At 70.2% G+C, this 57671-nt stretch carries 55 protein-coding genes, 1 tRNA gene and 1 pseudogene (2 of these 57 only partly in view); 49 read left to right on the top strand and 8 right to left on the bottom strand.

Annotated features, from left to right (window positions below; all coding sequences use genetic code 11):
• The 7 genes in view from carA to BR70_RS0108565 are tightly spaced (at most 27 nt apart) and all read left to right on the top strand, a layout consistent with a single transcriptional unit that may run on beyond the window.
• Window positions 1–506, top strand: partial view of a glutamine-hydrolyzing carbamoyl-phosphate synthase small subunit gene (gene carA, locus BR70_RS0108595; protein WP_027465740.1) — the 3' end only. It extends 694 nt beyond the left edge of the window; only the last 506 of its 1200 coding nucleotides appear in the window; its start codon lies beyond the left edge, outside the window; the stop codon is at window positions 504–506.
• A complete protein-coding gene (gene carB / locus BR70_RS0108590; RefSeq protein WP_027465739.1) occupies window positions 506–3799 on the top strand; it encodes a carbamoyl-phosphate synthase large subunit in 3294 nt (1097 codons plus the stop codon). The genes carA and carB overlap by 1 nt, the downstream gene beginning before the upstream one ends.
• An 11-nt stretch (window positions 3800–3810) precedes the next feature.
• A complete protein-coding gene (pyrF, locus tag BR70_RS0108585) occupies window positions 3811–4695 on the top strand; it encodes an orotidine-5'-phosphate decarboxylase (protein WP_269319947.1) in 885 nt (294 codons plus the stop codon).
• Entirely contained in the window at window positions 4692–5615 is a 924-nt protein-coding gene (gene gmk / locus BR70_RS0108580) for a guanylate kinase (protein WP_231495671.1), read from the top strand. The genes pyrF and gmk overlap by 4 nt, the downstream gene beginning before the upstream one ends.
• Before the next feature lie 27 nt (window positions 5616–5642).
• The gene (gene rpoZ / locus BR70_RS0108575) at window positions 5643–5906 is read left to right on the top strand and encodes a DNA-directed RNA polymerase subunit omega (protein WP_017887186.1); all 264 of its coding nucleotides are present in this window, start codon (window positions 5643–5645) and stop codon (window positions 5904–5906) included.
• Between the two features lie 5 nt (window positions 5907–5911).
• Complete coding sequence (metK, locus tag BR70_RS0108570) at window positions 5912–7123, top strand: methionine adenosyltransferase (protein WP_110858970.1); 1212 nt, start codon at window positions 5912–5914, stop codon at window positions 7121–7123.
• A gap of 8 nt (window positions 7124–7131) precedes the next feature.
• Window positions 7132–9114: a primosomal protein N' family DNA-binding protein gene (locus BR70_RS0108565; protein WP_035808325.1), complete on the top strand. Its 1983-nt coding sequence runs from the start codon at window positions 7132–7134 to the stop codon at window positions 9112–9114.
• Between the two features lie 123 nt (window positions 9115–9237).
• On the opposite strand, the gene BR70_RS0108560 is transcribed toward BR70_RS0108565, so the two are convergent.
• Window positions 9238–9693 (bottom strand): DUF4383 domain-containing protein, encoded by a 456-nt coding sequence (locus tag BR70_RS0108560; protein WP_027465734.1) that lies wholly within the window; start codon window positions 9691–9693, stop codon window positions 9238–9240.
• A 134-nt stretch (window positions 9694–9827) separates the two neighbouring features.
• On the opposite strand from BR70_RS0108560, the gene fmt reads away from it, so the two are divergent.
• Together fmt and BR70_RS0108550 are read left to right on the top strand one after the other, a co-directional pair.
• The gene (fmt, locus tag BR70_RS0108555) at window positions 9828–10763 is read left to right on the top strand and encodes a methionyl-tRNA formyltransferase (RefSeq protein WP_027465733.1); all 936 of its coding nucleotides are present in this window, start codon (window positions 9828–9830) and stop codon (window positions 10761–10763) included.
• Window positions 10760–12328, top strand: a complete 1569-nt coding sequence (locus tag BR70_RS0108550; protein ID WP_231495670.1) for an RsmB/NOP family class I SAM-dependent RNA methyltransferase — start codon at window positions 10760–10762, stop codon at window positions 12326–12328. Before fmt ends, BR70_RS0108550 begins: the two co-directional genes overlap by 4 nt.
• Before the next feature lie 24 nt (window positions 12329–12352).
• Here the strand turns inward: BR70_RS0108550 and BR70_RS0108545 are convergent, their stop codons facing one another.
• Entirely contained in the window at window positions 12353–13006 is a 654-nt protein-coding gene (locus tag BR70_RS0108545; RefSeq protein WP_027465731.1) for an NAD(P)-dependent oxidoreductase, read from the bottom strand.
• Window positions 13007–13068: 62 nt separating this feature from the next.
• Here BR70_RS0108545 and BR70_RS0108540 point away from each other — a divergent pair, with 62 nt between their 5' ends.
• The 17 genes from BR70_RS0108540 to BR70_RS0108460 all read left to right on the top strand — a co-directional run bounded on the left by BR70_RS0108540 (window position 13069) and on the right by BR70_RS0108460 (window position 32431).
• The gene (locus tag BR70_RS0108540; RefSeq protein ID WP_027465730.1) at window positions 13069–13668 is read left to right on the top strand and encodes a TetR/AcrR family transcriptional regulator; all 600 of its coding nucleotides are present in this window, start codon (window positions 13069–13071) and stop codon (window positions 13666–13668) included.
• Window positions 13669–13740: 72 nt separating this feature from the next.
• Window positions 13741–14400 (top strand): ribulose-phosphate 3-epimerase, encoded by a 660-nt coding sequence (rpe, locus tag BR70_RS0108535; RefSeq protein WP_027465729.1) that lies wholly within the window; start codon window positions 13741–13743, stop codon window positions 14398–14400.
• A 59-nt stretch (window positions 14401–14459) separates the two neighbouring features.
• Window positions 14460–14723, top strand: a complete 264-nt coding sequence (locus BR70_RS0108530; protein ID WP_027465728.1) for a phosphoribosyl-ATP diphosphatase — start codon at window positions 14460–14462, stop codon at window positions 14721–14723.
• A 58-nt stretch (window positions 14724–14781) separates the two neighbouring features.
• Entirely contained in the window at window positions 14782–15621 is an 840-nt protein-coding gene (hisG, locus tag BR70_RS0108525) for an ATP phosphoribosyltransferase (RefSeq protein ID WP_027465727.1), read from the top strand.
• 11 nt (window positions 15622–15632) lie between these two features.
• Window positions 15633–16388, top strand: coding sequence for an imidazole glycerol phosphate synthase subunit HisF (gene hisF, locus BR70_RS0108520; protein ID WP_231495669.1), 756 nt, complete (start codon window positions 15633–15635; stop codon window positions 16386–16388).
• Window positions 16389–16413: 25 nt separating this feature from the next.
• Window positions 16414–16812: a phosphoribosyl-AMP cyclohydrolase gene (hisI, locus tag BR70_RS0108515; protein WP_027465725.1), complete on the top strand. Its 399-nt coding sequence runs from the start codon at window positions 16414–16416 to the stop codon at window positions 16810–16812.
• Complete coding sequence (locus tag BR70_RS0108510; RefSeq protein ID WP_027465724.1) at window positions 16809–18353, top strand: anthranilate synthase component I; 1545 nt, start codon at window positions 16809–16811, stop codon at window positions 18351–18353. Before hisI ends, BR70_RS0108510 begins: the two co-directional genes overlap by 4 nt.
• Entirely contained in the window at window positions 18350–19048 is a 699-nt protein-coding gene (locus tag BR70_RS0108505) for a Trp biosynthesis-associated membrane protein (RefSeq protein WP_027465723.1), read from the top strand. Before BR70_RS0108510 ends, BR70_RS0108505 begins: the two co-directional genes overlap by 4 nt.
• Window positions 19045–19284: an HGxxPAAW family protein gene (locus BR70_RS0108500; protein ID WP_017887200.1), complete on the top strand. Its 240-nt coding sequence runs from the start codon at window positions 19045–19047 to the stop codon at window positions 19282–19284. The genes BR70_RS0108505 and BR70_RS0108500 overlap by 4 nt, the downstream gene beginning before the upstream one ends.
• 19 nt (window positions 19285–19303) lie before the next feature.
• The gene (gene trpC / locus BR70_RS0108495) at window positions 19304–20089 is read left to right on the top strand and encodes an indole-3-glycerol phosphate synthase TrpC (protein ID WP_027465722.1); all 786 of its coding nucleotides are present in this window, start codon (window positions 19304–19306) and stop codon (window positions 20087–20089) included.
• A 127-nt stretch (window positions 20090–20216) separates the two neighbouring features.
• Window positions 20217–21431 carry a tryptophan synthase subunit beta gene (gene trpB / locus BR70_RS0108490; protein WP_027465721.1) on the top strand — a complete coding sequence of 405 codons (1215 nt, stop codon included), beginning with the start codon at window positions 20217–20219 and terminating at the stop codon, window positions 21429–21431.
• The gene (gene trpA / locus BR70_RS0108485) at window positions 21428–22222 is read left to right on the top strand and encodes a tryptophan synthase subunit alpha (RefSeq protein ID WP_027465720.1); all 795 of its coding nucleotides are present in this window, start codon (window positions 21428–21430) and stop codon (window positions 22220–22222) included. Before trpB ends, trpA begins: the two co-directional genes overlap by 4 nt.
• 96 nt (window positions 22223–22318) lie before the next feature.
• Complete coding sequence (gene lgt / locus BR70_RS0108480) at window positions 22319–23305, top strand: prolipoprotein diacylglyceryl transferase (protein WP_027465719.1); 987 nt, start codon at window positions 22319–22321, stop codon at window positions 23303–23305.
• Between the two features lie 221 nt (window positions 23306–23526).
• Window positions 23527–28131 (top strand): glutamate synthase large subunit, encoded by a 4605-nt coding sequence (gene gltB / locus BR70_RS0108475; RefSeq protein ID WP_027465718.1) that lies wholly within the window; start codon window positions 23527–23529, stop codon window positions 28129–28131.
• The gene (locus tag BR70_RS0108470; RefSeq protein ID WP_027465717.1) at window positions 28124–29581 is read left to right on the top strand and encodes a glutamate synthase subunit beta; all 1458 of its coding nucleotides are present in this window, start codon (window positions 28124–28126) and stop codon (window positions 29579–29581) included. Before gltB ends, BR70_RS0108470 begins: the two co-directional genes overlap by 8 nt.
• Before the next feature lie 179 nt (window positions 29582–29760).
• Entirely contained in the window at window positions 29761–31206 is a 1446-nt protein-coding gene (gene pyk, locus BR70_RS0108465) for a pyruvate kinase (RefSeq protein ID WP_017887208.1), read from the top strand.
• 130 nt (window positions 31207–31336) lie between these two features.
• Entirely contained in the window at window positions 31337–32431 is a 1095-nt protein-coding gene (locus BR70_RS0108460; RefSeq protein WP_027465716.1) for a VIT1/CCC1 transporter family protein, read from the top strand.
• Between the two features lie 23 nt (window positions 32432–32454).
• Here BR70_RS0108460 and BR70_RS0108455 read toward each other — a convergent pair whose 3' ends face one another.
• Entirely contained in the window at window positions 32455–32994 is a 540-nt protein-coding gene (locus BR70_RS0108455; RefSeq protein ID WP_173033968.1) for an HdeD family acid-resistance protein, read from the bottom strand.
• Window positions 32995–33145: 151 nt separating this feature from the next.
• Here BR70_RS0108455 and exaC point away from each other — a divergent pair, with 151 nt between their 5' ends.
• A complete protein-coding gene (gene exaC, locus BR70_RS0108450; RefSeq protein WP_027465714.1) occupies window positions 33146–34687 on the top strand; it encodes an acetaldehyde dehydrogenase ExaC in 1542 nt (513 codons plus the stop codon).
• Window positions 34687–35079, top strand: a complete 393-nt coding sequence (locus BR70_RS0108445) for a DUF779 domain-containing protein (protein WP_027465713.1) — start codon at window positions 34687–34689, stop codon at window positions 35077–35079. The genes exaC and BR70_RS0108445 overlap by 1 nt, the downstream gene beginning before the upstream one ends.
• Here BR70_RS0108445 and BR70_RS0108440 read toward each other — a convergent pair.
• Entirely contained in the window at window positions 35060–35827 is a 768-nt protein-coding gene (locus tag BR70_RS0108440) for a tyrosine-type recombinase/integrase (protein WP_081827299.1), read from the bottom strand. The two genes, BR70_RS0108445 and BR70_RS0108440, sit on opposite strands and share 20 nt — an antisense overlap.
• 359 nt (window positions 35828–36186) lie before the next feature.
• On the opposite strand from BR70_RS0108440, the gene BR70_RS0108435 reads away from it, so the two are divergent.
• Window positions 36187–36588: a hypothetical protein gene (locus BR70_RS0108435; protein WP_155896830.1), complete on the top strand. Its 402-nt coding sequence runs from the start codon at window positions 36187–36189 to the stop codon at window positions 36586–36588.
• Window positions 36589–36641: 53 nt separating this feature from the next.
• Here the strand turns inward: BR70_RS0108435 and BR70_RS0108430 are convergent, their stop codons facing one another.
• On the bottom strand, window positions 36642–37025 hold the full coding sequence (locus BR70_RS0108430; protein ID WP_027465710.1) for a hypothetical protein: 384 nt from the start codon (window positions 37023–37025) through the stop codon (window positions 36642–36644).
• 39 nt (window positions 37026–37064) lie between these two features.
• Between BR70_RS0108430 and BR70_RS23240 the strand changes: the two genes are divergently transcribed.
• The 7 genes from BR70_RS23240 to BR70_RS0108395 all read left to right on the top strand — a co-directional run bounded on the left by BR70_RS23240 (window position 37065) and on the right by BR70_RS0108395 (window position 40486).
• Window positions 37065–37202 carry a hypothetical protein gene (locus BR70_RS23240; RefSeq protein ID WP_155896829.1) on the top strand — a complete coding sequence of 46 codons (138 nt, stop codon included), beginning with the start codon at window positions 37065–37067 and terminating at the stop codon, window positions 37200–37202.
• A 16-nt stretch (window positions 37203–37218) separates the two neighbouring features.
• Entirely contained in the window at window positions 37219–37797 is a 579-nt protein-coding gene (locus BR70_RS0108425) for a hypothetical protein (RefSeq protein WP_027465709.1), read from the top strand.
• 328 nt (window positions 37798–38125) lie between these two features.
• Window positions 38126–38638, top strand: a complete 513-nt coding sequence (locus BR70_RS23235) for a hypothetical protein (RefSeq protein ID WP_155896828.1) — start codon at window positions 38126–38128, stop codon at window positions 38636–38638.
• A gap of 63 nt (window positions 38639–38701) precedes the next feature.
• A complete protein-coding gene (locus tag BR70_RS23230) occupies window positions 38702–39025 on the top strand; it encodes a hypothetical protein (protein ID WP_155896827.1) in 324 nt (107 codons plus the stop codon).
• A gap of 174 nt (window positions 39026–39199) precedes the next feature.
• Window positions 39200–39364, top strand: a complete 165-nt coding sequence (locus BR70_RS23225) for a hypothetical protein (protein WP_155896826.1) — start codon at window positions 39200–39202, stop codon at window positions 39362–39364.
• 130 nt (window positions 39365–39494) lie between these two features.
• Window positions 39495–40058: an Rv1352/Rv1906c domain-containing protein gene (locus BR70_RS23220; RefSeq protein WP_155896825.1), complete on the top strand. Its 564-nt coding sequence runs from the start codon at window positions 39495–39497 to the stop codon at window positions 40056–40058.
• The gene (locus tag BR70_RS0108395) at window positions 40058–40486 is read left to right on the top strand and encodes a hypothetical protein (RefSeq protein ID WP_155896824.1); all 429 of its coding nucleotides are present in this window, start codon (window positions 40058–40060) and stop codon (window positions 40484–40486) included. Before BR70_RS23220 ends, BR70_RS0108395 begins: the two co-directional genes overlap by 1 nt.
• Window positions 40487–41290: 804 nt before the next feature.
• On the opposite strand, the gene BR70_RS23215 is transcribed toward BR70_RS0108395, so the two are convergent.
• Window positions 41291–41686: a hypothetical protein gene (locus BR70_RS23215; RefSeq protein WP_155896823.1), complete on the bottom strand. Its 396-nt coding sequence runs from the start codon at window positions 41684–41686 to the stop codon at window positions 41291–41293.
• 386 nt (window positions 41687–42072) lie between these two features.
• On the opposite strand from BR70_RS23215, the gene BR70_RS20145 reads away from it, so the two are divergent.
• The 6 genes and pseudogenes from BR70_RS20145 (at window position 42073) to BR70_RS0108365 (ending at window position 45966) form a co-directional block, all read left to right on the top strand.
• Window positions 42073–42684, top strand: a complete 612-nt coding sequence (locus tag BR70_RS20145) for a hypothetical protein (protein WP_155896822.1) — start codon at window positions 42073–42075, stop codon at window positions 42682–42684.
• Window positions 42685–43128: 444 nt separating this feature from the next.
• Window positions 43129–43293, top strand: a pseudogene (locus BR70_RS23210) (DUF779 domain-containing protein); the annotation flags it as partial.
• A 52-nt stretch (window positions 43294–43345) separates the two neighbouring features.
• Entirely contained in the window at window positions 43346–44515 is a 1170-nt protein-coding gene (locus BR70_RS20140; RefSeq protein WP_081827330.1) for a helix-turn-helix domain-containing protein, read from the top strand.
• 55 nt (window positions 44516–44570) lie between these two features.
• Window positions 44571–44652, top strand: a tRNA-Leu gene (locus BR70_RS0108375).
• Window positions 44653–44780: 128 nt separating this feature from the next.
• Entirely contained in the window at window positions 44781–45386 is a 606-nt protein-coding gene (locus tag BR70_RS0108370; RefSeq protein WP_017887240.1) for an ANTAR domain-containing response regulator, read from the top strand.
• 109 nt (window positions 45387–45495) lie between these two features.
• On the top strand, window positions 45496–45966 hold the full coding sequence (locus tag BR70_RS0108365; RefSeq protein ID WP_027465703.1) for a GNAT family N-acetyltransferase: 471 nt from the start codon (window positions 45496–45498) through the stop codon (window positions 45964–45966).
• 16 nt (window positions 45967–45982) lie between these two features.
• Here BR70_RS0108365 and BR70_RS0108360 read toward each other — a convergent pair whose 3' ends face one another.
• The gene (locus BR70_RS0108360; protein ID WP_051596794.1) at window positions 45983–46351 is read right to left on the bottom strand and encodes a PaaI family thioesterase; all 369 of its coding nucleotides are present in this window, start codon (window positions 46349–46351) and stop codon (window positions 45983–45985) included.
• Between the two features lie 128 nt (window positions 46352–46479).
• Here BR70_RS0108360 and polA point away from each other — a divergent pair, with 128 nt between their 5' ends.
• From polA to BR70_RS0108325, 7 genes are all read left to right on the top strand, one after another.
• Entirely contained in the window at window positions 46480–49122 is a 2643-nt protein-coding gene (gene polA / locus BR70_RS0108355) for a DNA polymerase I (protein WP_231495668.1), read from the top strand.
• A 50-nt stretch (window positions 49123–49172) separates the two neighbouring features.
• Entirely contained in the window at window positions 49173–50852 is a 1680-nt protein-coding gene (locus tag BR70_RS0108350; RefSeq protein ID WP_027465700.1) for a DUF885 domain-containing protein, read from the top strand.
• A gap of 158 nt (window positions 50853–51010) precedes the next feature.
• A complete protein-coding gene (gene rpsA / locus BR70_RS0108345; RefSeq protein WP_027465699.1) occupies window positions 51011–52486 on the top strand; it encodes a 30S ribosomal protein S1 in 1476 nt (491 codons plus the stop codon).
• 92 nt (window positions 52487–52578) lie between these two features.
• Window positions 52579–53181, top strand: coding sequence for a dephospho-CoA kinase (gene coaE, locus BR70_RS0108340; protein ID WP_027465698.1), 603 nt, complete (start codon window positions 52579–52581; stop codon window positions 53179–53181).
• Window positions 53178–54221 carry a BPSS1187 family protein gene (locus tag BR70_RS0108335; protein ID WP_035808317.1) on the top strand — a complete coding sequence of 348 codons (1044 nt, stop codon included), beginning with the start codon at window positions 53178–53180 and terminating at the stop codon, window positions 54219–54221. The genes coaE and BR70_RS0108335 overlap by 4 nt, the downstream gene beginning before the upstream one ends.
• A 22-nt stretch (window positions 54222–54243) precedes the next feature.
• Complete coding sequence (locus BR70_RS20135) at window positions 54244–55740, top strand: class I adenylate-forming enzyme family protein (protein WP_051596735.1); 1497 nt, start codon at window positions 54244–54246, stop codon at window positions 55738–55740.
• Window positions 55737–57032 carry an acyltransferase gene (locus BR70_RS0108325; protein WP_081827298.1) on the top strand — a complete coding sequence of 432 codons (1296 nt, stop codon included), beginning with the start codon at window positions 55737–55739 and terminating at the stop codon, window positions 57030–57032. Before BR70_RS20135 ends, BR70_RS0108325 begins: the two co-directional genes overlap by 4 nt.
• A gap of 220 nt (window positions 57033–57252) precedes the next feature.
• On the opposite strand, the gene BR70_RS20130 is transcribed toward BR70_RS0108325, so the two are convergent.
• On the bottom strand, window positions 57253–57671 hold the 3' portion of the coding sequence (locus tag BR70_RS20130; protein ID WP_071244739.1) for an MFS transporter. The gene runs 910 nt beyond the window's last position; 419 of the gene's 1329 nt are visible here — the last part of the coding sequence; its start codon lies off the right edge, out of view — the gene reads right to left on this strand; it ends in the stop codon at window positions 57253–57255.

Genomic DNA, 57671 nt, shown 5'->3' with positions numbered 1-57671 from the left:
GCGACCCCGCCGCGTCGGACGCGCAGGTGGAACTGCTGCAGGACAGCCTGCGTACCGGCCGGCCCTTCTTCGGCATCTGCTTCGGCAACCAGCTGCTCGGCCGTGCGCTCGGCTTCGGCACCTACAAGCTGCCCTTCGGTCACCGCGGCATCAACCAGCCGGTGCTCGACACGACCACGGGCAAGGTCGAGATCACGAGCCAGAACCACGGCTTCGCGGTCGACGCACCCCTCGGCGAGGTCCTCGAGTCGCCCGCCGGGTTCGGTCGGGTCGAGGTCTCGCACTACTCGCTGAACGACAACGTGGTCGAGGGCCTCCGTGCGCTCGACGTGCCCGCGTTCAGCGTGCAGTACCACCCCGAGGCCGCCGCCGGACCGCACGACAGCATGTACCTCTTCGACCGGTTCGCGGACATGGTGCGCGAGCGTCGCGACGGGGAGCCGCTCGACGCGGCCACCGCCGATGCCACGACCCCCGCAGCAGACATCACCAAGGAAGCGAACTGATGCCCAAGCGCGCAGACATCAACTCCGTCCTCGTCATCGGTTCCGGCCCGATCGTCATCGGTCAGGCCGCCGAGTTCGACTACTCCGGCACCCAGGCGTGCCGCGTCCTCCGGGCCGAGGGCGTCCGGGTCATCCTGGTCAACCCGAACCCGGCGACGATCATGACCGACCCCGACTTCGCCGACGCGACCTACATCGAGCCGATCACGAACGCGTCGCTCGAGGAGATCATCCGCATCGAGAAGCCGGACGCCGTCCTGCCGACCCTCGGCGGCCAGACGGCCCTGAACGCGGCCATCGCGCTCGACGAGGCCGGCATCCTCACCAAGCACGGCGTCGAGCTCATCGGTGCCAAGGTCGAGGCGATCCAGCGCGGCGAGGACCGCCAGCTCTTCAAGGAGCTCGTGCTCGAATCGGGCGCCGACGTCGCCCGCAGCCACATCGCGCACACGCTCGAAGAAGCGAAGGAGTTCGCGAAGGACCTCGGGTACCCGCTGGTCGTCCGCCCGTCCTTCACCATGGGCGGCCTCGGCTCGGGCTTCGCCTACAACGAGGCCGAACTCGTCCGCTTCGTCGGCGACGGGCTGCAGTCCAGCCCGACGACCGAGGTCCTGCTCGAGGAGTCCATCCTCGGCTGGAAGGAGTACGAGCTCGAGCTGATGCGCGACAACTACGACAACACCGTCGTCATCTGCTCCATCGAGAACGTCGACCCGGTCGGTGTCCACACCGGTGACTCGATCACGGTCGCCCCCGCGCTGACCCTGACCGACCGCGAGTACCAGAACATGCGGAACATCGGCATCGACATCATCCGTCGCGTCGGTGTCGACACCGGCGGCTGCAACATCCAGTTCGCCGTCGACCCGTCCAACGGCCGCGTCATCGTCATCGAGATGAACCCCCGCGTGTCCCGCTCGTCGGCCCTCGCGTCGAAGGCCACGGGCTTCCCGATCGCCAAGATCGCGGCGAAGCTCGCCATCGGCTACCGGCTCGACGAGATCGAGAACGACATCACGAAGGTCACCCCGGCGAGCTTCGAGCCGACGCTCGACTACGTGGTCGTGAAGACCCCGCGGTTCGCGTTCGAGAAGTTCCCGGCCGCCGACGCCACCCTCACCACGACGATGAAGAGCGTCGGCGAGGCGATGGCCATCGGCCGGAACTACGCCACCGCACTGCAGAAGTCGCTGCGCTCGCTCGAGAAGCGCGGGTCGAGCTTCCACTGGGACACCCCGGCGGCCGAGCTCGACAAGGACGCCCTGCTGGCGAAGTCGTCGATCCCGACCGACGGTCGCATCGTGACGGTCCAGCAGGCCCTGGTCGCGGGCGCCACCGCGGAAGAGGTCTTCGAGGCCACCAAGATCGACCCCTGGTTCATCGACCAGATCGTGCTCATCAACGAGGTCGCGGACCAGGTCCGCGCCGCCGAGTCCCTCGACGCGGACACCCTGCGCTGGGCGAAGGAGCACGGCTTCAGCGACACCCAGATCGCGAGCCTGCGCAGCTCGGACGCGGCACCGGTCTCCGAGCAGCAGGTCCGCGACGAGCGGCACGCCCAGGGCATCCGGCCCGTCTTCAAGACGGTCGACACCTGCGCCGGCGAGTTCCCGGCCCTGACGCCGTACCACTACTCGTCGTACGACACCGAGACCGAGGTCGTCCCGAGCGACCGCAAGAAGGTCGTCATCCTCGGCTCCGGCCCGAACCGCATCGGACAGGGCGTCGAGTTCGACTACTCCTGCGTGCACGCGTCCTTCGCGCTGAGCGCCGCCGGGTTCGAGACGATCATGATCAACTGCAACCCCGAGACCGTGTCGACCGACTACGACACCTCGGACCGCCTGTACTTCGAGCCCCTGACCGCCGAGGACGTCCTCGAGGTCATCGAGGCCGAGGCCGCGTCCGGCGAGCTCGTCGGTGTCGTCGTGCAGCTCGGTGGTCAGACCGCCCTGGGCCTGGCGAAGCCGCTCGAGGCCGCGGGCATCCCGATCCTCGGCACCAGCCCCACCGCGATCGACTCGGCCGAGGAGCGCGGACAGTTCTCCGCCATCCTCGACGCCGCCGGTCTGCTCGCACCGCGGAACGGCACGGCCCACGACCTGGCGAGCGCGACCACGGTGGCCGAGGAGATCGGGTACCCCGTCCTCGTCCGCCCGTCGTTCGTGCTCGGCGGCCGCGGCATGGAGATCCTGTACGACTCCCCGTCGCTGGCGGACTACTTCGACCGGATGGCCGACCAGGCGATCATCGGCCCGGAGCTCCCGCTGCTGGTCGACCGGTTCCTGGACGACGCCGTCGAGATCGACGTGGACGCGCTCTTCGACGGCGAGCGGCTCTACATCGGCGGCATCATGGAGCACCTCGAAGAGGCCGGCATCCACTCCGGCGACTCGGCCTGCACCCTGCCCCCGGTCGGCCTCGGCCGCGCAGAGATCCAGGGCGTCGTCGACGCGACCGAGAAGATCGCCCGCGGCATCGGCGTGCAGGGCCTGCTCAACGTGCAGTTCGCCATCGGCGCCGGCGTGCTCTACGTCCTCGAGGCGAACCCGCGCGCCAGCCGCACGGTGCCCTTCGTCTCGAAGGCGCTCGGCATCCCGCTCGCCAAGGCCGCGTCCCGCATCATGACCGGCACCACGGTCGCCGAGCTCGTCGCCGAGGGCATGCTGCCCGAGCGTGACGGCGCGTTCGTGCCCGCGCAGTCGCCGGTCGCCGTGAAGGAAGCCGTGCTGCCGTTCCGTCGCTTCCGCACCCGCGAGGGCCAGGTCGTCGACTCGGTGCTCAGCCCCGAGATGCGCTCCACCGGCGAGGTCATGGGCATCGACCGCGACTTCCCGCGGGCGTTCCTCAAGTCGCAGGACGCCGCGTACGGCGGCCTGCCGACCAGCGGCACGGTCTTCGTGAGCGTCGCCGACACCGACAAGCGTGCGATCGTGCTGCCGGTGCACCGCCTGCAGCAGCTCGGCTTCACGATCATCGCGACCGAGGGCACGGCGGAGATCCTCCGCCGCAACGGCATCGAGGTCGGGATCGTCGGCAAGTACAGCCAGGGTGGCGAGAGCGTCGTCGACCTGCTCGCGACGGGCGAGGTCGACATCGTCATCAACACGCCGTCTGGTGCCGCCGGTCGTGCGGACGGGTACGAGATCCGCGCGGCCACGGTGGCGGCGGACAAGCCGCTGTTCACGACGATCGCGCAGATCGGGGCGGCCGTCGCGGCGATCGAGACGATCGGTTCGCCGCTCAACGTCCGCAGCCTGCAGGACTACGCGCGCGAGCGCGCGACCTGGTGACGGCTGCCATCGTGGACACGCCCCGGTCGGGAGGCCCGGCCTCCTTCGGCGACCGCCTCGCGTCCGCCATGGGGGAGCGTTCACCGCTCTGCGTCGGGATCGACCCCCACGCCGCCACCCTGGCGGCGTGGGGGCTCGCCCGCGACGAGCAGGGCCTCACGGCGTTCGGCGCGACCCTGGTCGACGCGGCCGCCGGCCGCGCGGCGATCGTGAAGCCGCAGGTCGCCTTCTTCGAGGCGGCGGGGGTTGCGGGCTACCGTGCGCTCGACGCGACGATCCGCCGGGCACGCGATGCGGGCCTCCTGGTCGTCGCCGACGTGAAGCGGGGCGACATCGGGACCACCGGTGACGACTACGCGCTCGCGTGGCTCGACCGCGACGGGCCGTTCGCGGCCGACGCGATGACGGTGTCGCCGTACCTCGGGTACGGCTCGCTCCGGGGCACGATCGACGTCGCGCGCCGGAACGGTGCCGGGGTCTTCGTGCTCGCGGCGACGAGCAACCCCGAGGCCCGGGTGCTGCAGACCGCGGTGCTGGCCGAGGGACCGCGTACCGGCCGGACGGTCGCGGCCGGTATCGTCTTGGACGTGGCAGACGACAACCGGTCCGTGGGTGATCAGGCCCTCGGCGACGTCGGGCTCGTGCTCGGCGCGACCCTTCACCTCGACGACTTCGGCATCGACGCGGACGCGATCGGCACCGCGCCGGTCCTCGCACCGGGCTTCGGTGCCCAGGGCGCCCGCATCGAGGACCTCCGTGCGCTGTACGGCGCGCGTGCCGAGCAGGTGCTCGTGAGCGAGTCGCGCGGCCTGCTGACCGACGGTCCGGACGCTGCCGCGGCGCTCGTCGCCGACCGCGCCGATCGCATCCGCAGCGCACTGGCGGCGGCAGCGTGACCGACGACCACGACGGCCTGCCCGCCCACCGCACCCCGCCAGAGGTCGACCGCGTCGCCGCGGCGAAGGCCGCCGTCGCCGCGCGACGCGCCCGGGCCGCGGTGAAGGCCGCGATCGCGTCGGGGGAGCGCTCCGCGCTCGACGTCGCCCGTGCCGCGTGGGACGACTCGCTGGTCGAGACGACCTCGGCGGAACGCTCGCTGCGGGTCCGTGACCTGCTGGTGAGCCTGCCGGGCATCGGCCCCGCGCGGGCCGAGGCGATCATGGGGTCCCTGCGGATCGCACCGTCGAAGCGCCTCGGTGGCCTGGGGACCCGGCAGCGCGCGGCCCTGGCCGACTGGCTCGCCGCCCGCGGTCGCAAGCGTGGTGCCTCGAAGCTCGTCGTGCTCGCCGGACCCACCGCGGTCGGCAAGGGCACGGTCAGCGCGCACATCCGACAGCACTACCCGGACGTCAACCTCAGCGTCTCCGCCACCACGCGGAAGCCGCGCCCCGGCGAGGTCGACGGCGTGCACTACTACTTCGTGGACGACGACGAGTTCGACCGCATGATCCGCGACCGCGAGCTGCTCGAGTGGGCGACCGTCCACAACTCGTACCGCTACGGCACCCCGCGCCCGCCGATCGACCGCGCGCTCGACGCCGGCGAGAAGGTCATGCTCGAGATCGACCTGCAGGGCGCCCGGCAGGTCCGCGACGCCATGCCCGAGGCGGTGCTCGTGTTCCTGCTGCCCCCGACGTGGGAGGAACTGGTGCGCCGGCTCATCGGCCGCGGGACCGAATCCGCGGAGGAACAAGCGCGTCGCCTCGAGACCGCGAAGGTCGAGCTGGCCGCCCAGGACGAGTTCGACGTGCGGATCGTGAACTCCGATGTCGGCACCGCGGCACGTGAGGTCGTAGACTTGTTCTCTGCGCCCTGACGGGTGCACTGACTTCGAGGAGACACCATGGCCAACCCCCAGGGCATCATCGACCCGCCCATCGACGACCTGCTCAGCAAGGTCGAGTCGAAGTACGCGCTCGTCATCTTCGCGTCCAAGCGCGCCCGCCAGATCAACGACTACTACGCCGACCTGCACGAGGGCTCGCTCTTCGACAACGTCGGACCGCTCGTCGACTCGACGATCGACGACAAGCCGCTGTCCGTCGCGCTCCACGAGATCAACGAGGACAAGCTCACCGTCACCAAGCAGCAGCAGCCCACCGACTGATCCCGGTGACTGCAGCTGCTCTCCGCCTCTTCACGTCCGAGTCGGTGACCGAGGGGCACCCCGACAAGATCTGCGACCAGATCTCGGACAGCATCCTCGACGCACTGCTGACGGTCGACCCGAACGCGCGCGTCGCCGTCGAGACGATGGTGACCACCGGGCTCGTGCACGTCGCCGGCGAGGTCACGACCTCCGGCTACGTCGAGATCCCCAAGCTCGTCCGTGACGTCATCACCGGGATCGGCTACAACTCGTCGGACGTCTCGTTCGACGGTGCCACGTGCGGTGTCGAGGTCTCGATCGGCGCCCAGTCGCCGGACATCGCGCAGGGTGTGGACGAGTCGCTCGACTCCCGCACCGGTGCGGTCGACCCGCTCGACCGTCAGGGCGCCGGCGACCAGGGCATCATGTTCGGCTTCGCGACGAACGAGACCCCCGAGTACATGCCGGTCGCGATCTGGCTGGCGCACCGCCTGGCCGAGCGCTTGGCCGCGGTCCGGAAGTCGGGCGAGCTGTCGTTCCTGCGCCCGGACGGCAAGACCCAGGTCACCATCGGGTACGACGGCGTCGTGCCGAAGACCGTCGAGACCGTCGTGCTCTCCACGCAGCACTCGCCGAGCGTCACGCTCGACGAGCTCACCGCCGCGATCACCGAGCACGTGATCCGTCCGGTCCTCGACCTGGTCGACCTCGACTCGTCGCACGTCGACGTCATCGTGAACCCGACCGGCCGCTTCGAGATCGGCGGCCCCCAGGGCGACGCCGGGCTCACCGGCCGCAAGGTGATCGTCGACACCTACGGCGGGGCCTCCCGTCACGGTGGCGGCGCGTTCAGCGGCAAGGACCCGTCGAAGGTCGACCGTTCTGCGGCGTACGCGCTGCGCTGGGTCGCCAAGAACGCGGTCGCCGCGGGGCTCGCCGACCGGCTCGAGGTGCAGGTCGCGTACGCGATCGGCCGTGCGAAGCCCGTCGGGCTCTACGTCGAGACCTTCGGCACCGGACACGTCGACGACGCCACGATCGAGGCCGCCATCCGCCAGGTCTTCGACCTGCGTCCGGCCGCGATCATCCGCGACCTCGACCTGCTCCGACCGATCTACGCGCAGACCGCGACCTACGGCCACTTCGGCCGCGAGCTCCCCGGGTTCACGTGGGAGCAGCTCGACCGTGTCGAGGAACTCCGCGCCGCCGCAGGACTCGTCGCCGCGACCGTCTGAAGCACCGCGTGACCACCGTCGCGCGCGTCGTCCTCGACTCGCCGCTCCCGCAGTTGGACCGCTTGTTCGACTACCGTGTTCCGGCCGAGCTCGAGGACGACTGCGTCGCGGGGGTCCGCGTCAAGGTGCCGCTGCGCACCGGGGCCCGGATGTCCGACGGCTACGTGGTCGAGATCGTCACCGAGGGTGAGTACCCGGGTGAGCTGAGCCAGATCGAGGCCGTCCTGTCCCCGGTGCCCGTCCTGGCGCCGGAGATCTGGACCCTCGCGCGCGCCGTCGCCGACCGGGCCGCGGGGGTCGCCTCCGACGTGCTGCGCCTCGCCGTGCCACCGCGGCAGGTGCGCGCCGAGAAGGCCTGGCTCGCCCGGGACACCGCGTGGTCGCCGCCGCCGGTGACCGCCCCGCCCGTCACCGGCTACGCCGACGGCGTCCTGGAGGCCGTGGTGACGGAGCACGGACGCGCCGCGGTCGCCGCCGTGCCCCAGCCCGTGGCGATGGGCGACGCGGACGCGCCGGTCTGGGTCCCGGGATGGGCCGCGACGCTCGCCCAGGCCGCCGCGCACACGGTGGCGGCCGAGCAGTCCGCCGTGATCGCCGTTCCGGACTTCCGCGACGTCATCGACCTCGAGCGTGCCCTGCTCGCCGTGCTGCCACCGGAGCGGGTGGTGCGCTTCGACGCGAAGCAGACGAACGGGCAGCGCGCGAAGGCACTGCTGCAGGCCCGCACGCACCCGGTGGTCGCGATCGGCAACCGCACGGCGATGTACGCACCGGCGACGGAGCTCGGCCTGATCGCCATGTGGGACGACGGCGACGCCTCGTTCATCGAGCAGCGGGCGCCCTACGTGCACACGCGCGACGTCGCCCTGGTGCGGGCCGCCCAGTCCGGTGCCGCGCTGCTGTTCGTCTCACACGCGCGCAGCACCGACGTGCAGCGCCTGGTCGAGCTGCACTGGCTGCAGGACGTCGTGCCGTACCGCGTGAAGACCCCGAAGGTCATCCCCACCGTGCAGCAGACCGGGGCCGAGGGGTTCGCCGCACAGGCGCGCATCCCGAGCTCTGCCTGGCGTGCCGCGCGCGAGGCCAGCCAGCACGGTGCCGTCCTGGTGCAGGTCGCGAGCCCGGGCTTCGGTACCGGGCTGGTCTGTGCCGAGTGCGGCGAACGCGCGCACTGCCGGGTCTGCGGCGGGCCGCTCGGCAGCCCGCACCGTGGCGCCACGCCCCAGTGCCGCTTCTGCGGCGCGCTGGCCGTCGGGTTCCGCTGCCCGACGTGCGGCAACGGCACCGTGAAGCCGGTCGGTCAGGGAGCGCAACGGACCGCCGACGAACTCGGGCGGGCGTTCCCCGGCACCCGGATCGTCGTCGCCGACGGCTCTCGCCCGCTCGACGAGGTCCCCGCCCGCCCGTCCGTGGTGGTCGCCACCCGTGGGGCCGAGCCGGCGGTGCCGGGGGGCTACGCCTGCGTCCTGCTGCTGGACGGTGAGAAGATGCTCGCCCGCGAGGGGCTGCGCGTGCAGGAGGACGTCCTGCGCTTCTGGACGAACGCGGCGGCGAAGTCGTCTCCCGGGGCCGAGGTGTACCTGGTCGGGATCGGCGGGCGGCTGGCCTCGGCGATGGCCCTGTGGCGACTCGACGGACCCGCGCACGACGAGCTGACCGACCGCCGCGAACTCCACTTCCCGCCGGCGGTCCGGGTGGCGACGATGACCGGTACCGACGAAGCCGTCACCGCGGCGGTCGAAGCGCTCGGCGACGCCGTCGTCGGTCCGGTGCTCGGCCCGGTCCCGGTCGAGGACGACGCCCTGCCCGGCACGGTCCGGGCGATCGTGCGGTTCCCGTACGCACACGGGGCCGAGGTCGCCGCCACGCTCAAGGCCGAGGTCATCCGGCGCTCGTCGACCCGGCGGGTGCTCAAGGGCGGCAACCGCCGACGGGCCGCTCCGACGCTGCGGGTGCGGTTGGACGACGCCGAACCGTTCTCCGAGGTCTGACGCCGTCGGGCCCGGGTGGGTCCGATTTGCTGCACGACGCAGAACGACACCGTCGACGTCGTGCGACGTCGGCGGTGTCGTTCGGGGTCTGCCGCCGTGCGGCGACCGGCTGGTGCGGTTCGGTCAGGCGTTGGCGGGCCGGCGACGCTCGCGCGGCAGCACGACGCCGAGGGCGACCATGCCGATGGCGAGGACGAGGTGCAGCCAGTTGTCGGCGTTGTTCAGCGGGACGAAGTTCGCACCCGAGCTGTGGCCGGCGGTGAACAGGCCGTAGATCCACAGCACGAAGTAGACGATCCCGCCGATCACCAGGTACATCCGCGAGCCGGAGGCACGGTTGGCGGCGAGCAGTCCGACGACGCCGAACAGCAGGTGCACGATGTTGTGCAGCACGGACACCTGGAAGATGCCGAGCAGCATGCCCATCGACTCGTGTCCGGCCCCGGCCAGGTCGCCGGTCGTGATGCCGGGGATGAACCCGGCGATCCCGACGAGCAGGAACACGATGCCGACCACGAGGGCGGCCTTCTGGACGGACGAACCGGCGTAGCGGTTGGTGGCGGTGGTGACGTCGCTCATGGGGTTTCCTCTCCTGATGTGGTTCAGACCGTACGCAGCCGATGCTCTGCTGTCCCCAAGGTGAGCCGGAACGCGCACCGTGACGCTGGCGACCGGGCAAGGCGCAGTGGCTCGCGCGTGGGAGGATCGAACCCATGCGTCTCGTCGTCGCCGGCAGCCCCGCTGCGGCCGTCCCCACCCTCCGCCGTCTGGCAGCGTCCGACCACGAGATCGTCGCGGTGCTCACGCGGCCGGCCACCCCGCAGGGCCGCAAGCGTGTCCTCACCCCGACCCCCGTGGCCGTCGTCGCCGCGGAGCTCGGCCTGCCGGTCATCGAGGCCTCGCGCGTCGACGACGCCGTCACCGCCCGGATCGCGGACCTCGACGTCGACCTCGGCGTGATCGTCGCCTACGGCGCACTGCTCCGCCGCCCGGCGCTCGACGCCCCGAGGCACGGCTGGATCAACCTGCACTTCTCCGACCTGCCGGCGTACCGCGGTGCTGCTCCCGTGCAGCGTGCGGTGATGGCCGGCGACACCCGGACCGCCGCCACGGTCTTCCAGCTGGTCGAGGCGCTCGACGCCGGCCCGGTCTACGCCGCGCGGCCCTTCGAGATCGACCCCGGGGCGACCTCGGGCGAGGTCCTCGCGGCGATGGCCGAGGTCGGCGCCGACGTGGTGGCGGACGTCGTGGACGCCATCGCCGACGGCACCGCAGTCGCGACCGAACAGTCCGGCGAGCCCACGCTCGCACCGAAGCTCACGATCGACGACGGCCGCATCGACTTCGCCGCGCCCGCCACCGCCGTGCACGCGCGGCTGCGCGGCGTCACGCCCGAGCCCGGCGCGTACGCCCACCTGGGCGAGACCCGCGTGAAGCTGCTCCGCAGCACCCTCCAGCCGGGAGGCACGCAGGACCCCGCCCCGTCGCTCGCGCCGGGTGCGCTCGCACTCCACGGCGGTCGGCTGCTGGTCGGGACCGCCGACACCCCGCTGTTGCTGCTCGAGGTGCAGCCGGCGGGCAAGAAGGCGATGGACGCCGCCGCCTGGGCCCGTGGCCTCGGCGAACTGGACGGGAAGGTCCTCGCATGAGCCCCCAGACGAAGCCCCAGGGTGCCCGCCGCGGCCCGCGTCCGGCCAGCGCCCGCCGCGTGGCGTTCGACGTGCTCCGCGCCGTGCAGGTCGACGACGCCTACGCGAACCTGCTGCTGCCGACGCGCATCCGCCGCGCCGGGCTCACCGCCCGCGACGCCGGGTTCGCGACCGAGCTCACCTACGGGTCGATCCGGATGCTCGGCCGCTACGACGTGATCATCGCGCTGGCCTCCGGTCGCCGGGCCGAGAACATCGAGGCGGACGTCCTCGACGTGATGCGCCTCGGTGCGCACCAGCTGCTCGCCATGCGCACGCCGACGCACGCCGCGGTCGACGCCACGGTCGAGCTCGCCCGCGAGGTCGGCGCCCGCCGCGCGACCGGGTTCGTGAACGCCGTGATGCGCAAGATCGCCGCCCGCACCGATCAGGAGTGGGACGCCCTGATCACCGAGGGCCGCGCCGGGGACGCCCTGCTCGCCACCCGCTGGTCGCACCCCGTCTGGGTCGTCTCGGCGCTCCGCGACGCCCTGGCCGCCGAACGCTCCCGCGACGAGCTCGCCGCCCTGCTCGCCGCCGACAACGCCGCACCCCGGGTGCAGCTCGCGGCCCTGCCCGGACTCGCCACCGACGAGGACATCGCCACGGCGACCGCCCGCACTTCCCCAGACGACGACACCGACGCCGCGTTCGCCGACGCGACCGGTGCGGACGACGTGCCCGCGGCCCTCGTGCCCGCCGACGACGAACCGGAGGCCGACGGCGCGACCGGCACCGTGCCTCCCGTCCGGGCCGAGGAGCCCGTCGTGCAGGCGGACGCCGCGCCGGTGTCGCCCGTCGGCATCCGCGGCATCAGCGGCGACCCGGCGCGCGTGCCCGGCGTCGCCGCCGGACGCCTGCGTGTGCAGGACGAGGGGTCGCAGCTCGCCGCGCTGGCGCTGAGCCGCTCGTCGGACGTGCGTGCGGGGGAGCGGTGGCTCGACATGTGCGCCGGGCCCGGCGGCAAGGCCGCGCTGCTCGCCGCCGAGGCGCAGCAGGGCGGGGCGACCCTGGTCGCCAACGAGCTCGTGCCCGCCCGGGCCGGACTCGTGCGGAACGCCCTCGGCGTGTTCGGTGACCACGTGCGGGTCGTCGAGGGCGACGCCCGTCGGTACGGCCGCGACGGCACCGGGATGACCTTCGACCGCATCCTGCTCGACGCCCCGTGCACCGGGCTCGGCGCGCTGCGTCGCCGGCCGGAGGCCCGTTGGCGGAAGCTCCCCGAGGACGTCGAGGAGCTCGCTGCCCTGCAGACCGAACTGCTCGACGCCGCCGTCCGGGTGCTCGCACCGGGTGGGACCCTGGCGTACGTGACGTGTTCGCCGCACCTGGCCGAGACCCGCGGGCAGGTCGACGCGCTGATGGGGCGGCACGGGGACCGGCTCGAGCAGCTCGACACCGCCACGATCGTCCGGGGTGTCGCCGCGCGCGACCCCGAGATCGCGGACGGTGTCACGGCGCAGCTGTGGCCGCACCGGATCGGGACGGACGCGATGTTCATCGCGCTGTTCCGTCGCGTCGACTGACCACCCCGCCGACCGGGATCGGGCTCAGCGCGACCGTCGGTAGGCACTGCCGTCGCACGTGTGCACGGCCGTGTCGTCGAACAAGGTGCGCAGGTTGTACGCGGCGCAGTCCCGGAAGGTACCGATGCTGATCCACCGCGCCGACCGGCGCAGCTCGCCCTTGGACGGGCCGTCCGAACCGATGCCGGCGCGGTGGACCGTCCAGGCGATGTCCTGCGCCTCGGCGTCGAGGTAGCGCATCACCGACTCGTTGTCCGCGTGCTGTCCGATGTACTCCCGCGCGAGCGTCGACCGGACGAGGCGGAGCACGGGCGCGAGCCGCTTGCCGGGAGGCGCACTCAGCCCACCGGCCTGGTAGAGCAGCCGCCGGGTGCCGCTCCGGCGCATGGCCGGCACGAGCGTGCGGACGAACGCGGTGTTGACCGGTCGCTCGCGCTGCGCGGCGACGTCCCCGAGCATCACGACCACGCCCGTCACGCCCTCGAGCAGCGCGTCGAGGTCGAGGCCGTCGGTGACCGAGCCCTGCACGACCTGCAGGTCGTCGTGCTGGACCGCCAGCTTCGACGGTGTCCGGACGACGGCGCGGACACGGTGTCCGGCATCGAGTGCGAGCCGGGTGAAGTGCTGGCCGGTCTGTCCGGTCGCGCCGAACACGAGCAGGTGCTGTCGAGGTGTCATCCACCCAATCTAGGCAATGACTAGAAAATAGGCAATGCCTAGTACCGCGATAGGCTCTCTCCATGCCGGAGCGTCCCTTCCACCACGGGAACCTGCGGGCCGTGCTGCTCGACGAGGCCGTCCAGGTCCTGCGCGAGGACGGCGTCGACGGGTTGTCCCTCCGTGACCTGGCGCGGCGCGCCGGGGTCAGCCACGGTGCGCCGCGGAGCCACTTCGTCGACCGCCAGGCACTCCTCGACGCCCTCGCCGTGCTCGGTTTCGAGCGACTGACCACCGCGGTGCGCCGGGCCCTCTCCGGCTCGGGCGACGTCGACGACCGGTTCCGTCGGGTCGCCATGGCGTACGTCGACTTCGCCATCGACGACGCGGCGCTCATGGACCTCATGTTCCAGGCGTCGACGGCCGGCCGGTCCGGCCCCGTGCAGACCGCCGCCGAATCGCTGTTCGCCGTGCTCGACGGCGCGCTCGGAGCGTCCGCGCCGGAGCCCGGCGAGGACGCCCGGACCACCTTCAAGCTCCTGTTCGCCGCGACCATGCAGGGGATCGCGGGCCTCGTCGTGTCGCGCCGGATCGACCGCCCGCAGGGCGAGCGGCTGGTCGAAGCAGCACTCGGGACGATGCTCCGGTCCGACCTCGGCACGCGCGCCCTCGGCGACGGCTGACCCCGCCCCCGGACGGCGCCGCGCGCACCCGGGCAGCGCAGCCAGGCAGGCGCACGCCGGTAGGCTTGCCCGGTGACGATCCGCATCTCGCCGAGCATCCTGTCCGCCGACTTCGCGAACCTCGAGCGCGAACTCCAGCGCATCGAGACCGCCGACCTGGTGCACGTCGACGTGATGGACAACCACTTCGTCCCGAACCTGACGCTCGGGCTGCCGATCGTGCAGCGCTTGCAGCAGGTGTCGCCGGTGCCGCTCGACGTGCACCTGATGGTCACCGACGCCGACCGCAACGCGCCGAAGTACGCCGAGACCGGTGCATCGAGCGTCACGTTCCACTTCGAGGCAGCCGACGACCCGGTGGCGACCGCCGCGGCGATCCGGTCGAACGGTGCCCGCGCCGCCGTCGCCGTGAAGCCCGGCACCCCGATCACGCAGGTGCTGCACCACCTCGACGCCTACGACATGATCCTGCTGATGACCGTCGAGCCCGGGTTCGGCGGCCAGTCCTTCATGCCGTCCGTGATGCCGAAGCTCGCCGACGCCCGCGCTGCCGTCGATGCGTCCGGGCTCGACGTGTGGCTCGAGGTCGACGGCGGCATCTCGGTGGACACCGTGCCCGAGGCCGTGCGCAGCGGGGCCGACACGCTCGTCGCCGGGTCGGCCGTCTACGGCGGGGAGCCCGCCGCGCGGATCACGGACCTGCGCGAAGCGGCCGCGCGGGCGCGGGCATGAGCGCGACCCGTCCGGACGGTGCGTCGGCAGCGTCTGCGGAGACCGGTAGCCTGGACCCCGTGAAGACGTTCGACGACCTGTTCCAGGAGCTCACTGAGAAGGCGCGCACGCGCCCCGAGGGCTCCGGCACCGTCGCCGAACTGGACGCCGGCGTGCACCAGATCGGCAAGAAGATCGTGGAGGAAGCCGCCGAGGTCTGGATGGCGGCCGAGTACGAGGGCGACGAGCGCACCTCGGAGGAGATCTCGCAGCTGATCTACCACCTCCAGGTCCTCATGGTCGCCAAGGGGCTCACCCCGGCGGACGTCTGGCGACATCTGTAGGAAGCGCCGCCCGGCGCACCGACGACCGCCGACGACCCCACAGAAAGCAGACCCACTGATGCTCCGCATCGCCGTGCCCAACAAGGGCTCCCTGTCCGAGACCGCGTCCGACATGCTGCGGGAGGCCGGGTACGCCGGCCGCCGCGACCCGAAGGCGCTGCACCTGCTCGACGAGCGCAACGGCGTCGAGTTCTTCTTCCTCCGCCCGCGGGACATCGCCACGTACGTGGGGTCCGGCGCGCTCGACGTCGGCATCACCGGCCGCGACCTGCTGCTCGACTCCGGGTCCGAGGCGCACGAGGTCGACGCGCTCGGCTTCGCCGACTCCACCTTCCGGTTCGCCGGCACCCCGGGTCGGTTCGCCTCGCTGCAGGACCTCGACGGCGTGCGGGTGGCCACGAGCTACCCCGGACTGGTCGGTGCGTTCCTCGCCGAGCACGGGGTCAGCTCCACGCTCGTGAAGCTCGACGGCGCGGTCGAGAGCGCCGTCCGGCTCGGGGTCGCCGACGCCGTGGCCGACGTCGTGTCGACGGGCAGCACGCTCCGGCAGGCGGGCCTCGAGATCTTCGGCCCGGTGATCCTCGAGTCGACCGCGGTGCTCGTCTCCACCGACGAGACCATCCCCGGCATCGACGTGCTCCGCCGACGCCTGCAGGGCGTGCTCGTCGCCCGTGGCTACGTGATGCTCGACTACGACGTCCCCACGGCCCTGCTCGAGCAGGCGACGGCGGTGGCGTCCGGCATCGAGTCGCCAACCGTGTCGCCGCTGCACGACCGCGACTGGGCGGCTGTCCGCGTGATGATCCCGCGCGACGACGCGAACCTCATCATGGACGCGCTCTACGACCTCGGCGCCCGGGCGATCCTCGTCAGCCCGATCCACGCCGCACGCCTGTGACCGCCGGTGGCGTGTCGGTCCGGGTCATCCCGTGCCTCGACGTCAAGGGCGGCCGCGTCGTCAAGGGCGTCAACTTCCTGGACCTGCAGGACGCCGGTGACCCCGTCGAGCTCGCGGCTCGGTACTACGAGCAGGGTGCCGACGAGCTGACCTTCCTCGACGTCGGCGCCACGGTCGAGAACCGGGCGACGATGTACGACACCGTGACCCGGACGGCCGAGCAGGTCTTCATCCCGCTCACCGTCGGTGGTGGGGTGCGCAGCGTCGACGACGTCTCGCGCCTGCAGCAGTGCGGCGCGGACAAGATCGGCGTGAACAGCGCAGCGATCGCCCGGCACGAGCTCATCGGCGAGATCGCCGACCGGTTCGGTGCCCAGGCCGTCGTGCTGTCGCTCGACGTCAAGCGCTCCGACCGGATGCCCTCGGGTTTCGTGGTCACCACCCACGGCGGGCGGACCGAGTCCGACCTCGACGCCATCGCGTGGGCACGCGAGGCCGTCGAGCGCGGCGCGGGGGAACTGCTCGTCAACTCCATCGACGCCGACGGCACGAAGAACGGGTTCGACCTCGAACTCGTGGCCGCGGTGCGCGCCGTCTCGTCCGTCCCGGTGATCGCCTCGGGAGGCGCGGGTCACGTCGAGCACTTCGCCCCGGCCGTCGACGCGGGAGCGGATGCAGTCCTCGCCGCCAGTGTCTTCCACCGTGGCGAGATGACCGTGGGGGACGTCAAGGCCGCGCTCCGCGCGACCGGCCACGCCGTCCGCTGATCCGCCGCCGTAGGCTAGGAGTCTCATGACCGACAGCACCAGCACCGACACCGAGGCGGTCCTCGACCGCGCACGCTTCGGTGCGGACGGCCTGCTCCCCGCCATCGTGCAGGAGGAATCGTCGAAGGACGTCCTCATGCTCGGCTACATGGACCGGGAAGCCCTCCGCCGCACCCTCACCGAAGGCCGTGTGACCTTCTGGTCGCGGTCGCGGAACGAGTACTGGCGGAAGGGTGACACGTCGGGACATGCCCAGTACGTCCGGGGCGCTGCACTGGACTGCGACGACGACACGCTCCTCGTCACGGTGCAGCAGGTCGGGGCGGCGTGCCACACCGGTGCGCACCGGTGCTTCGACGTCGACCCGCTCGCGCCCGTGACCATGTCCGCCCCGGCGGACACGGCCGTGGAGCCGACCCGATGACCACCGCGACGATCTCCGAGACCCCGCACACGACCTCCCGACCGGAGTTCGACGGCCTGCTCGACGACCACCGCGTCCTGCCGGTCGTCCGCGCGCTGTACGGCGACAGCGAGACGCCGGTCGGCGTCTACCGCAAGCTCGCCGACGGCCGCCCCGGGTCCTTCCTGCTCGAGTCCGCCGGTCAGGGTGGCCTGTGGTCACGCTGGTCGTTCGTCGGTGTGCGGAGCTTCGGCGTCCTGACGCAGGACGGCGACCGCGCGGCCTGGATCGACACCGGCATCGACGCCGAGCGCGCCGTCGGGTCGCTCGACGGCGCCCCACTCGAGGTCCTCGCACGGTTGCACGAGCGCTGGGCCACGCCGCGGGTGCCCGGCTCGCCGCCGCTCGTCGGCGGCACCGTCGGCTTCATCGGGTGGGAGGCCGTGCGGCAGCTCGAGCACCTGCCGAACGTGCCGCCGGCCGACTTCGACGTGCCCGGACAGGCGCTGTCGTTCGTCTCCGAACTCGCCGCACTCGACCACCGCACCGGTCTCGTGCTGCTGGTCGCGAGCGTGCTGAACGACGGCACCGACGACGCGGACACCCTCTGGGCGGACGCGCAGCAGCGCCTCGACCGCATGCAGGGCGACCTGGTGCAGCCGAGCGTCGCGACCGTCGCCGAGGCGTTCGAGATCGCCGAGCCGACCCCGACCCACCGCACGAGCCCGGCCGACTACATGGCGGCCGTCGAGCGCTCGAAGGGCTTCATCCGCGACGGTGACGTGTTCCAGGTCGTCATCTCGCAGCGGTTCGACCACGAGGTCACGGCCGACCCGCTCGACGTCTACCGGGTGCTCCGGACGCTGAACCCGAGCCCGTACATGTACTTCCTCGCCCTCGCGGACACCGCCGACGAGCGGTTCTGGATCGTCGGCGCTTCCCCGGAGGCGCTGGTCAAGGTGCAGGGCGACCGCGCCATCACGCACCCGATCGCCGGGTCCCGCCCGCGTGGTGCGACCCCGGAAGAGGACGTCCACCTCGGCGAGGACCTGCTCGGCGACCCGAAGGAGCGCGCCGAGCACCTGATGCTCGTCGACCTCGCCCGCAACGACCTGCAGAAGGTGTGCGAGCCGGGCACCGTCAGCGTCACCGAGTTCATGACCGTCGAGCGGTTCAGCCACATCATGCACCTGGTGTCGAGCGTCGAGGGGCGGGTGCGTCCCGAGGCCTCGGCGATCGACGTGTTCCGGGCGACGTTCCCGGCCGGCACGCTCTCGGGCGCGCCGAAGCCGCGTGCGCTCGAGATCATCGACGAGCTCGAGCCGGCGAAGCGCGGTGCGTACGCCGGTGTCGTCGGGTACTTCGACTTCGCCGGTGACGCCGACCTGGCGATCGCGATCCGCACCGCCCTGATCAAGGACGGCGTCGCCCGCGTGCAGGCCGGTGCCGGACTCGTCGCGGACTCCGACCCGGAGACCGAGCACGTCGAGGCGGTCAACAAGGCCGCCGCCCCGCTGCGTGCCGTCGCCACGGCCAACCGGATGCGCGAGGTCCGCTCGTGAAGCGCTCGCGTCCGATCGTGGTCGTCGCCGGACTCCTGGTCGCCGGCGTCATCATGCTCGCCTGGACCCAGACCTGGTTCACCGTGCGCCTGCACGCGGGCGCCGCCGTCACCTCGACGGTCTCGGCCGACGGGGCGGCGGTCGTGCCGCAGTACACGGCGCTGGCGATCGCCAGCCTCGCGCTCTTCCTGGCGATGACCATCGCCGGACGGGTGCTGCGCATCGTGCTCGCCGCCGTCGAGATCCTGCTCGGCCTCGGGGTCGTCGTCAGCGGGATCACCGCACTCCGTGACCCGATCGCCGCTGCACGCGGTGCCGTCGGCGAGGTCGCCGGGGTCAGTGACCTCGGCGCCGTCCGCGGTGTCGTGTCGAGCGTCTCCGTGAGCCCGTGGCCCGCCGTCGGGATCGCGGGCGGCGTCCTCGCCGTGCTGCTCGGCGTGGTCGTCATCGTGGTCCAGCGCGCCTGGCCCGGCCCGAGCCGGAAGTACGGCGCCGCGACCGCCGGAGCCGCCGCGGCGGCACGCGCGGCAGCACCCGTCCAGCGCGACGCGGTCGTCGACTGGGACGACCTGAGCGCGGGCGTAGACCCGACCACCGCCGACGGCGCGGGCGCGGGGGCGCCGAGTGACGACACGGTAGGATCGACAGGGCGTCGCTCGACCGACGACGCCGGAGCAGAACGAGGAGCACCGTGAGCAACACTGAGCCCGCAGAACTCGGCGAAGGCCACTCGCCGGCCGCCTGGACCGCCGTCGTGATCATGCTGATCGGATTCGCGGCAGGCACGCTGTTCTTCTGGTTCGACCAGCCGTGGGGCGTCTGGGCCTCCGCTGGCGTCGTCCTCATCGGCCTCATCGTCGGTGGCGTGATGAAGAAGGCCGGTTACGGCGTCGACGGTCCGAAGTTCGTCCCCAAGCACCACGGCGAGTAGGGGTCTCCCGATGCCGAACGTGCTCGAGACCCTCGTCGCGGGCGCGCTCGAGGACGCCGCCGCCCGTCGTGTCGACCGTCCGTACTCGGACGTCGAACGCGACCTCGACCGGGTGGCGTCGCCGCTCGACGCCCTCGCGTTCCTCAGCCCGGGTGACCGGGTGAAGATCATCGCCGAGGTCAAGCGCGCCAGCCCGTCCCGCGGGTCGATGGCCGCGATCGCCGACCCGGCTGCCCTCGCCGCCGACTACGAGCGTGGCGGGGCCTCGACGATCAGCGTCCTGACCGAGGGCCGCAAGTTCCTCGGCAGTCTCGCCGACCTCGAAGCCGTGAAGGCCCGCGTCGGGGTACCCGTGCTCCGCAAGGACTTCATCGCCGACCCGTACCAGGTGATCGAGGCCCGGGCGTCCGGAGCCGACGTCGTGCTGCTCATCGTGGCGGCGCTCGAACAGGCCCGCCTGGTCGAACTGCACACCCTGGCCGAAGAACTCGGCATGCGCGTGCTGGTCGAGGCGCACTCCGGTGACGAGGTCACGCGTGGCCTCGACGCCGGCGCCCGCATCCTCGGCGTCAACGCCCGTGACCTGACCGACTTCTCGCTCGACCGCGACCTGTTCGGGTCGCTCGCCGACCGCATCCCCACCGGGGTCGTGCGGGTCGCCGAGTCCGCGGTCTCCGGTCCGGCCGACGTCGCCCACTACCGGGCAGCCGGCGCCGACGTCGTGCTGGTCGGCGAAGCGCTCGTGACGGGTGACGACCCCGCCGCGACCCTGGCGTCGTTCGTCGACGCCGCCGACCAGGCCTGACCGGCTCACCGGGCCGCTGACCGGCGGCCCGGACCGCCCACGCATCGAGGCCGCCGACCGCGGCCGCACGTTCCACCCGTCCGACGCGGCCCACCGGCCGCGTCGGACTCGTCCCGGGAGACACATCGTGACCTCACTCCGCGACCTGCACGGCCCCTACTTCGGTGACTTCGGCGGACGCTTCGTCCCCGAGTCCCTCGTCCTCGCGCTCGACGAGCTCGAGGCCGCCTTCCGTCAGGCCTGGGCCGACCCGGCGTTCCGTGCGGAGCTCGACGAGCTGCAGCGCGACTACACCGGGCGCCCCTCGATCATCACCGAGGTGCCGCGGTTCGCGAAGCACGCCGGTGGCGCTCGGGTGATCCTGAAGCGCGAGGACCTGAACCACACCGGTTCCCACAAGATCAACAACGTCCTCGGCCAGGCCCTCGTCGCCCGTCGGCTCGGCAAGACCCGCCTGATCGCCGAGACCGGTGCCGGCCAGCACGGCGTCGCCACGGCGACCGCTGCCGCGCTGTTCGGCATGGAGTGCGTCGTCTACATGGGCGCCGTGGACACCGAGCGACAGGCCCTCAACGTGGCCCGGATGCGCCTGCTCGGCGCCGAGGTCATCCCCGTCGAGACCGGTTCGCGCACCCTGAAGGACGCCATCAACGACGCCCTGCGCGACTGGGTCGCCAACGTCTCGTCGACGCACTACCTGCTCGGCACGGTCGCCGGTCCGCACCCGTTCCCCGAGATGGTGCGCGAGTTCCACAAGGTCATCGGCGAGGAAGCGCGCCAGCAGGTCCTCGACCGCGTCGGGCGCCTGCCGGACGCCGTCGCGGCCTGCGTCGGCGGCGGATCGAACGCGATGGGCATCTTCGAGGCGTTCCTCGACGACGAGTCCGTCGCGCTGCACGGCTTCGAGGCCGGCGGCGACGGCGTCGAGACCGGTCGGCACGCGGCGAGCATCACGCTCGGTCGCGAGGGCGTGCTGCAGGGCGCGAAGTCGTACCTGATGCAGGACGAGGACGGCCAGACGATCGAGAGCCACAGCATCTCGGCCGGACTCGACTACCCGAGCGTCGGACCGGAGCACGCGTACCTGGCGTCGATCGGCCGCGCGAAGTACCAGCCGATCACCGACACCGAGGCGATGGAGGCGTTCCGCCTGCTGAGCCAGACCGAGGGCATCATCCCGGCGATCGAGTCGTCCCACGCCCTCGCCGGTGCCATGAAGCTCGGCAAGGAGCTCGGCCCCGAGGGCGTCGTGCTCGTGAACCTGTCCGGCCGGGGCGACAAGGACGTCGCGTCCGCCAGTCGCTACTTCGGCATCCTCGACGAGAACGCGGTGCAGCTGTGACCACGAACCGGACCGTCGCCACGACGATCGACACCGCCAACGCCGAGCGCGCCGGAGCCGTCGTCGGCTACCTGCCCGCCGGGTACCCGAACCTGCAGACCAGCGTCGACGCCGCCGTCGCCCTCGCCGAGAACGGCGTGGACGTCATCGAGTTCGGCCTGCCGTACTCGGACCCGGTGATGGACGGCCCCGTGATCCAGCGGGCGGCCGAGGAGAGCCTGGCGAACGGCTTCCGGGTCGCACAGGTCTTCGACGCCGTGCAGCAGATCACCGAGCGGGCCGACGTGCCGGTGCTCGTCATGACGTACTGGAACCCGGTGCTGCGCTACGGCGTGGACCGCTTCGCCGACGACCTCGTCGCCGCCGGAGCCGCCGGCCTCATCACGCCCGACCTCATCCCCGACGAGGCCTCCGCGTGGACCGAGGCCTCCGAGCGGACCGGGCTCGACCGGGTCTTCCTCGCGGCACCGTCCTCGTCGGACGAGCGCATGCGCCAGGCGGTCGAGGCCAGCCGTGGGTTCGTCTACGCCGTCTCCACGATGGGTGTGACCGGTGCACGGGCCGGGGTCGACGTCGCCGCACGCACGGTGGTGTCGCGCCTGCGCGACGCCGGGGTCGAGCGCACCTGCGTGGGTCTCGGGATCTCGACGGCCGAGCAGGTCGGCGAGGTGCTCGAGTACGCCGACGGTGCCATCGTCGGGTCCGCGTTCGTCCGCGCGCTGGCCGACCTCGGTGTGCAGGGTGTGGCCGACCGTGCCGCCGACCTCGCCACCGGCGCCCGCCGCCGCTAGTCCAGTTCCTGTCGGGCCCGCGACCCGCGCTACAGTGAGCGAGGCCGACGCCACGTCGACCGCGCCCCGTCAGTTCCGAAAGGCGACAGCACCTCCATGCCCCTCCTGAGCATCCCGAGCCCGAGCACCGCCTGGCAGTACTTCGACCTGACCGCCTGGCTGCGCGACGCGTTCGGCTGGTCGCTGCCCCTCGACTTCCGCATCCACGCGTACGCGATCTGCATCCTGATCGGGATCGTGGCCGCGGTCGTCCTGGCGAACCGCCGACTCAACGCCCGCGGCGTCGAGCGCTGGATCATCATCGACATCGCGATCTGGGCCGTGCCCGCCGGCATCATCGGCGGTCGCCTCTTCCACGTGTTCACCCACGTGTCCGACTACTTCGGCCCCGGCATCGACCCGCTGTCCTTCCTGTACATCTGGGAGGGCGGGCTCGCCATCTTCGGCGCGCTCATCCTCGGGTCGGTCGGCGCGTGGATCGGCTGCCGCCAGGTGGGCCTGCGCTTCACGTCGTTCATCGACGCCGTGGTGCCGGGCGTCCTGCTCGCACAGGCGTTCGGCCGTCTGGGCAACTACTTCAACCAGGAGCTCTTCGGCATGCCGACGAGCCTGCCCTGGGGCCTCGAGATCGACTCGAGCAACGCCGCCTTCCCGAAGGGTCTGCCCGAGGGCACGCTGTTCCACCCGACGTTCCTCTACGAGATCATCTGGAACGTCCTCGGTGTCGTCGTCATCCTGCTCCTCGCGCGCAAGTTCACGCTGCAGTGGGGCAAGGTCCTCGGCCTGTACCTGATCTGGTACGGCGCCGGACGCTCGGTGCTCGAGTCCATCCGCGTCGACACGAGCGAGACCTTCTTCGGGGTCCGCACCAACGTGTGGGTGGCCCTCGCCGCGGTCGTCATCGGCATCCTGATCTTCGTGGTGCAGAGCCGCCGGCACACCGGCAAGGAGCCGAGCCCGTACCTGCCGGGTCGCGGGCCCCGTCCGACCTCCGTTGTAGACTCCGAGGACACCTTCTCGGAGCACGACGACGACGCAGCAGACGGCGTCACGAGCGACGAACCGGTCACGACCACTCGCTGATCCCGTGGTGGGAGCACCCGCTCCCGACGACCACCGGTCACGCGCAGCACCACCAGCAGCAGCACCAGACGGTCTCCGCCACAAGCGGGGCCCAGCAACCTCGCCGGCCGGCAGGGCAACTCACTGACGGCGGGCACGGGCACCAGTCCCGCCCGCTCGGGCGGAACGCACCACCGGGCCACCGCTGTCCCTGTTCCACTTCCTCGTGAGGACGGTTCCCCATGGCGCTCCAGCCAACCCAGCCCTCGGCACCGACGAGCCTCGTGCCGCCGCACCGCCGCTTCTCCGCGATCCCGGACGCCACGGGCATGTACGACCCGGCGAACGAGAAGGACGCCTGCGGACTCGCGATGGTCGCGACCCTGCGCGGCACGCCCGGTCACGACATCGTCGACGCCGCACTCGGTGCGCTCCGGAACCTCGAGCACCGCGGTGCCGTGGGCTCCGACGCGGGCACCGGTGACGGCGCGGGCATCCTGTGCCAGGTGCCCGACGAGTTCCTCCGGGCCGTCGTGCCCTTCGAGCTGCCGGCCGCGGGGGAGTACGCCGTCGGTACCGCCTACCTGCCCCTGGACGACGACGCGCGCCACGCGGTGAAGGGCGCCGTCGAGCGGCTCGCCCGCGAAGAGGGCCTGAAGGTCCTCGGGTGGCGCGAGGTCCCGGTGCGTCCGGAGGTCCTCGGCACGCTCGCACGTGCCGCGATGCCGGCGTTCGAGCAGCTGTTCGTCGCCTCCATCCGGCACGACGTGCACGGTGCCTCGTGGAGCGGCATCGCGCTCGACCGCCAGGCCTTCCGGCTCCGCAAGCGCGCCGAGCACGACAACGACCTGTACTTCATGTCGCTGTCGAGCCGCACCATGGTCTACAAGGGCATGGTCACGACGCTGCAGCTCGAGCCGTTCTACCCGGACCTCAGCGACGAGCGCTTCGCGTCGAAGCTCGCGATCGTGCACTCGCGCTACTCCACCAACACGTTCCCGTCGTGGCCGCTCGCGCAGCCGTTCCGGACGATCGCCCACAACGGTGAGATCAACACCGTGCGCGGCAACCGCAACTGGATGCGCGCCCGCCAGTCGCAGCTCGAGAGCGAACTGCTCGGCGACATGGCCCCGCTCCTGCCCATCGTGAGCCCGGGGGCGAGCGACTCGGCCTCGTTCGACGAGGTCCTCGAGCTGCTGACCCTGACCGGCCGGACCCTGCCGCACGCCGTGTCGATGATGGTGCCAGAGGCGTGGGAGAACCAGGTCGGGATGGACCCGGACCTCCGCGCGTTCTACGAGTACCACTCCATGCTCATGGAGCCGTGGGACGGCCCCGCCGCGATCACCTTCACCGACGGCTCGCTCGTCGGCGCCACCCTCGACCGCAACGGCCTGCGCCCCGGACGCTTCCTGGTCACGGACGACGGCCTCATCGTGATGGGCTCCGAGACCGGGGTCATCGACGTGCCGGCCGCCAAGGTCGTGCGCAAGGGGCGCCTGCGTCCGGGCCGGATGTTCCTGGTGGACACCGAGGCCGGCCGCATCATCGAGGACGACGAGGTCAAGCGCGAACTCGCCGCCTCGGGTCCCTGGGGTGACTGGCTCGAAGCCGGCCGCATCAACCTCAACGACCTGCCGGAGCGCGAGCACATCGTGCACACCCCGGCCTCGGTCACCCGTCGGCAGCGCGCGTTCGGGTACACCGAGGAAGAGGTCCGGATCCTGCTGCGCCCGATGGCGGCAGCGGGGGCCGAACCCCTCGGCGCGATGGGCTCGGACACCCCGATCGCCGTGCTGTCCGAGCGTCCGCGACTGCTCTTCGACTACTTCACGCAGCAGTTCGCGCAGGTGACCAACCCGCCGCTCGACTCGATCCGTGAGCAGGTCATCACCTCGATGGGGATGGGGCTCGGTCCGGAGCGCAACCTGCTCTCCGCCGGTCCCGAGCACGCGAAGCAGATCACGCTCGACTTCCCGGTGATCGACAACGACCAGCTCGCCAAGGTCCAGCACTTCGAGACCGAGTCGGGTCGCCACCTGACCGTCACGATCAAGGGCCTGTACCGCGTCGACGCCGGCAAGAAGGCGATGCAGAAGCGCATCGCCGCCGTGTGCGACGAGGTCGACGCCGCGATCGAGTCCGGCAAGCAGTTCATCGTGCTGTCCGACCGCGACGGCAACTCCGAGCAGGCACCGGTGCCGAGCCTCCTGCTCCTCGCCGCGGTCCACCACCACCTGATCCGCACCGAGCAGCGCATGAAGGTCGGGCTCATCGTCGAGGCCGGCGACGTGCGCGAGGTCCACCACGTGGCGACCCTCATCGGGTACGGCGCCTCGGCGATCAACCCGTACCTGGCGATGGAGACCTGCGAGAACCTGGTCCGCGCCGGCATGATCCCCGGGATCACCCCGGAGCAGGCCGTCAAGAACGTCATCAAGGCGCTCGGCAAGGGCGTGCTGAAGATCATGTCGAAGATGGGCATCTCCACGGTGTCCAGCTACGCCGGTGCGCAGGCGTTCGAGGCCGTCGGGCTCAGCCAGGAGTTCGTCGACAGGTACTTCACGGGCACCTCGTCGATCCTGGGCGGCGTCGACATCGACGTCATCGCCAAGGAGAACGCCGAGCGGCACGCCCAGGCGTACCCGCAGGACGGTGCCGTGCTCTCCCACGAGCGGCTGCAGATCGGTGGCGAGTACCAGTGGCGCCGTCAGGGCCCGCCGCACCTGTTCAACCCGGACACGGTGTTCCGCCTGCAGCACGCCACGCGTGCCCGCCGGTACGACATCTTCCGCGAGTACTCGAGCGCCGTGGACGACCAGTCCGAGCAGCTCATGACGCTCCGCGGGCTGTTCCGGTTCAAGCAGGGCGCTCGGAAGCCCATCGCGCTCGACGAGGTCGAGTCGATCGAGTCGATCGTCAAGCGGTTCAACACCGGTGCGATGTCCTACGGGTCCATCTCGAAGGAGGCCCACGAGACGCTCGCCATCGCGATGAACCGGCTCGGTGGGCGGTCGAACACGGGCGAGGGCGGCGAGGACGTCGACCGGCTCCTCGACCCCGAGCGCCGCAGCGCGATCAAGCAGGTCGCCTCCGGCCGGTTCGGCGTGACGAGCATGTACCTCACGCACGCCACCGACATCCAGCTCAAGATGGCGCAGGGCGCGAAGCCCGGCGAGGGCGGTCAGCTGCCCCCGGCGAAGGTCTACCCGTGGGTGGCCCGCACCCGGCACGCCACCGCGGGCGTCGGCCTCATCTCGCCGCCGCCGCACCACGACATCTACTCCATCGAGGACCTCAAGCAGCTGATCTTCGACGTCAAGCGCGCCAACCCGGCCGCCCGCGTCCACGTGAAGCTCGTGAGTCAGTCCGGCATCGGTGCGGTCGCGGCCGGTGTGACGAAGGCCCTGGCCGACGTCGTACTCGTCTCCGGCCACGACGGCGGCACCGGCGCGAGCCCGCTGAACTCGCTCAAGCACGCCGGCACCCCGTGGGAGATCGGCCTGGCCGAGACCCAGCAGACGCTCATGCTGAACGGCATGCGCGACCGCGTCGTCGTGCAGGTGGACGGGCAGATGAAGACCGGGCGCGACGTCGTCGTGGCCGCGTTGCTCGGCGCCGAGGAGTACGGCTTCGCGACCGCCCCGCTCGTGGTCGAGGGCTGCATCCTGATGCGCGTCTGCCACCTGGACACCTGCCCGGTCGGCGTCGCCACGCAGAACCCCGAGCTCCGCAAGCGGTTCTCCGGCAAGCCCGAGTTCGTCGTGAACTTCTTCGAGTTCATCGCGCAGGAGGTTCGCGAACTCCTCGCCGAGCTCGGCTTCCGCAGCCTCGACGAGGCCATCGGGCAGACCGACGCGCTCGACGTCGACCGTGCCGTCGAGCACTGGAAGGCCTCAGGGCTCGACCTCGCGCCCGTGCTCAAGGGACCGCACTTCGACGACGCCGAACCGCGCCGCCACCACCGCGAGCAGGACCACGAGCTGGACCAGCACTTCGACGTGCAGCTCATCCAGCAGACCGCGGACGTGCTCGACCACGGCGGTTCGATCGCGCTCGACCTGCCCATCCGCAACACCGAGCGTGCCGTCGGCACGATGCTCGGCCACCAGGTGACCCTGCGACACGGCGAACACGGTCTGCCGAACGGTTCGATCGACGTGACGCTGCGCGGTTCCGCCGGGCAGTCGCTCGGCGCGTTCCTGCCGGCGGGCATCACGCTGCGGCTCATCGGCGACAGCAACGACTACGTCGGCAAGGGGCTCTCCGGCGGCCAGATCGTCGTCCGCCCCGACGCCGGTTCGGGCTTCGACCCCGCCGAGAACGTCATCGCCGGCAACGTCATCGGGTACGGCGCCACCCAGGGCAGCATGTTCATCCGCGGCATCGTGGGCGAGCGGTTCCTGGTGCGGAACTCCGGTGCAACGGCCGTCGTCGAGGGCGTGGGCGACCACGCGCTCGAGTACATGACGGGCGGGCTCGCGCTCATCCTCGGCGAGACCGGCCGGAACCTCGGTGCCGGCATGTCCGGTGGGACGGCGTACGTCCGTGGGCTCCGCGAGGAGCACGTCAACACCGACGCCCTGGCGTCCGGCGAACTCCGGCTCGAGGCGCTCGACAGCGCCGACGTCGAGATCGTCACCGACCTGCTCACCCGGCACGCCGACGAGACGGGGTCGACGCTCGCGTCCGACCTGCTGGCGTCCGGAGACCTGAGCGACTTCGTCAAGGTGCTGCCGCGCGACTACGCGGCGGTGCTCGAGACGCGCAGACAGGCCGTCGACGAGGGGCTCGACCCCGACGGTGACATCGTTTGGAACAGGATCATGGAGGTGACCGGTGGCTGACCCCAAGGGATTCCTGAAGGTCCAGGAACGCGAACTCCCGCCCCGGCGACCCGTGCCCGTGCGGCTCATGGACTGGAAAGAGGTCTACGAGCAGCAGGAGTCCGGTGTCCTGAAGCGCCAGGCCGGCCGCTGCATGGACTGCGGCGTGCCGTTCTGCCACCAGGGCTGCCCGCTCGGCAACCTGATCCCGGAGTGGAACGACCTGACCTGGCGCGGTGAGGGCCGACAGGCGATCGAGCGCCTGCACGAGACGAACAACTTCCCGGAGTTCACGGGTCGGCTCTGCCCGGCCCCGTGCGAGTCGTCGTGCGTGCTCGGCATCAACCAGCCCCCGGTGACGATCAAGCAGGTCGAGGTCTCGATCATCGACCAGGCGTTCCAGAACGGCTGGGTCACCCCGCACCCGCCGGAGCGCCTGACGGGCAAGACCGTCGCCGTCGTGGGCTCCGGCCCCGCCGGGCTCGCCGCCGCGCAGCAGCTCACGCGTGCCGGCCACACGGTCGCCGTCTACGAGCGGGACGACCGCATCGGCGGCCTGCTCCGCTACGGCATCCCGGACTTCAAGATGGAGAAGCGCCAGATCGACGCGCGCCTCGCCCAGATGCAGGCCGAGGGCACCCGGTTCCGTGCCGGGGTCGAGATCGGCAGGGACATCACCTGGGACGACCTGAAGTCACGCTACGACGCGGTCGTCGTCGCCACCGGCGCCACGGTGCCGCGCGACCTGCCGATCCCGGGGCGCGACCTCGAGGGCGTGCACTTCGCCATGGACTACCTGGTCCAGCAGAACAAGGCGAACGCGGGCACGACGGTCGACAACCAGATCACGGCCGAGGGCAAGCACGTCGTCGTCATCGGCGGCGGCGACACCGGCGCGGACTGCATCGGTACGGCCCACCGCCAGGGCGCGTTGAGCGTGACGAACCTGGCGATCGGCAAGCAGCCGCCGCTCGAGCGTCCGTCCGACCAGCCGTGGCCGATGTTCCCGACCGTGTTCGAGATCACGAGCGCCCACGAAGAGGGCGGCGAGCGGCACTTCCTCGCCTCCACCGTCGAGTTCCTGTCGAACGACGCCGGCGAGGTCCGCGCACTGCGGGTCGCCGAGACCGAGTACCTCGACGGCCGACGGGTCCCGAAGGCGGGCAGCGAGCGGGAGATCCCGGCCGACCTCGTCCTCATCGCGATGGGCTTCACCGGCCCCGAGTCCGACACGATCGAGCCGCAGCTCGGTCTGCCGACCACGGTCTCCGGGGCGCTCGACCGCCGTGCCGACTACGCGACCAACGAGGCCGGCGTGTTCGTCGTCGGCGACGCGGGTCGTGGGCAGTCGCTCATCGTGTGGGCGATCGCCGAGGGCCGTGCCGCGGCCGCACAGGTCGACGAGTACCTCGAGGGCTCCACGATCCTGCCGGCGCCGGTCAAGGCGACCGACCGGGCGATCTCCGTCTGATGTCGGACGCACACCAGATGTCGGGCCGCCGCCAGACGGCGGACCGTCTCCACCAGATGCTCACGCTCCCGTGAGCATGAGGCCACCAGCACTCGGTAGGGTGCTGGTGGCCTCGCTTCGTTCCGCGCGGCCCCACAGCGCGGAAACCCAAGCTCCATCCACCACCACGAAGGAATCCATTGAGACGCGCAAAGATCGTTTCGACGCTCGGACCGGCAACGTCGGACTACGAGACCGTCAAGGAGATCATCGAAGCGGGCGTCGACGTCGCCCGCCTCAACCTCAGCCACGGTGACTACAGCGTCCACGAGGCCAACTACGTCAACGTCCGTCGTGCCGCCGAGGAACTCGGCAAGCCCGTCGCGATCCTCGTCGACCTGCAGGGTCCGAAGATCCGTCTGGCTCGTTTCGCCGACGGCCCGCACGACCTGGCGGTCGGTGACATCTTCACCATCACGACCGAGGACGTCCCCGGCTCGAAGGAGATCTGCGGCACGACGTTCAAGGGCCTGCCGCAGGACGTCAAGCCCGGTGACCCGCTGCTCATCGACGACGGCCGTGTCCGCCTCCGTGTCCTCGACACCGACGGCGTGCGGGTCCGCACCGAGGTCGTCGTCCCGGGCACGGTGTCGAACAACAAGGGCATCAACCTGCCCGGTGTCGCCGTCAACGTCCCCGCGCTGAGCGAGAAGGACGAGGCCGACCTGCGCTGGGCCATCCGCCAGGGTGCCGACCTCATCGCGCTGTCGTTCGTGCGCAACGCGAGCGACGTCGTGCGTGCCCACGAGATCATGGACGAAGAGGGCAAGCGCCTGCCGGTCATCGCCAAGGTCGAGAAGCCCCAGGCCGTCGACGCCCTCGAGGAGATCATCGACGCCTTCGACAGCATCATGGTCGCCCGCGGTGACCTCGGCGTCGAGCTCCCGCTCGAGGCCGTCCCGATCGTGCAGAAGCGCGCCGTCGAGCTGTCCCGCCGCATGGCGAAGCCGGTCATCGTGGCGACGCAGATGCTCGAGTCGATGATCTCGTCGCCGATCCCCACCCGCGCCGAGACGTCCGACGTCGCCAACGCCGTCCTCGACGGTGCTGACGCGGTCATGCTGTCCGGTGAGACGAGCGTCGGTGAGTACCCGGTGCAGACCGTCCGCACCATGGCGCGCATCGTCGAGTCCACCGAGGACCACGGGCTCGAGCGCATCGCCCCGCTCGGCACCAAGCCGCGCACCCTCGGCGGAGCGATCACCCTCGCCGCCGTCGAGATCGCCGAGTTCACCGAGGCGTCGTACCTCTGCGTCTTCACCGAGTCCGGCGACTCGGCCCGCCGCATGTCGCGCCTGCGCCACGGTCTGCCGATCATCGCCTTCACCCCGAACGAGGCCACGCGCCGCCGGATGGCCCTCACGTGGGGTGTCCGTTCGTTCCTGGTGGAGCGGAAGACCCACACCGACGAGCTCTTCTCGCAGGTGGACGACGTCCTCCTCGAGAACGGCCTGGCCGCCCCCGGCGACCGCGTCATCGTGACGGCCGGGTCCCCTCCCGGCATCGAGGGCTCGACGAACGACCTGCGCGTGCACCGGGTCGGCGACGCCCACGCCGAGGCCGCGCCGGCGTACGTCCGGGACTGATCCCGAGGATCCGTCCCCACCAGGGCGCGGACTGGAGGCCCGGTGCGAGCAGCGCCGACCGCTTCCGGTCCGCGCCCTGCCGCGTCTCCACGGCCCTGGTGGTGACCGGACGTCGGCCGCAGGCGGCAGGATGGTCGCTGTGAGCCTCCGATCCGACACCCCGGCGCCGCGCGCCGACGTCCGCCGCTGGCGTCGCTACCTGGCCGACGAACGTGCCGAGGCGGCTGTCTACCGCAACCTCGCCGCCCGCCGTTCCGGCGAGGAGCGCGAGATCCTCGCCGCGCTGGCCGAAGCCGAGGGACGCCACGCCGACCACTGGCTCGACCTGCTCGGCGACGACGTCGGACGGCCGCGGCGGGGGAGCCTGCGCACCCGGGTGCTCGCGGTGCTGGCCAAGCGGTTCGGGTCGGTCTTCGTCCTCGCGCTCATGCAGCGCGCCGAGGACCGCTCGCCGTACGCCGACGACTCGGACGCGACCGCGCGGATGGCCGCCGACGAGCGGATCCACGGCGAGGTCGTGCGCGGGCTCGCGAACCGCGGCCGGATGCGGCTGTCCGGCACATTCCGGGCGGCGGTGTTCGGCGCGAACGACGGCCTGGTGTCCAACCTGGCGCTCATCATCGGCATCAGCGCGTCCGGTGCGGACCGGCACTTCGTGCTGCTGAGCGGCATCGCCGGCCTGCTGGCCGGCGCGTTGTCGATGGGGGCGGGGGAGTACGTCTCCGTCCGGTCGCAGCGCGAACTGCTCGAGGCGTCGGCGCCGCATCCCGAGGCCGGCAGGGCGGTGTCGGACCTCGACGTCGACGCGAACGAGCTCGCCCTGGTCTACCGGGCGCGCGGGATGTCCGAGGCCGAGGCGACCGAGCACGCCGCACAGGTGCTGTCCGGCATCGGTGAGCGGCGTCCGGCGACCGGTTCCACCGCGGTCACGGACGACCACGAGGCGGTCGGCACCGGCCTGAGCGCCGCGGTGTCGAGCTTCTGCTTCTTCGCGTCGGGCGCGATCATCCCGGTGCTGCCGTTCCTGTTCGGCATGCAGGGGTGGCCGGCGATCGCGGTGGCCGGCGGGCTGGTGGGCATCGCCCTGCTCGGCACCGGTGCCGTCGTCGGCGTGCTGAGCGGAGCGTCTCCCGGCAAGCGCGCCTTCCGGCAGCTCGCCATCGGGTTCGGTGCGGCGATCGTCACCTACGCCCTCGGGCTGCTCTTCGGCACCGGGTCGGCCTAGCGGCGGACGGCGGCGCGCCGCGGCTACCGGCGGACGGCGGCCCGCGGCGGCAGGAGCAGCAGGGCCGCGGCTCCGACGACGATGAGCGCGATGCCGGCGAAGACCATGAAGACGGTCAACGCGAGTCCGGGCGCGACGAGCACCACGATGCCCCCGATGATCGACAGCACGCCGCTGACGACGGTCGGGACGCGTGACGATCCCGGGTGGCCGACGAAGCCGCCGACGATCGCGGCGACCCCCTCGATCAGGAACCCGACCCCGGCGAGCACGGCGTAGACGACGAGCGGGATCGCCGGGTCGAGCAGCGTCACGAGCCCCGCGACCGCGACCAGGCCGCCGACGATGCCGGACGTCCATCGCCACACCGGGCGGGTGCCGTGGCCCCGCACCGCGGCGAAGACGCGTAGTGCCCCGGCCACGACGAGGTACACGCCGAACAGCAGCGCCACGAGCACGAGCGACGGGCGGGGCCAGACGATGGCCACGATGCCCAGTGCGATGGCGACGACGGCGGTGACGACGACGAACACCCGGAACGTCCTGACGGCACGAGAATCCACGAGCGCTCCTCCCTGATCGCCAGCGCTGGTGTCCAGCACGCTACCCGTCGGAGCCCCGGACCGTGCAACGACCTGCAACCCCCGCGGTCGTACCGTGCGGAGCAGGCGCGCGACCCGTGCGCCCCGACAGCGTCGTCGAAAGGGCACCACCATGACCATCGCACCCTCGCCCACCAGCTACGCCGCACCCGGCGAGCCCGGCTCCCTGGTCGAGTACCGATCCCGGTACGACCACTTCATCGGCGGCGAGTACGTGCCGTCCGCCAGTGGGCAGTACTTCGAGAACCCGACGCCCGTCACCGGCAAGGTGTTCACCGAGGTCGCCCGCGGCGACTCCACGGACGTCGACCGCGCCGTCGCCGCCGGATGGAAGGCGTTCCCGGCCTGGGGCCGGACGAGCGCGGCCGAGCGCGCCGTCATCCTCAACAAGATCGCGGACCGCATGGAGGAGCACCTCGAGATGCTCGCCGTCGCCGAGACGTGGGAGAACGGCAAGCCGATCCGCGAGACCCTCGGTGCGGACATCCCGCTCGCCATCGACCACTTCCGGTACTTCGCCGGGGCGATCCGTGCGCAGGAGGGCTCCGCCGGCGAGATCGACCACGACACCGTGGCCTACCACTTCCACGAACCGCTCGGCGTCGTCGGGCAGATCATCCCGTGGAACTTCCCGATTCTGATGGCGGTGTGGAAGCTCGCACCGGCCCTCGCCGCCGGCAACTGCGTCGTGCTGAAGCCCGCCGAGCAGACCCCGGCGTCCATCCACGTGCTCGTCGAGCTCATCCGCGACCTGCTGCCCGCCGGGGTGCTCAACGTCGTCAACGGCTTCGGCATCGAGGTCGGCGCACCGCTCGCGCAGCACCCGGACATCCGGAAGATCGCCTTCACGGGGGAGACCACCACCGGCCGGCTGATCATGCAGTACGCCTCGCAGAGCCTCATCCCGGTGACGCTCGAGCTCGGCGGCAAGAGCCCGAACGTGTTCTTCCCCGACGTGGCGGCCGAGAAGGACTCGTTCTACGACAAGGCACTCGAGGGCTTCACGTTCTTCAACCTGAACCAGGGCGAGGTCTGCACGTGTCCGTCCCGGGCACTCGTGGCGAAGGAGATCTACGACGGGTTCGTCGCCGACGGCCTGGAACGGGTCCGTGCCGTCAAGCAGGGACACCCGCTCGACCTGTCGACGATGATCGGTGCCCAGGCGTCGAACGACCAGCTCGAGAAGATCCTGAGCTACATCGACATCGGCAAGCAGGAGGGTGCGACGCTCCTGACCGGTGGTGAACGCGCGGACCTGGGTGGCGAACTCTCGGGCGGCTACTACGTCACCCCGACCGTGTTCGAGGGCGACAACTCGATGCGGATCTTCCAGGAGGAGATCTTCGGGCCTGTGCTCGCCCTGACGTCCTTCAGCGGCTACGACGACGCGATCGCCACGGCCAACGACACCCTGTACGGGCTCGGCGCCGGGGTGTGGAGCCGTGACGTCACGACCCTGTACCGCGCCGGACGTGACATCCAGGCCGGGCGGGTGTGGTCGAACACCTACCACCAGTACCCGGCGGGTGCGGCCTTCGGCGGCTACAAGCAGTCCGGCATCGGGCGCGAGAACCACAAGATGATGCTCGACCACTACCAGCAGACGAAGAACCTGCTCGTCTCCTACGCCGACGGACCGATGGGCTTCTTCTGATGCCCGACACCGCACGCGTCGCGGTGACGCCGGCGGCGGGGGAGCTCCTCGGCACCCTCACCGCCCGGCACGGCCCGCTGATGTTCCACCAGTCCGGCGGCTGCTGCGACGGCTCGAGCCCGATGTGCTACCCCGTCGGCATGTTCCGGACCGGCCCGGGGGACGTCCTGCTCGGCGCGTTGCGTGTCGACGGGCTGGACCCGGTCGAGGTCTACATGTCGGTGTCGCAGTTCGAGTACTGGAAGTACACGCACCTGACGATCGACGTCGTCGACGGTCGCGGCGGCGGGTTCTCGGTCGAACGTCCTGATGGGAAGCGCTTCCTGACGCGCTCACGCATGCTCTCGGAGCGCGAACTGGAAGCCCTAGGCCTCACGCCTCAGCGGCGATAGTCCGCGGATCGTCCGCAGAATGCTCGGTCGACCCGATCAGGTCCGCAGCCGCGGACCTGGTTCGGTCGGCCGCGTCAGGGAACAGATGGGCGTACGTGCTGAGAGTGATCGTCGGAGACGCATGCCCCATCGCTCGTGCAACAGACACCGCATCGAGTCCGGCGCGGATGAGGCCGGAGGCGTAGAAGTGCCGATAGTCGTGCGGGGTGAGGCTGTCCACTCCTGCTGCCGCACATGCCTTGTTGAACCACGCTCGAAGGGCCGCAGGGGAGGGCGGATCGCCGGGCAGGAACCAACCACCCTCGTAGACGCCGTGCTCGCTCACGTGCGCGCTGAGCCGGTTCATGAGCGCATCGGGGGCCGGGATGCTTCGTTCACTCCCATGCTTGGGCGAGCAGATCTCGCGCCGGCCGGTGCGGTTCTGAATCTGTCGTGCAACGTGGACAGTCCTCCGCATGAAATCGACGTCGCCCACCTGAACCGCGGAAGCTTCACCGATGCGCGTGCCGGCGAAGGCCATCAGGTCGAGAAGTGGCAGCAAGAAAGGCTCCGCGAGCTCGCGAATTGCTCCTACCTCTGCCGGTGTTGGGATCCGCGTCGTGCGCTCGAGCTTGCGGACTGCGGGGAGCCGAAGCCCGAGAGTGGGGTCTTTGCCGAGGTGGCCGTCGAGAACCGCGCCGCGCAGCGCACCGCGGACGTACTTCACTCGGGTGCGAACAGTTGAGGCTGCAAGCTCCTGTTCGAGCATCTTGATCCATGACTCCGCATGCGAGCGCTTCAGCTTCCCAAACGGAACGTCTCGGAACGTGCACGATGCGATTGCACGGTCCGCCGCCCTGACTGTGCCTTCTGTCCAAACCTGGCGGGGTGAGACCGCGCGATCGACGAAAGCTTCGCGCCCCCCGCCTACGGCGACCCGACCGGTGAACAAGCCGTCAGGAACATCCTGACCGGAGCCGACTTGCAGAACAGCCAGTCCAAGCACCGGAAGGGGGTTGCCTTCCTAGCCCAGCCGTCGATCTGGGAAGGGCTCGTCTGGCGCGAACGCGAGAGCGACGTTCTCAAAGCGCTCATCGCAATCGAGGCAGACCCGCGGGGCCGGTGCTCATGACGTACACCGACGAACCACGACCCCTGCCCGCCGCGACGCGTCGAAACCCGCTGACCGACCAAAGCCGCAACTGGCTGAAGACCTACCTCGACGAACTCGGGACAGCCGGCAACAAAATGCTCACCCAGCTCTACGTGGACAGCGAAGGGATCCCGGGCAGTGTCGTCGGGTCCGGCTCCATCAGCGTCGCGAGCTACGCCCTAGCCAGCGAACTGGCTACCCTCACCGCCACCCCTGACTTGATGGTCGAAGCCGTCCTCCGCCATCACTCGCTCTCAACGGACACTCTCGGCTCGGACGCCTGGCCCGATGTCCTCTACGGAGCGCTGCTGCACCTCGCGATGCTCTACCTCGAGCCCGCGTACCGAGTGACCGATGACACCGACTTCGACATGTGAGCGGCGGCGAGCACGTGGTGGTCGACTCTCTCAGAGACGACCTCACCGACCGGCTAGTCGATCTCACCCCGCCAGAGGACACGGAGGCGCTGACGCAGCCCGAGCTTGCCGCGGCGGAGCTCAGCCTCTTCCGCCCTTTCGTCGGCTGCTTCTTGTGTCGCTGCGATCATCACCAACTGCAGGATCAGGCCAAGTAGCGCCACGAACGCCATCGCCAGAACCGCACGTGCCAGCCATTCCGGCAAGCCACCCTCGATCACGCCAACGAGCGTGATGCCAAGCCCCCAAGCGCTCCAGCCCATCGGCATCGCGACCACTACTGGCATGAACCACCGCAGGCGTCTCAGCTTCTGGTGAATCCGTCCAATCTCAATGACGGCCGCAACCAACAGCACCGGAAAGATCTGCGCGAACGTCGCGCACGCCTGCTCATCCACGGCACCCACTATCGGCCGCTAACCCCACGGAGGTAACCCATGACTGATCACGACGACCTCGTTACCCGAGTACTCGACGACCTGAAACGAGATGAGAAACAACGACAGGACGGCGAGAAGCCTGACCCGACCACAGATCTCGATGACTTCGCCCGCCGAGCATTCGGCACCAACTGACCACGAAGGAGCCAGCATGAGCATCCATCTGAACACCGAAGCAACCCGCAGAGCAGCCGAGCTCACCGCACGACTGCAGGAGCTCACCGCACGCAAGGAAGAGTACGAAGCGCTCGCCCTCGACGGGCAGCTCAGCCCCGCCGCAGTGACAGAACTCGAAGGGGAGCGGCGCTTCGCGGAGATGCGCGCCGAAGCTGCTGAGCGAGCCGAGAAGCAGAAACGAGGAGTACTCGCCAGCAACGAGAAGCTGACGAAAGCGTTCAACGACTTCCTCGCTGACGATTCGATCTCGGTCGACGCCATGCGCGACGCCTTGACTGTCATCAGCGATGCTGTCGCGGCGTTCAAGGAGCAGACCCGCGTCCGTGACGAAGCGGTGAGGAGCTGGGTTAGGAAGCTCCGAGCGCTCGGTGTACCGGACGAAGGACTCGCGGTCGACAACCTCGAAGCGGTCATCACAAGCAACGGGCAGATCTCGATCGATGGTCGAACAGTCAGCCCAATCAACGGAGTCAACGCCTACATCCTCGGAGCACTGCCCCCAGCGATCGGCACGAGCCGAACCACGGCCGACTCTCTGGACACCCACGATTGACGTCGGAACGTCGAGCACCTCGAGGTACGCGTCATCAAGGCGGTTGGAGGCAAGCGCATCGGCGACGTGCTCAGCACACGCAAGGGCATCTCCACGGCCCAGCTCGCCCGCATGGTACACAGCGGACTCGCTGAGGTCACTGCCGACGAGGTGCCACAGCCCGATCTGACAGAGCGGCAGCTGATCGCCAGCCGTGAGGCTGAGCAGGAGCGACAGGCTGACATCGCAGCAACGCGCATCCCCTAGCACCAAGCAGAACAGTCAGCCACACAGTAGAGGTGTGCAGCCCATAGGAGTCGGGCTTGTTCCATGGCCATAGGATTCAGCCATGGATTGGGGACAAGGAACCGTCGACCTACTAGTGGGAGTCTCGGTGGTTGGGGTGACGTGGGCTGCGGCTCATCTTTCGCCTGTAGCGCGTTGGAAGCGACAGCTCGAACACGATGCGACTGTTGCGCAGGCGTTGCCAGAGTGTGCTGAAAAGAAGAAGCTCGAGGAGCAAATGCGGCTTAAGTTGCTCCGGCTAAGCAAGTACAGAGACGCACGAAGCGGCGTGACTCTTGCAGTGCAGGCGATTGCACTTATACTTTGCACCATTTGGCTCCTGATGGTGGCAGTGCTCGTTGGTCAACTCATTGCGGTCGGCGCGGACCCGATGGATCTCTTCAACGGGATCGTGCCCTGGGTGATTGTGGGCGTCGGGACCGCGTTGTTCTATGTCATCTGGCTCGTTATGGGGGCCAATCTTAGGAAGCTTCCTGACTCCAGTGAATTGACCGTCCTGCCGCCGTCTGACGTGGCAAAGGTGGAAGTCGTGGACAGGGTACGCGTTCGTTTGTGACGCTCGACAGGTGTGGGGGTGCAGCGGGTGAGTGGTCGCGCTTTGGGTGTGTCTGGTTACTCGGTGGGTGGTTACACGGGCGATTACGGCACGGGTCAGGTTGCTGGCTTGGTGCATGGTCGTGAGTTCGTGATGAACGCTGCTGCGACTGCGGTGAACCGTCCGCTGCTCGAGGCGATGAACCAGGGCGGCAAGGTCCAGTACATGGATCCGAGCCGTGTCGTGCAGGCGTCTCCTGCTGCTCCGGCACCGCAGCTGACTCAGGTGCTGGACGTGAAGCCGATGCAACACGTTGATCCGAACACGATGCTGACCGTCCTACGACGTGAAGCCGCTCGTCAGTTCGCAGGGATGGTGTCATGGCCAACTGACTCCGTGGCCAAATAGATCACCCCGCCCCTCACTTCGAGGGGCGGGGTGATCCCTAGTTCTGGGGCCGCGCGAATCCCCCGAGACTCAGTAGCGTCAGATCGACTCCGAGGGGGAACCACCATCTACGAAAACTCCGGCGCGAGCGCTCTCGGCAGCCTCGTCTTCATCATCCTGATCATCGCCGTCAGCGTGACCATCTCATTCGTGCTTATCCGCGCCGCGGTGACGCAAGGCATGAACGCGCACTACAAGACGATCCATAGGCACCAGGCGACCGGGGAATGGCGCTACTCGACTGATGGCAAGCGTCCGCCGCTGCCGATCGAGACGCCTCCGGGCAACAGTCCGATCTAACCCTCTATCTGGAGAAATCAACCCGGCACGACGTATTGAACGACCGCCCCGACTCCCGCCTCGAGGGAGGGGTTTCCCCGCTTTGGGGGGACGCGGCGGAAACCTCCAGGCGCTTAGAGTGATCCTCACTATGAACCCGACCAAGATCTTACGATCGCCCCGCGGGCTAGCCCTAGTCATCGCAGCGGTAGGCGCCATCGTTGCCATCTCGCTTGGCATCGGATGGGCGTCCTCAGCGAGCCAGGCATCCGCTGAAATCCCCGCGCTCAAAGACCGTCTGCAGGACGCTGACCGGAAGATCTCGAACTACCAGGACGGTGAGCAGACAACCCGCGATGCTGAGGACGCTGCGGACGCTGCGGACGCTGAACGAGAGCAGTGGCAGGACAAGCAGGACGAGCTGCGGGATAAAATCGATGCAGTCGACGAGCAGCAGAAGACTCTCGATGCTCGTCAGCAGAAGGTCGAGGCGTCTGAGCTGGTCGACGGCGTGCATATTGTGGGGACTGACACCGCTCCTGGCGTCTACTCGCTGACGGACTCTTCAGATTGCTACTACGTGTGGAAGACCGGTACCGGCTCGGACGCTGACATCGTGGACAACAACATCGTGAGCGGGCCAGTCACTGTCACCTTGAAGGCGGGCGAGGTCTTCGAGACGAACGGTTGCGGTGCCTGGACGAAGGTCGGCTGATGGCGGATCCCCTGATTGCTGCGTTGACAGCGATAGCTCCGCCTGCACTAGCGATCGTTGGTAAATTCGCGCTCGCGAATCGCGAACCCGCGCGACTCAAGCGAATGAAGCGGCACAGCGACCTGCTCGAGCATTTGCCAGAAATCGCCAAGGGTCACATGGAGCGGTTGGTCGACTCGGAAGCAGAGACGTATGCGGACGATCAGATCTTCCGAATGCGCAGGAAGCTCGATGGCGGGACGCTTGCGGCGCTCATTTTCGTGGGCGTCCTCACTGCGGGCGCGATCGTCGCTGGCTTTGCTCTAGCCGGGCTATGGGGCTGGTGGGTCCACTTCTTGAGCGGCACGATCGCCCTCTTCGGCCTCCTGCTCATGATCGTTGGGTTGGGCCAGGTATGGAAACTCCCGGACGAAGCACCGGCCAAGTAGCGGGACCTGTCACCGCGTCGCGCCAAATCCACGCGGAGTCGGAAGCTCGACCGAAGCCCCACTCGACGAGGACGGCTCGCTCCGTGTACGCGATGACGCGGGATTCAACCTCGAGGATGCGGTCAGGGAACTCCACCCAGGCCAGTACCGGGTCGGGCGGTGTGACGTAGTAGTCCAGGCCACGGCGCGCGATTTCGGGGAGGGAGTATGCCGGCCCCAACAACCGCCTATCGCGGCGTCTACGGGCCATTAGTGCGCCCGTGGCACGAGGATGCGGCGAGTAACCTTCTCGCGAGGAACGAGCACCAGCTGTAATCGCCCCTGCCACGCGGTCTGAACGAGCACCGCGGACTCCGAGTCAGCTGCGGCGAAGCACTTGAGGTGCAGCAGCCCGACGTCCACGAATTCGATGTCAGCCCAGACGGGCGCTGCCGGATCCAGCGTTCGGAGGTCGCCCGTGGCGTCGGCGTCCAACATCACGGGCTGGTGGAGGGTGACGTCGGATGCTCCGGGGGAGGCCACTTGTGCTCGAGCATGCTGCGATGATCCGAGCGACCACCGACACAACGAAGGAGTTCAACCCTTGTCACAACCAGGAGAAGCAGGTCCACTCGACGAGGCCATTGCCGATCGTTTGATCCTTATGGGTCTACACGAGGACGACCCGATGGGGTACGCGGCCATGGAGGACATGTTCGACGGGGGCCGGCAGCGCGTCGTAAACGTGGTGCAAGCCTTGGCAGGTACCGCCCTGAACCTCATGCGGACTCCCGCATCGCGAGAGGAAGTGATCGCGACGGTCACTCAACTCTCTCCGAAAAGACGCTCGAAGCTGAGGCCGACGACGGGTAGCGCGGACCCCCGCCGGGGCGGTAGTAATGCGAAGTGCACATACTTGCTAGCAACCCGTTCTCGCCTGATGCCGCTTCCGACTGGTGGAACTTTGGCGTCAACGTCTTCATTGGCCTCGCGACGCTTGCGGCGGTCGGAGTCTCCCTTTGGCAGGCTCGCACAGCGCAGCGAGATGCGGACCGCGCCCTCGACGAAAGTCAGAAGCTCGCCAAACGTGAAGCGCAGCGTGAACGACAGGTTCGTATCGATGACGTGCGTACTCGAGCCGCGCGGCAAGCTCTGTCCGTCTGGGTAGATACGTGGTGGAGTGCCGGTTTGGACGGTGCAGTATTTCAGCCGCGAGTTCATAACGACTCCACTGACGTACTTCGCGACGTCGAGGTCAAGTTGGCGCTACCCCGCGGGGAAGTCCTGAGCTGGACGGCCCCTGCCGTATCGGCGTCGTCACGGTCCGTCCTGAGCCCTGATCGGCAGGCTGAGGCGTACAGCGTGGGTGACGAAGCCTCTTCACGCGCGGACTTTCAGTACTCCCTCCGGTTCACCGACATCTTCCGGGACCGATGGGAGGTCGACTCGTCGAGGCGAGTGCGCCTTCTTGAAGAGGCACGCTTCGAGCTGCCGTCAGACTGATCTTCCGAAACGTGGCGCACATAGACACGGTCCGAAAGGGTGACCGATGGGCCTGGCGAACGGGACGAGCAGCAGCGCAGTTCCACGAAGCACGCGTGCTAGCGGTGGGCGATGAGAAGCCGTACAAGGTACGAATCGAGCTGGTTGCCGACGAGTGGCAGGGCTACCGCCGATGGGTAGCACCTTCGCGGCTCGAAGTGTTGTGGGACGACCGGCACGACTACATCGCCCTCGACGAGAAGATCCGCGCCGTCAAAGCGTGGCAGCCGGCGCGACTCGATCGGCGGACCGCTGAGCACGTCTTCTTCAAACTGATCCCGCTTGACGTCGCTGTGTTCAACGCAGACAGCGCCGGCACATCCGTCATCTACGGCGTAGCCGCGTTGGCGCGGCTCTCCGGGCTGTCGCAGGACGAGCTCCGTGCTTCCCCGGCCTTCCTTCACGATCAGGAGCTCACGGTGCCATGGCCAACGACTGAACGGATCGGTCGTGCTGTGGCAGCTCTGCGCCCGCACCTGCTCTTGAGCGAGATCGAGCGCGAAGAACGCGAGACCAACGAGCACGCGCTGAACGGCGTGCAGGCAGTGCTAGTGGCCGAACGCGCACTCGACGCCCTTGAGTCGACCCAGAAGCGCATCTCGCAGCAGCTTAGGGGCGAGCTTGCCGGACTGACAGACGTCTTGGACATGCTTCCTCCAAGTCCGCGGGGCTCGTGACCGTCAAAGACATGCCCGCGCTCTTGGGCGTGCCTCTCGGTCGGCCGACGCTCTCGTAAGTTGCGCGGCATGGATGAGCAAGCGTTGACGGTCAAGGAGCTCGCTGTGTGGCTGCAGATCTCCGAGTGGAAGGCACGGGAACTGGGGAAGGACCCTTTGTTCCCGTCCTTCCGCAACGGCAACCAGCACCGCTTCTGGCACTCGGAGGTCAAAGCCTGGACTCGACAGCCACGGGATCCGTGGAAGCAGTCACCGCGGTCGCTCGGACGCAGACGGAAGAGGGACGGCGCAGCCTCATCGCAGCTTCGGCAGATTCGCTCCTAGTCCGCGAGAAGTCCGCAAGAGCGGCCTAAACTGCCATCAAGTCGCAACATCTACCTACCAGCGCATCCGCAAGGGGCCGCGCCTGACAACTACGAGCATGGTCTGACAACACCGCCTACCGAGTACTGGAAGTACACGCACCTGACGATCGACGTCGTCGACGGTCGGGGCGGCGGTTTCTCGGTCGAGGTCCCGGAGGGCAAACGGTTCCTCACCCGGTCGCGGATGTTCGACGAGGCCGAGCTCGCCGATCTCGGCCTGGTCCCGCGGGTGGCCCGGACGTAGGCTGACCGCACGCGTCGCGACGGAGCGGCGGGTGGGGTCGATCGGAGGACGCATGCGCGCACCCGGTCGGCTCCGCCCGCTCGTCGCCGCGTCGTGGCAGCGGTCCGCCCGGGTCGACCCCGACGCCACCCCGGTCCTCGCCCTCGACGACGACGAACTCGATGCCGTACGGCACGACGGCCCCCTCGCCACCCTGCTGCCGGTGGTCCGCCGGCTGCTGCTCGACGACTCCCGCTCGGCCGGGTGCGTCGTCGCCGTCGCGGACGCCGCGGGTCGTCTCGTCTGGGTCGACGGCGCCCGCTCCACGCGTCGCGCCGCCGAGGACATGGGCTTCGTCCCCGGAGCCGACTGGTCGGAGGACCGCGTCGGCACCAGCGCGCCCGGCACGGCACTGCGCCTGGACCGTCCGGTGCAGATCCGGTCCGACGAGCACTACGCGAACGCCGTCAAGCCGTTCTCGTGCACGGCCGTCCCGGTGCACGACGCGAGCGGCACCACGGTCGGGGTGCTCGACCTGACGGGCGACGACCGCGCCGTCGAGCGGCACACGCTGTCGCTGCTCGCCGCCACGGTCGCCGCCGCCGAGGCCCAGCTGGCCCTGGCCGCGGACCGCCCACGCGCGCGGACGCCCCGCGTGCCGTCGGCCGAGCTGACCGTGCTCGGGACCGACACCGCCGTGCTCCGGATCGCCGACCGACGGGTCGAGCTGTCCGCCCGGCACTCCGAACTGCTCGTCGTGCTCGCCGCGCACCCCGACGGCCTCGCGGCGACCGACCTCGCCGCCGCGGTCTACGGTGACCCGCGCTCGGTCGTCACCCTGCGCGCCGAGGTCGTCCGGCTCCGACGGTTCCTCGCGCAGCACGCGCCGGACGTGACCGTGACGTCGCGGCCGTACCGGGTGACCGGAGTCCGGACCGACGTCGACGGCGTGCTGTCCGCGCTCGAACGCGGGGCGCGCCTCCAGGCCGTCGACCGGTACGCCGGACCGGTCCTGCCGGGCTCCGCCGCACCCGGCGTCGACGCGGTCCGTGACCTGGTGCGGCTGCGGTTCCGCGAGTCGGTCGTCGCCGACGGCGGTGTCGACGCCCTGCTCGCGTGGGCGCGCACCCCGGACGGTGCGACCGACGCGCCCGTGCTCCGCGCGCTGCTCGCGGTGCTGCCACGGCGGTCGCCGCGACGGGCCGGTCTCGTGGCGGCGATCGAGGCGCTCGAGGGCTCCTGAGACGGTCGACGACGGGCCGGGAGGCGCGGGTCGGGCTGGTAGTGTTGGCCTCCTCGCGAGTGTGGTGGAATCGGCAGACACGGGGCACTCAAAATGCTCTGCCTCACGGCGTGCGGGTTCAAGTCCCGCCACTCGTACGAATTGGCTCACGGCGTGCGGGGCAGTTCAGGCCCGCGTCCCGCCACTCGTACCAAGCTGCTCATCCGTCTGATCGATCTGCGTGGTCTGGGATACGGCACTTCCGTCGTCTAGTAGGCTTTCGTCCGTGAGTGACACAGAAGCAACAGCACCAGCACCCCGTCGCGTCGTCGTCGCCGAGGACGAGTCGCTCATCCGCCTCGACATCGTGGAGATCCTCCGCGACAACGGGTTCGACGTGGTCGGTGAAGCCGGTGACGGTGAGACCGCCGTCCAGCTCGCGACCGACCTCCGCCCCGACCTCGTCGTGATGGACGTCAAGATGCCCCAGCTCGACGGCATCTCCGCAGCCGAGAAGCTGTCCAAGAACCACATCGCGCCCGTCGTCCTGCTGACCGCGTTCAGCCAGAAGGACCTCGTCGAGCGTGCCACCGAGGCCGGCGCGCTGGCCTACGTGGTCAAGCCCTTCACCCCGAACGACCTGCTCCCCGCGATCGAGATCGCCCTCTCGCGGTACCAGCAGATCATCACGCTCGAAGCCGAGGTCGCCGACCTCGTCGAGCGCTTCGAGACCCGCAAGCTCGTCGACCGCGCCAAGGGCCTGCTGAACGAGAAGATGGGCCTCACCGAGCCCGAGGCGTTCCGCTGGATCCAGAAGGCCTCGATGGACCGCCGCCTGACCATGCACGACGTCGCGAAGGCGATCATCGAGCAGCTCAGCGCCAAGAAGTAGTCCAGCGCTCCACCGTCGCTCACGGAACGCCGCCGGCCCCCCTGGGGTCGGCGGCGTTCCTGCGTCCGGGGGCGGGGCGTGTGCCGCGACCACCTGGCAGGCTGGAGCCATGGACGACGTGGTGATCCGGGCCTCCCGGCCTGACGACATGCCGGCAGTGGCCGACCTGCGGTGGCGGTGGAGCGTCGACGAGGACGGCCGCACGCCGGTGCAGACGCCGGACGAGTACCGCCGTGCGATGACGGAGTTCGCGGTCGACCACCGGGAGTCGCACCGGTGCGTCGTCGCCGAGCGGGACGGTGTGGTGCTCGGCATGGCGTGGTTGGCGGTCAACCCGCGACCGCCGGCGCCGCACGTCGACGGCGACCGGTTCGCGGCTGAGCTGCAGACGGTCTACGTGCACCCGCAGCTGCGCGGTTCCGGCGTCGCCGGACGGCTCGTCACGGCCCTGCTGGAGCTCGCCGACGAACTCGGCGTGGAGCGGACGTCGGTGCACTCGAGCGTGGACGGCGAGCGGCTCTACCGGAGGCTCGGGTTCGGCGACGCCCGCCTGTTGCTGCAGCGTCCGCCCGAGGACTGAGCCGTCGGTCCGTCGGTCAGCGACGCTCGCGGATCATGTTCGTGATCCGGACGGTGGAGCACCGGCGACCCTGGTCGTCGGTCAGGACGATCTCGTGGGTGGTGAGCGTGCCGCCCAGGTGGATGGCGGTGCACGTGCCCGTGACGATGCCGCTCGTGGCGCTCCGGGAGTGCGAGGCGCTGAGCTCGATGCCGACGGCGTAGCGGCCGGGCCCGGCGTGCACGTTCGCGGCCATCGAACCGAGGCTCTCCGCGAGGACGACGTAGGCGCCGCCGTGCAGCAGGCCGACCGGCTGGCGGTTGCCCTCGACGGGGATCGAACCGACCGCCCGCTCGGCCGAGAGCTCGGTGATGACCATGCCCATCTTCTCGGCCAGCTCGCCCATGCCGCGTTCGTCGATGCGGGGATCGATCGTGGTCGATGTGGTGTCGTCGGTCACGGTCTGCGTCGACCTTCCGTGTCAGCGGGCGTCGGTAGGCTGTCCGGGTGTCGGACTCTGCAAAGCCTACCCTCATGGTCATCGACGGCCACTCGCTCGCCTTCCGGGCCTTCTACGCGCTGCCGGTCGACAGCTTCGTGAACCGCGAGGGGCAGCACACCAACGCGATCCACGGCTTCATCTCGATGCTGCTGATGCTCCTGCAGCGCGAGAAGCCCACCCACCTGGCGGTGGCGTTCGACATCTCCCGGTTCTCGTTCCGCACGCGTGAGTACGCCGAGTACAAGGGCACCCGCTCCGAGACCCCGGCCGAGTTCAAGGGACAGATCCCGCTCCTGCAGCAGGCGCTCGAGGCGATGGGCATCACCACCGTCACGAAAGAGGACTACGAGGCCGACGACATCCTCGCGACCCTCTCCAAGCAGGGTGCCGACCAGGGATTCACGGTCTACGTGGTCTCCGGTGACCGCGACTCGATCCAGCTCGTCAACGACGACGTCACGCTGCTCTACCCGTCGGTCCGCGGTGTCTCCGAACTCACCCGCTACGACCGCGACAAGGTCTACGAGCGGTACGGCATCGAGCCCCACCAGTACCCGGACATCGCGGCCCTGGTCGGCGAGACCAGCGACAACCTGATCGGCATCGACAAGGTCGGCGAGAAGACCGCGGTCAAGTGGGTGACGCAGTACGGGTCGCTCGACGGCGTCCTCGAGCACGCCGACGAGATCAAGGGCGTCGTCGGCAACAACCTGCGCGAGCAGCGGGACCGGGCGATCCGGAACCGCCGGCTCAACCGCCTGGTCACCGACGTCGAGCTGCCCGTCGGTCCCGCCGACGTCGCCCTCCGCCCGGTCGACGAGACCGCGGTGCGCGAGCTCTTCGCCAAGCTGCAGTTCCGCACGCTGCTCGACCGCGTCTTCAAGGTGGCCGGGTCGGGCGACCCCGCCGAGCCGGCGGCCGAGGGCACCGTCACCGACGGCGCGCCGACCCCGCCGCCCGTCAAGACCCTGATCGACGAAGAACTCGGCTACTGGCTCGAGCGCCGCAACGCGACCGAGGCGGCGAACGGCTACGGCGTCGCGGTCGAGGTCATCGACGGACGCCTCAGCGCCATCGGCATCGCGACCCACGACGACGCCGTGCTGGTGCCGGGCGGCAGCGGCGCGAAGGACTACGAGCAGCTCTCGGCCTGGTTCGCCTCCGACGCCCCGAAGCACTTCCACGACGCCAAGGCCGCCATCAAGGCGCTCGGCACCGCCGGCTTCGTCGTGAACGGCATCGCCGGCGACGCCCGGATCATGGGGTGGCTCGCCCAGCCCGGCAAGCAGGGGCAGCCGCTGTTCGACCTCGTCTACCAGGAGCTCGGCGAAGAACTGCCGACGGCCGACCCGAACCAGCTGGTCCCCGAGACCGACCCGGTCAACGTCGGGGTGCACGCGTGGTTCGTGCTCCGCGTCACCACGGCCCTGCGCGCCCGGATCGACGCGTCCTCGCTGCAGGTCCTCGACGACATCGAGCTGCCGCTCGTGTCGGTGCTGGCCGGCATGGAGACCATCGGTGTCGGCATCGACCGCCCGGTGCTCACCGGCCTGTCGAAGGAACTCGGGGAGCGCGCCGCCGAACTCGCGCAGCAGGCCTTCGCCGAGATCGGGCACGAGGTCAACCTCGGGTCGCCGAAGCAGCTGCAGGAAGTCCTGTTCACCGAGCTCGCGATGCCGAAGACCCGCAAGACCAAGACCGGGTTCTCGACCGACGCCGCGAGCCTGGCCGACCTGCAGGAACAGCACCCGCACCCGTTCCTCGGGCTCCTGCTGCAGCACCGCGACGCCACGAAGCTCCGGCAGATCGTCGACACGCTCGACGCCGCCGTGGTCGACGGGCGCATCCACACCCGCTACGAGCAGACCGGTACGAGCACGGGCCGGGTCTCGTCGACCGACCCGAACCTGCAGAACATCCCGGTGAAGACGGCCGTCGGTCGCCGGATCCGGTCGGCGTTCGCGGTCGCCGAGCCGTACACGACGCTCGTGACCGCCGACTACTCGCAGATCGAGATGCGGATCATGGCGCACCTCTCCGGCGACCCGGGGCTCATCCAGGCCTTCAACGAGGGCGAGGACCTGCACCGCTTCGTCGGCGCCCGCGTGTTCGGCGTCGACCCGTCCGAGGTCTCCAACGAGATGCGCACCAAGGTCAAGGCGATGTCCTACGGCCTGGCCTACGGGTTGAGTGCCTTCGGTCTGTCGAAGCAGCTGCGCATCGAGCAGTCCGAGGCCCGCACCCTGATGACCGAGTACTTCGCCCGCTTCGGTGCGGTGCGCGACTACCTGCGCAACGTCGTCGAGCAGGCGCGCGAGGACGGCTACACCGAGACGATCTTCGGTCGCCGTCGCCCGTTCCCCGACCTGAAGAGCCCGAACCGGGTCCTGCGTGAGAACGCCGAACGCGCCGCGCTGAACGCCCCGATCCAGGGTTCGGCCGCCGACATCATCAAGATCGCGATGCTCGGGGTCGCCGACGACCTGCGCGAAGGCGAGCTGCAGTCGCACCTGCTGCTCCAGGTGCACGACGAGCTCATCCTCGAGGTCGCACCCGGTGAGCAGGAGCGCGTGGAGGAGATCCTCCGCACCCGGATGGGCAGCGCTGCCGAGCTGAGCGTCCCGCTCGACGTCTCGGTCGGCGTGGGGCCGAACTGGGAGAGCGCCGCCCACTGACCCGGGCGGCCCGGGGGTCCTGTCGACCCACGGGTCGGTAGGGTCGGGGCATGAGCGAAGAGCGTCCTGTCCGCCAGCCGTCCGCCGTCGACCGCGTCGCCGAGGACTGGGTCACCACCCTCGTCGACCTCGACCCGACGACCGCCACGTACATCGGCGTCCCGGGGCGCACTGGGGAGTACGGCGACACCTCGCCCGCCGGTGCCGCCGCGATGGCCGAGGCCGCGCGCGGTGCGAAGCGTGCGCTCGACGCCGCTCCCGCCGTCGACTCCGTGGACCAGGTGACGAAGGCCGACCTCGGCGCCGAGCTGGACCTGGTGCAGGAGTCGTACGAGCGCAAGCTGCACCTCCGCGACCTCAACGTCATCGCGAGCCCGGCGCAGTCGGTCCGCGAGATCATCGACCTGATGCCGACCGCGACCGAGGGCGACTGGCAGGACATCGCGAGCCGGCTGCACGCGCTGCCGGACGCCCTCGAGGGCATCCGCGAGACCCTGCTCGAGGGCACCCGCGAAGACGTCACCCCGGCCAAGCGCCAGGTCGCCCTGGTCGCCGAGCAGGCAGCCCGGAACGGCGCCGAGGACGGCTTCTTCGCGCGCCTCGCCGAAGGCGCCGCGTTCGACGACGGTTCGCCGGTGCCGGACACGCTCCGCGCCGAGCTCACCCGCGGAGCCCAGGTCGCCTCGGCCGCGTACCGCTCGCTCGGGCAGTTCCTGGAGCACGAGCTGCTGCCGCTCGCCACCCCGGTGGACGCCGTCGGTCGCGAAGCCTACGAGCTGCACTCGCGCCGGTTCCTCGGTGCGGTCGTCGACCTCGACGAGACGTACGAGTGGGGCCTCGAGGAACTCGCGCGCATGCGGGACGAGCAGGAGCGCATCGCCGACCGCATCGAGTCCGGCGCGAGCGTCGCCCGGGCGATCGAGGTGCTCGACACCGACCCATCCCGGATCCTGCACGGAACCGACGCGCTGCAGCGGTGGATGCAGGAGACGAGCGACGCGTCGATCGCCGCGATGGCCGGGACCTACTTCGACATCCCGGACCCGATCCGTCGCCTGGAGTGCCGGATCGCCCCCACGCAGGAGGGCGGCATCTACTACAGCGGCCCCTCCGACGACTTCTCCCGTGCCGGACGCATGTGGTGGTCGGTGCCCGAGGGCGTCACCGAGTTCGGCACCTGGCGCGAGAAGACGACGGTCTACCACGAGGGCGTCCCCGGACACCACCTGCAGATCAGCCAGGGCGTCTACAACCGCGGCGAGCTGAACACCTGGCGCCGGCAGCTGTCCGGGTCCTCCGGGCACGTCGAGGGCTGGGCCCTGTACGCCGAGCGGCTGATGGAGCAGCTCGGGTTCCTCGACGACGACGGCGACCGGCTCGGCATGCTCGACGGGCAGCGGATGCGTGCGGCCCGCGTCGTGCTCGACATCGGCGTGCACCTGCAGAAGACGAACCCCGACGGCGGCGGCTGGACGTGGGAGTACGCGCTCGACTTCATGGGGCAGAACGTCAACATGGACCCGGCGTTCGTCCGGTTCGAGGTCGCCCGGTACTTCGGGTGGCCGGGGCAGGCACCCTCGTACAAGGTCGGCCAGCGCGTCTGGGAGTCCATCCGCGACGAGGTCGCCGCGCGTGAGGGAGCCGAGTTCGACCTGAAGGCGTTCCACCACCGGGCGCTCTCGCTCGGCAGCATCGGCCTCGACACCCTCCGGACCGCGCTGGTCGGGTGACGCGCCGTCGACACGCCCGGTTGTGGGGCCTCCGCCGGTGCGGTTAGACTTGTGCGGCGCAATCCGCGCCACTCAATCAATCGCCACGGCGGTGCACCACGGGGGCCGAGTCCCCGCATGCCATGGCCCGACTCATGTCCGTTCGGAGCAATCTCTACATGACAACCACTACGACCAAGGCTCCTAAGCAGGTCGCCATCAACGACATCGGTTCGGCTGATGACTTCCTGGCCGAGGTCGAGAAGACCCTGAAGTTCTTCAACGACGGTGATCTCATCTCCGGCACCGTCGTGAAGATCGACCGCGACGAGGTCCTCCTCGACGTCGGTTACAAGACCGAGGGCGTCATCCCCTCGCGCGAGCTCTCGATCAAGCACGACGTCGACCCCAACGAGGTCGTCGAGGTCGGCGACGAGGTCGAGGCCCTGGTTCTCCAGAAGGAGGACAAGGAAGGCCGCCTCATCCTGTCGAAGAAGCGTGCGCAGTACGAGCGTGCGTGGGGCGACGTCGAGAAGATCAAGGAGTCCGACGGCGTCGTGACCGGGACGGTCATCGAGGTCGTCAAGGGCGGTCTCATCGTCGACATCGGCCTCCGTGGCTTCCTCCCCGCCTCGCTCATCGAGCTCCGTCGTGTCCGCGACCTCACGCCGTACCTCGGCCAGGAGATCGAGGCCAAGATCCTCGAGCTCGACAAGAACCGCAACAACGTGGTCCTGTCGCGCCGTGCGCTCCTCGAGCAGACGCAGTCCGAGTCCCGGACGACGTTCCTCAACAACCTCCACAAGGGCCAGGTCCGCAAGGGCATCGTGTCCTCGATCGTCAACTTCGGCGCGTTCGTGGACCTCGGCGGCGTCGACGGTCTCGTCCACGTCTCCGAGCTCAGCTGGAAGCACATCGAGCACGCCAGCGAGGTCGTCGAGGTCGGTCAGGAAGTCACCGTCGAGATCCTCGAGGTCGACCTGGACCGCGAGCGCGTGTCGCTCTCGCTCAAGGCGACGCAGGAGGACCCGTGGCAGGTCTTCGCCCGCACCCACGCGATCGGTCAGATCGCACCGGGCAAGGTCACGAAGCTCGTCCCGTTCGGTGCCTTCGTCCGCGTTGCCGACGGCATCGAGGGGCTCGTGCACATCTCGGAGCTCTCGAACAAGCACGTCGAGCTCGCCGAGCAGGTCGTGTCGGTCAACGACGAGGTCTTCGTCAAGATCATCGACATCGACCTCGACCGTCGCCGCATCTCGCTCAGCCTCAAGCAGGCGAACGAGGGCGTCGACCCGGAGAGCGACGAGTTCGACCCGGCGCTCTACGGCATGCCGACCGAGTACGACGACAAGGGTGACTACAAGTACCCCGAGGGCTTCGACCCGGAGACCAACGAGTGGCTCGAGGGCTACGACACGCAGCGCACCGAGTGGGAGGGCCAGTACGCGGCCGCCCAGGCGCGTTGGGAAGCCCACAAGGCGCAGGTCGCGAAGACCATCGCCGACGAGGCGCAGGGTGGCTTCGACCTCCCGGCCACGGCTTCCTCGTCGTCGTCGACCTCGTCGTTCGCCGGCGAGACGGGTGGCGCAAGCCCCCTGGCCGACGACGCGTCGCTCGCTGCACTCCGCGAGAAGCTCAGCTCGACCAACAACTGATCGAGCGGTTCGTCCCGACCGGAAGCCCGGCACCCCTGACAGGGTGCCGGGCTTCCGGCGTTTCCGGGCATCGGGGTCGTTACCCTGTTGCCGTGCACATCATCGGACTCACAGGCGGCATCGCCGCGGGCAAGTCGACCGTCTCCCGGCGCTGGACCGAGCACGGGGCCGTCGTGGTCGACGCCGACCGACTCGCGCGGGACGCCGTGGCACCCGGCAGCCCGGGCCTGGCGCAGGTCGCCGAGCGGTTCGGACCGTCGGTGATCGCCGCCGACGGTTCCCTCGACCGGCCGGCGCTCGGGTCGATCGTGTTCGCGGACCCCGCGGCGCGGAAGGACCTCGAAGCCATCACGCACCCCGAGGTCTGGCGGCTCGCGCAGCAGGCGTTCGACGCCGCCGAGGCCGCCGACCCCGACGCCGTGGTGGTCTACGACGTGCCGTTGCTCGCCGAGGCCCGCGGCTCGCGCCCGCTCCGGTTCGACGCGGTCGTGGTGGTCGACGCCCCCGCGGCGCAGCGCATCGAACGGCTCGTCGAGCACCGCGGGATGGCCCGTGACGAGGCCGAGCGTCGCGTCGCCGCCCAGGCGAGCGATGCCGACCGTCTCGCCCTCGCCGACCACGTCGTCGACGCCACCGGGACGCTCGAGCAGACGATCCGCTCCGCTGACGAGGTGTGGGCGCGGATCACGGCATGAGTCACCGTCTGCTGCTGGTCCTCGCCGCGATCGTCCTCGTGGCGATCGGGGCCGGTTCGCTCGTCGCCGCGAACGTCCTCGGTGCCCAGCGTGTGGCGGACAACGGCCGGGTCGCGGTGCACGAGCGGCCGTCGGGTGACGAACACGGGCCTGACGGCGAGTTCCACCGGTTCCGGCTCGGCACGGTGAACGGTGAGCGGCTCACCCCGAACCGCGACGACTTCGCCGCGCGCACGTCGGCCGACGGTCCGCTCCTGTTGTTCCTGCCCGCGACCCGGGCCCGTCCGGCCGAGTACCAGCGGTTCCTCGGGGCCGCGTTGGCCGACGGCTACCACGTGCTCGGCCTCGACTACTGGAACCTCGGACGCACGCTGTCCGGCACGTGCGAGGCGGACGCGCGCTGCTACGGCATGGTCCAGCGGAACCGCTTCGACGGCACCCGGCCGTCGGAGTTCAGCGCGGTCAGTCCGGCCGGGTCCATCGTCTCGCGCTTCCGCGACGCCGTCGCCTACCTCGACGACCACGACCCCGACGGTGGCTGGGGACGGTTCGTCCAGGGCGACGACCGCATCGTCTGGAACGACGTCGTCGTGGCCGGACACTCGCAGGGCGGCGGAGAGGCGGCGTACATCGCGCACATCCGCAGTGTCCACGGCGCGCTGATGTTCTCCTCGCCCGTCGAGTCCCGTGGGCCGTCGCACGCAGCGTGGATGGACCGCCCCGGCCGGACACCGGTCGACCGGATGTACGCCATCGACGACGTCCGTGACACGTTCGGCCCCCGCATCACCGGCTCGTGGGACGTCCTCGGGCTGAGTGGCGTGTCCGGGCCGTTCGAGACGGACACCACCCCGCCCCTCGCCGGCGCGGACCCGCACGCGATCCTCACCGACCTCGGCGGCGTCGGCAAGGCGCACTCCCTGATCATCAAGGACTCGACACCGCTCACCCGTGAGGGCGTCCCCCGGATGCTCCCGCTGTGGCAGTGGATGCTGCACCGGTTCTCCACAGATCCGGCTGTTCCCTCCGACCGCTCATAGGGTCGCGCAATAGCCTTCCTGCGTGCAGCCCGTTCGCGATGAACCCGACCTGCGCTCGCTCATCCGGGCCCGTGCGGCCGACGGGGGCGAGCGCCACTTCCTCGAGGACGCTCGCTCCGAGCGCGTCCTGACGTACCGTGCGCTGGACGATGCGGTCACCGCCTGGTCGCGGACCTTCGACGCGATCGGCATCGCCCCGTCGGGTACCGTCCTGGTCGACGTGGGCGACCCGCTCGCGTTCGCGGTCGTGCACCTGAGCGCCGTCGCCGCAGGTCTCCGGGCGATCCCCGTCGACACCGGCCAGCCTGCCACCGAGCCCGGCCGTCTCGCCGACCTGATCGGCGGCGCGTCCATCGTCGTGTCCGACCGCGCGGTGGACGCGACCGTCCCCGGGGCACCGGCCAGCGGGATCGACCCCGCCACGTTCCTCCCGACCGCCGTCCGTGACGGCGACCTGCCCGCGGACAGCCCGCACGCGCCGGGTCAGGGGTCCGTCGTGCTGTTCACCTCCGGGTCGACCGGTACGCCGAAGGGCGTCGAGCTGCCCGAGACGCAGCTGCTGTTCGTCGCACGGGCCGTCGCGCGGCACAACCGGCTCGTGCCGGACGACCGCGGGTTCAACTCGCTGCCGCTGTTCCACGTCAACGCCGAGGTGGTCGGGCTGCTCGCGACGCTCGTCGCCGGCGCGACCCTGGTGCTCGACCGACGCTTCCGTCGCACCGGTTTCTGGGACCTGCTCGCCGAACGACGGATCACCTGGCTGAACGCCGTCCCGGCCGTCCTGGCCGTCCTGGCGAAGACCGGGCCGCTCGAGTTCCCGTCGGGCCTGCGGTTCGTGCGCAGTGCGTCGGCGCCGCTGCCCGATCCCGTGCGCGCCGCCCTCGGCGACGTGCCGCTCGTCGTGAGCTGGGGCATGACCGAGGGTGCCTCGCAGATCACGGCGACCCCGCTGGACGAACCGGCCCGGCCGGGTACCGTCGGGGTGCCGGTCGGGTCCGAGGTGCAGGTCCGCGGCGAGGACGGCTCGCTCCTGGCCGCCGACGAGATCGGCGCCCTGTGGGTGCGTGGTCCGGGGATCGTCCGCGGGTACCTCGGGGGCCGTGCGTCCGAGCGGTTCGACGCCGACGGCTGGCTCCACACCGGTGACGTCGGCTCCGTGAGCGCCGACGGCTGGGTGTCCCTGGCCGGGCGCTCCGACGACGTCATCAACCGCGGTGGCGAGAAGGTCTACCCGTCCGAGGTCGAGGACGTCCTGCTCGGCGATCCACGTGTGCTCGAGGCGGTCGTCGTCGGCCGCCCCGACGACGTGCTCGGTGCGGTCCCCATCGCCTACGTGATCCCGCAGCCCGACGAACCCGTCGACCACGCAGCCCTCGTGGCCGACCTCGTGGCCCGGGCCGAGGCGCACCTGACGCGGTTCCGCCGACCGGTCGAGGTGATCGTCGTGCCCGACCTGCCGCGTGCACCCACCGGCAAGGTGCAGCGCGCGAAGGTCCGGACCATGGCCCGACCCTCGTGAACCGACCAGCACGCGTGTCCCCGGCGTCGACCGCCGCTGAGCCGGGGGTGCAGACGCCGACGCGCACGGCGGAGGGCAAGCCCCGGCACCTGTACGAGGTCGACGTGCTCCGCATCCTCACGTTCGCGTGCGTGATCGGGGTGCACACCACGAGCCACACCGCCGCCGCCGACGACGTCGGGCTGAACGCGCTGCTCGCCCTGCTGCACTTCACCCGGCTGGTCTTCTTCTCGCTGACCGCGTTCGTGCTCGTGTACAGCTACACGTTGCGGCCGCGGCCGATGGCGCAGTTCTGGCCGAAGCGGTTCCTGCTCGTGGGCGTGCCGTACCTGGCGTGGTCGTTCGTGTACGTCGCGGCGGCGTGGCTGCTGAGCCCGACCCGCCGTGGCGACGTCCCGGACCTGGTGCGCACCGCGGCCGAGGGCATCGTCACCGGCACCTCGTGGTACCACCTGTACTTCCTGCTCGTGACGATGCAGGTGTACCTGCTCCTGCCGGTGATCGTCTGGCTGGTGCGCCGGACCCGCGGGCACCACGTCACCGTGCTGGTCGTGGCGTTCCTGGTCCAGCTGGTGGTGTTCGCCGGGTACAAGTACTTCCCGGCGAGCGACGCGTGGATGCAGGGGTACCAGAAGCAGTTCTTCTTCTCGTACGTCTTCTTCATCGTCTCGGGGGCGATCGCCGCCGACCACGCGGACGCGTTCCTGCGGTTCATCCGGGTCCACCGGCGTTCGGTGCTGTGGGCCTTCGCCGGCGTCGGTGGGCTCACCCTCGGCGTGTGGGCGCTGCAGGTCGGCCTCGGGCAGTCCCTCTACGCCGCGGGGACACCCCTGCAGCCGATCCAGGTGGTCTGGAGCACCGCGGTGTTCGTCGGGTTCCTGGCGATCGGCGCCGCCTGGGCGGACCGCCGGCGACCCGGCAGCCGCACCGCCCGGTTCGTCGACTACGCGTCCGATCGCTCGTTCGGCATCTTCCTGAGCCACCCGTTCGTCATCTGGATCCTGCTCTACGGCGACAGCTGGCTCGAGGCCGTCGTGCCACGGCCGTGGCTCACCCTCGTCACCTACGTGCTCGTGCTGGTGCTGTCCGTCGCGGTGACCGAGCTGTTCCGGCGGACGCCGCTCAGCGTGCCGCTGACCGGGCGGCCGTCGTTGTCCTCGCGGGCGTCGAGAGCGGCGCGGGCGCGTCGTTCCGCGGCCGCGACGGTGCCCCCGCGGTCCCCGGAACCGGTTGAGCCGGACGACGCCCTCGTCGGCGAGACCGACGACGTCGGGCGGCGCGCCGCGCGCTGAGCGCCCGCGCGCAGAGCGCACCGCGCACCGCGCAGCTCTCGTGCGAGGTTCCGTCCGTAGTGCGATGGTGACGCCGTCCCACGGAATCCGGAACCTCGCACCAGCCGTGCGGGGCGGTGGACGCGGGGCGGGCAGCCTGGAGGCACGTGGCGGGCCCGACCCGCGCCTCCCGGCCGTCGCGTGCGGACCACCAGGGCGGCGCCCGTTCCGCGCGTCGCCCTCAGGCCGGGCGCTGCTCGGCCTTCGGGGTGCCGATCTCGAGCACGCCGTCGGTGGAGGTCAGCCGCTGCGGCTTCATGAACCAGGCGACGACGGCCGCGGCTCCGAGCAGGACGCAGGAGAGCGCGAAGGGCACCTGCCAGCCCGAGGCGTCGATGAGCAGGCCGAACACGATGGGCGAGACCACACCGGCGATGCCGAACCCGGTGTTCATGAAGCCCGAGGCCGTACCGGACCACTGCGGCGCGACGTCCATCGGGATCGCCCAGAGGTTGGCGTTGCAGAGTTCGAGGAAGAAGAACGACAGGGCCAGCGAGATCGTCGCGACGAGCAGGCCCTGCCCGATCACGAGCGGGATGAGGCAGAGGAGTGAGCCGCCGAGCCCGATCACCAGGATGGTCCGGCGGGCGTTCCGGGTGT

The sequence above is a fragment of the Curtobacterium sp. UNCCL17 genome, from assembly GCF_000686685.1.
GTDB classification, from domain to species: domain Bacteria; phylum Actinomycetota; class Actinomycetes; order Actinomycetales; family Microbacteriaceae; genus Curtobacterium; species Curtobacterium flaccumfaciens.
This window is presented reverse-complemented; position numbering and strand designations above follow the sequence as displayed.

Coding starts and splice junctions, on each gene's coding strand:
- BR70_RS23220 (WP_155896825.1), top strand. CDS start 39,495: ATGAACCCGACCAAGATCTTACGATCGCCCCGCGGGCTAGCCCTAGTC.
- BR70_RS0108550 (WP_231495670.1), top strand. CDS start 10,760: ATGAGCCCCCAGACGAAGCCCCAGGGTGCCCGCCGCGGCCCGCGTCCG.
- BR70_RS0108365 (WP_027465703.1), top strand. CDS start 45,496: ATGGACGACGTGGTGATCCGGGCCTCCCGGCCTGACGACATGCCGGCA.
- BR70_RS23240 (WP_155896829.1), top strand. CDS start 37,065: ATGACTGATCACGACGACCTCGTTACCCGAGTACTCGACGACCTGAAA.
- lgt (WP_027465719.1), top strand. CDS start 22,319: ATGCCCCTCCTGAGCATCCCGAGCCCGAGCACCGCCTGGCAGTACTTC.
- BR70_RS0108460 (WP_027465716.1), top strand. CDS start 31,337: ATGGTCGCTGTGAGCCTCCGATCCGACACCCCGGCGCCGCGCGCCGAC.
- BR70_RS20140 (WP_081827330.1), top strand. CDS start 43,346: ATGCGCGCACCCGGTCGGCTCCGCCCGCTCGTCGCCGCGTCGTGGCAG.
- BR70_RS23235 (WP_155896828.1), top strand. CDS start 38,126: ATGGATTGGGGACAAGGAACCGTCGACCTACTAGTGGGAGTCTCGGTG.
- gltB (WP_027465718.1), top strand. CDS start 23,527: ATGGCGCTCCAGCCAACCCAGCCCTCGGCACCGACGAGCCTCGTGCCG.
- BR70_RS0108335 (WP_035808317.1), top strand. CDS start 53,178: ATGAGTCACCGTCTGCTGCTGGTCCTCGCCGCGATCGTCCTCGTGGCG.
- fmt (WP_027465733.1), top strand. CDS start 9,828: ATGCGTCTCGTCGTCGCCGGCAGCCCCGCTGCGGCCGTCCCCACCCTC.
- BR70_RS0108435 (WP_155896830.1), top strand. CDS start 36,187: ATGACGTACACCGACGAACCACGACCCCTGCCCGCCGCGACGCGTCGA.
- BR70_RS0108545 (WP_027465731.1), bottom strand. CDS start 13,006: ATGACACCTCGACAGCACCTGCTCGTGTTCGGCGCGACCGGACAGACC.
- BR70_RS0108395 (WP_155896824.1), top strand. CDS start 40,058: ATGGCGGATCCCCTGATTGCTGCGTTGACAGCGATAGCTCCGCCTGCA.
- BR70_RS0108510 (WP_027465724.1), top strand. CDS start 16,809: ATGACCACCGCGACGATCTCCGAGACCCCGCACACGACCTCCCGACCG.
- rpoZ (WP_017887186.1), top strand. CDS start 5,643: ATGGCCAACCCCCAGGGCATCATCGACCCGCCCATCGACGACCTGCTC.
- polA (WP_231495668.1), top strand. CDS start 46,480: ATGGTCATCGACGGCCACTCGCTCGCCTTCCGGGCCTTCTACGCGCTG.
- BR70_RS0108360 (WP_051596794.1), bottom strand. CDS start 46,351: ATGGGCGAGCTGGCCGAGAAGATGGGCATGGTCATCACCGAGCTCTCG.
- hisI (WP_027465725.1), top strand. CDS start 16,414: ATGACCGACAGCACCAGCACCGACACCGAGGCGGTCCTCGACCGCGCA.
- carB (WP_027465739.1), top strand. CDS start 506: ATGCCCAAGCGCGCAGACATCAACTCCGTCCTCGTCATCGGTTCCGGC.
- BR70_RS0108560 (WP_027465734.1), bottom strand. CDS start 9,693: ATGAGCGACGTCACCACCGCCACCAACCGCTACGCCGGTTCGTCCGTC.
- BR70_RS0108540 (WP_027465730.1), top strand. CDS start 13,069: ATGCCGGAGCGTCCCTTCCACCACGGGAACCTGCGGGCCGTGCTGCTC.
- exaC (WP_027465714.1), top strand. CDS start 33,146: ATGACCATCGCACCCTCGCCCACCAGCTACGCCGCACCCGGCGAGCCC.
- BR70_RS0108440 (WP_081827299.1), bottom strand. CDS start 35,827: ATGCTCGAACAGGAGCTTGCAGCCTCAACTGTTCGCACCCGAGTGAAG.
- BR70_RS0108445 (WP_027465713.1), top strand. CDS start 34,687: ATGCCCGACACCGCACGCGTCGCGGTGACGCCGGCGGCGGGGGAGCTC.
- hisG (WP_027465727.1), top strand. CDS start 14,782: ATGCTCCGCATCGCCGTGCCCAACAAGGGCTCCCTGTCCGAGACCGCG.
- rpsA (WP_027465699.1), top strand. CDS start 51,011: ATGACAACCACTACGACCAAGGCTCCTAAGCAGGTCGCCATCAACGAC.
- BR70_RS23215 (WP_155896823.1), bottom strand. CDS start 41,686: ATGAACTCGCGGCTGAAATACTGCACCGTCCAAACCGGCACTCCACCA.
- BR70_RS0108425 (WP_027465709.1), top strand. CDS start 37,219: ATGAGCATCCATCTGAACACCGAAGCAACCCGCAGAGCAGCCGAGCTC.
- BR70_RS0108350 (WP_027465700.1), top strand. CDS start 49,173: ATGAGCGAAGAGCGTCCTGTCCGCCAGCCGTCCGCCGTCGACCGCGTC.